This is a genomic window from Mycobacterium sp. Soil_C_30 (assembly GCF_057656995.1).
On record NZ_JBDGJH010000033.1, the window covers coordinates 1 to 49735 of the forward strand.

Genomic DNA, 49735 nt, shown 5'->3' on the forward strand with positions numbered 1-49735 from the left:
TTCGGCCGGCGGGCCCGCCGGTGCATGGTCGGTCCCGGCCGGGGCGCCGGGGACCGGGATCCGGACGGGTACCTCGGGGCCGGCGGGAAGTGTCGCAGCCGGCGCGCCGGGCGTGCCGGCCGCGCTGGGCGTACCCGGTGTGCCCGAGATACGCACGGGGCGTTCCGGATTGCCGGGATCCTGCGCGGCGGTGACCGCCTGGGGCCGGGGCGCGGGGGTGTTCTCGGGCAGCGGGGTGTTCAGGGGCGGCGGAGGTGCGCCCTCGGCCGGCTTGGGGGTGCCCACCACCATCCAGTTGCCTGCGGGGTCCTGCACCAGGTGCGCGGTGTCACGGGACGGGATCATCCCAAGCCCGCGCGCCGCTTCGGCCAGCGCGGGCGCCGCCTGGGCCTCCAACACGTCGCGTTCGAGGGCCTCTTTCTGTTGCAGCAGCGCTTCATTGGTCTGCTTGGCGCTGCCCAGCTGGTAGGACCGTTCGGCGGCGTCGGTGGACAACCACAGTGTCACCCCCAGACCGACGCCCAGGGCCCCGATCACCAGGACCACGAACGGGACGCGGGCGGCCAGTGCCTGCGGACGCAGGTCGATGGTCTCCAGCCGGGTGATGATCCGCTGACGCAGCGGAACACGAACCACCTTCGGCGCCTTGGCCTTCCGGGCCTTGGCGCGCGCCTTGGCCTGGCTGGCGTTCTTGGCCGGCGCGGGACGGCGGACCGGTGTGGTGGCCGGCGCATGCCCGGGCGGGGTGCCCAGACCGCGCGGTTCGCGGCCGGGCGCACGGCCGCGGGTGGCCTTGGCACCCTTGGTCTTACGCGTGCGGGCCGGTTCAGCCGGGGTGCGCGGCTTCTTGCCCTTGCCCTTGGGCTCGGACTTGGTGTCCGGGCGGCCACGACGCCGGTCGGCACTGCGGATGACGATCTCGTCGTCAGGGTGCTGCGCCTTCGGACTGCTGCTGCGCTTGGTTTTCATCACCGCACCCTCCCTGTCAGTCGCTCTACCGCGCGCAGCCGGACCGCGGCGCTACGTGGATTACGGTCGATCTCGTCGGCGTCGGCGCGTTCGGCACCTCGCGTCAACGACCCGAATTCCGGTTCGTGCCCTGGAAGTTCGACAGGCAGGCCCGGCGGGGTGCGGCTGGCCGTGGCCTCGGCGAAAACGCTCTTGACGATGCGGTCCTCCAGAGACTGGTAGGCCATCACCACCACACGACCGCCCGGCCGCAGCGCCGCGAGCGCGGCGGGTAACGCCGCGCGCAGCGAATCGAGTTCGGCGTTGACGGCCACCCGCAGCGCCTGGAAAGTGCGCTTGGCCGGATGCCCGCCGGTGCGCCGCGCCGGCGCCGGGATGGCGTCGTAGAGCAGTTCGACCAGGTCGCCCGTGCTCACGAACGGCTGGCGCTGCCGGCGGCGGATCACCTCTTTGGCGATCTTGCTGGCGAACTTCTCTTCGCCGAACTCCCGCAGGATCGCCGTCAGCGGTCCATGGTCGTAGGTGTTGAGGATGTCGGCGGCCGTCAGCGGCAGATCAGGATCCATCCGCATGTCCAACGGGGCGTCGGCGGAGTAGGAGAATCCCCGCTCGGTGCGGTCCAGCTGCATCGACGACACACCGAGGTCGAAGAGCACCCCGTCCACCGAATCAAATGCGGCATAACCGGATTCGGTCAGCGCGTCGGCGATGCCGTCGTAGCGGGTGCGGACCAGTGTCACCCGCTCACCGAAGCGGGCCAACCGGCCACCGGCGATCTCGAGTGCGGAGGGATCACGGTCCAGCCCGACGGCGCGCAGCCCGGGCAGATCGGTCAACAGTCGTTCGGTGTGACCGCCCGCTCCCAGAGTGGCGTCCACGTAGACCGCGCCCGACCCGTCGGCGGCGCGTGCGGTCAACGCCGGGGCGAGCAGCTCGACACACCGGTCGAGGAGAACCGGGATGTGCCCGTACTCGGCTCCCCCGGGACCTCCGCCCCGATTTTCGTCCGCCACCGCGACACCGCTTCCTGTTGTTCTGCACACCGACATCCGGCGGAGCGGGCGGACGGCCCTTGCCTCCAGGTCCCTGTCCGAGAGCGAGAACCTGGCGTTGGGGAAGTACGCCAGGGTCGGCTCGGGCAGAGGCCACGAGGCACGGGCACGTGCCGGCTCACATTCCGGATGGGCCTCCCAATCAGATGATGTCGCTGAGTGCTTCATCGCTGGCCGCGGAGAAGTTCTCTTCGTGTAGCTGCTGGTAGTCCTGCCAGGCCTGGGCGTCCCAGATCTCCAGGTAGTCGACGGAGCCGATGACCACACACTCCTTCGACAGACCGGCGTAGCGCCGGTGGTCGGCGGACAGGGTGATCCGGCCTTGTGCGTCCGGGTGCTGCTCGTCGGTGCCCGCCGCCAGGTGGCGCAGGAAGGCCCGGGCGTCGGGGTTGCTGCGCGATGCCTGCGCAGCCCGGCGAGCCACCTGCTCGAACTCCGCACGCGGGTAGACGGCAAGGCTGTGATCTTGGCTCTTGGTGACCATCAACCCTCCTGCCAGTGCGTCGCGGAACTTGGCGGGCAGTGTCAGCCGCCCCTTGTCGTCGAGCTTGGGCGTGTAGGTGCCGAGAAACACTCGTCACCTCCAGGCCCCGCGGTTCGGATCCCGTCCTCTCCAACGTCAGCCACGATACCCCACAATCCCCCACTTTTCTCCATCTGTTGCCACTTTGAGAGTGTCGCGCCCCACCCCGCTCCCCAAACGGCCCCCCGCCAGCGCCGGGCGGGGTCGACGAAGAGACCTGCGCGTCTCATCTCGAGGAGAGAAAGAGCAGGTCAGCCGTGTGTAGGCAACAAAAAAGGCCCCTAGTGGGGCCTTGTGGGGGAAGCGGGGGGGCGGGACCAGGGCCGGCGCGCGGGTTCAGGCGCGCCGGTTCAGCTCACTGGTCGAAGCGGCGACGGAAACGGTCCTCCATCCGGCTGGTGAACGAACCACCGCCGCCCTTGGACTTCTTCTGACGATTCGCGCCACCGGGGGCCGGGGCCGACTTGTCCTTGCCGACGCCACGCGGACCGGTGATGGCGTACACGACGCCGCCGAACATCACGATGAATCCGATGACGGACAGGATCGGGAAACCACCGATCATGGTCGCCTTGAACGCGACGCCGCACACCAGCATCGCCAGACCGATCACGAAGAGCGCGGCACCCTGCAGTCGGCGGCGAGCGGACGGGGCGCGAAGATTGCCGCCGCGGACACTGGAAGCGAACTTCGGGTCCTCGGCGTAGAGAGCGCTCTCGATCTGGTCGAGCATGCGCTGCTCATGATCGGAGAGTGGCATTCGTCCCTCCTTGCCGGCGCGGCGGGTCGTGACCGAGGGGCCGGTGGGCCTCTCTTGTGGTCGGAGTGGTGCGGGTGTGTACAACTAGTTGCCCGCTTTTGCGAGCTGCTAACAACGATGATACGAGGTGAATCTGAGCCGTACCACCTAGTTCGCCTTCCGATTGTATGACTTACGACATCTGTGAGATGCACTCCCCTCACCGAAGATAATGAGTTCGTCAGGGAAACTCGGTTCGTCGAGTGAAACCACCAACGAAGAACGACGCCGCGACGGCTACCGGAGGACATCGAGCATTGGCGACATATCTCATCGACCTGTCGCCCGACGCCATGCGCCACCGCCTCGGGGACGCGCTCAGCGTGTACGTCGATGCCATGCGCTACCCCCGCGGGACGGAGGACCAGCGCGCGTCGATGTGGCTGGAACACACCCGCAGAAAGGGCTGGAAAGCCGTGGCCGCCGTCGAGGTCGACGCCGAGCCCTCCGCGGAGCCGGCCGACCCGGATTTCACCTCGGCGCCCCTGCTGGGGGTGGCCTACGGGTATTGCGGCGCACCGGACCAGTGGTGGCAGCAGCAGGTGGTGCAGGGACTGCGCCGCGCCGGACGCAGCGCCACCGAGATCAATGACCTGATGAGCAGCTATTTCGAACTCACCGAACTGCACATCAACCCACCGGCGCAGGGCCGCGGCCTGGGTGAGGCGCTGGCCCGCCGACTGCTCGCCGGCCGGGCCGAAGCCCACGTGCTGCTGTCGACACCGGAGATCAACGGCGAAGCCAACCGGGCGTGGCGGCTGTACCGCAGGCTCGGCTTCACCGACGTGATCCGCGGCTATCACTTCGCCGGCGACCCGCGCGCGTTCGCGATCCTCGGCCGCGATCTTCCCCTCTAGCGGGGAGTCCACCGCCCCGGTCTGGCACGATGACCCGGTGCGCAGGCCACAACACCCCCGCCGGATCCGGATGCTCGCCCTGGCCGTCCTGCTCCTGGTGGTCGCTCCCCTGGCGGTCGGATGCGTCAAGGTGCGCACCACGCTCACCGTCTCCCCCGACGACCTGGTGTCGGGGCAGATCATCGCCGCGGCGAAACCGGCCGACGATCAGGACAAGGGCCCGCAGTTCTCGTCCAACGTGCCGTTCTCGCAGAAGGTCGCGATCAGCGACTACACCGACAACGACGGGTATGTGGGCTCGGAGGCGGTGTTCTCCAACCTCAGCTTCGCCGAGGTGCCGCAGCTGGCCAACATCAACCCCGACGCCGCGGGCGTCGACCTGTCCTTCCGCCGCGCCGGCAACCTGGTGATCCTCGAAGGCCGCGTGGACCTGACCTCGCTCACCGACCAGGAAGCCGAGGTGGAACTGACCGTGTCGTTCCCCGGCGAGATCACCTCCACCAACGGCAACCGCATCGACACCGACATCGTGGAGTGGAAACTCAAGCCGGGAATCGTCAACACCATGAGCGCGCAGGCTCGCTACACCGACCCGAGCACCCGCTCGTTCACCGGAGGTGCGCTGGTGCTGGGCATCTCGTCGCTGGTGGTCGCGGGCCTGGTGGGGCTGCTGGCCTGGATGGCCAGGGACCGCTCACCGCGGTTCAACAACCGCTAGTCAGACCTTCGCCATCAGGCCCAGGTTGGCCAGCACCTCACCGGTGGCCCGGGCGAAGTTCAGCGTGCAGAAGTGCAGACACGGCGCGCCTTCGGCGATCAGCCGGGCGCTCATCTCGGTGGCCAGTTCGATGCCGACCTTGCGGACCTCATCGCGGTCCTCCTCGGGACCGGAGCCCGCGGCGGCGGTCAGCCGGTCCAGTAGCGCCGGCGGGATCTGCGAGCCGGCCAGCTCACACTGCCGGCGCAGCACCCGCAGCGACGTGATGGGCATGAGCCCGGGGATCAGCGGTTTGGCGCCCTGCTCGGGGTCGGCGGCCACCACCCGGTCACGCAGACGCAGGTAGTCGTCGACGTCGAAGAACATCTGGGTGATGGAGTACTCGGCGCCGGCCCGCAGCTTGCCCACCAGGTTGGCGGTGTCCTGCTCGAGGTCGACCGCACGAGGATGACCCTCGGGGAACGAGGCCACCCCGACGTGGAAGTCACCGAGCCCGCGCACCATCTCGACCATCTCGACGGCGTACTCGAGGCCCTCGGGGTGCTTGACCCACTCTTCGTGCACCCCGCCCTGCGGATCACCGCGCAACACCAGCACGTTCTGGATACCGCGGTCGGCGTAGGCGCCGATCATCGCGCGCAGCTCGCCCACCGAGTGCCCGACGGCGGTCAGGTGCGCAACCGGCAGCAGCGTGGTGGACTCCGCCAGCTGGCCGACGACACGGACGGTGCGGTCACGGGTGGAGCCGCCCGCGCCGTAGGTGACCGACACGAACGCCGGTCCCATCGGTTCGAAGATCCTGGCCGCGCGCCACAGACGCGCCTCGGCGGCGGCGTCCCGCGGCGGGTAGAACTCCACGGAGAACGGCACCCGGTCGCTGCCGACCTGGGCGATCCGGTCCACGACCGATGTCGTGCTGCTACCGGCACTCCTGGTTTTCACCCACCCAGCATAAGTGCGGCCGGGAGCCGTCGGCGCGCCCGCGCGACACCACACCGGTGGTCTGAGTCACGCGAACGGACGCCGACGCTCTACCCTTGTATGCGCTCGGGGGACTGCACACCGGATGCGAGCCTGCAAGCAGGAGAAAGGGGCGCCGCGCTGAGCGTCGAAGTCGCGGCACCGACAGCTATGGAGCTGGCCGGCGCCGTCACCGAGCAATTGCGGCTTTACCTGCGGGAACGCCGGGAAGCCGCCGCGTACATCGGCACCGATTACGACGGGCTGATCGCTGCGCTGGAGGAATTCGTGCTGCGCGGCGGCAAGCGGCTGCGCCCACTGTTCGCCTACTGGGGCTGGCGGGCGGTGGCACCCGACCAAAGCGGTGACGCCGCCAAGACCCTGGACCCCGACGTTCTGCGCCTCTTCGGCGCGCTGGAACTGCTGCAGGCGTGCGCCCTGGTCCACGACGACGTGATCGATGCGTCGGCCACGCGCCGCGGCTGGCCCACCGTGCACGTCCACTTCACCGACCTGCACCGCCAACAGAGCTGGCGTGGATCCGCCGGCCAGTTCGGGCTGTCGGCGGCGATCCTGCTCGGGGACCTGTCGTTGTGCTGGGCGGACGACATCATCGCCACCGCTCCCCTGTCCGTGGACGCACACCGCCGGGTGCGGCGCGTCTGGTCGGACATCCGCACCGAGGTGCTCGGCGGCCAGTACCTGGACATCGTGAACGAGTCCAGCGGCGACGAGTCCATCGAATCGGCCATGAAGGTCAACACCTTCAAAACCGCCTCCTACACCATCGCCCGCCCGCTGCAGCTGGGTGCGGCCGCGGCCGCTGACCGGCCCGACGTGCAGGCCATCTTCCACGAGGTCGGCAACGATCTGGGCGTGGCGTTCCAGCTGCGCGACGACGTGCTCGGTGTGTTCGGCGACCCGGCGGTCACCGGTAAGCCGTCCGGTGATGACCTGCGCTCCGGGAAGCGCACCGTGCTGCTGGCCGAAGCGGTGGAACGCTCCGGGAAATCGGATCCCCTCGCCGCCGAACTGCTGCGCACCTCGGTGGGCACCGAACTGACCGAACCCCAGGTTCGGGAGCTGTGTCAGGTGATCGAGTCGGTGGGTGCGCTGGCCGCGGTGGAAGCCCGCATCGAGACGTTGACGCGCCGGGCCACCGACATGCTGGCGACGGCGCCGATCAGCGAGCAGGCGAAGATCGGTCTGGCCGAACTCGCCAGATTGGTCTCCAACCGGTCGGCCTGAGCAGCTGATGACGTCATCCACCGCGGAACGCCCGAGTCATCTGGCGCGCCTGCGCGCGTTCAGCCAGACCGAGGAGGCCCGGCCGGCGCTGCTCGGGTTCCTCGGTGCGCTCATGATCACCGCGGGTGGGTTGGGGGCGGGCAGCACCCGCTCCCAGGATCCCGTCCTGGAGTCGATGCACCTGTCGTGGCTGCGGTTCGGGCACGGCCTGGTGCTGTCCTCGGTGTTCCTGTGGGGCGGCGTCGCGGTGATGCTGGTGGCCTGGCTGTGGTTGGGCCGACGGATGCTCGACCGCAGCACACACCATGTGGACGAGTACACGATGGTGGCCACCACCGGCTTCTGGCTGGCTCCCCTGCTGCTGTCGGTGCCGCTGTTCAGCCGCGACACCTATTCCTACCTGGCGCAGGGCGCGCTGCTGCGGGACGGCTTCGACCCCTATGCGGTGGGACCGATCGAGAATCCGAACCCGTTGCTGGACAACGTGAGTCCGATCTGGACCACCACCACCGCCCCGTACGGTCCGGCGTTCATCCTGGTGGCCAAGTTCGTCACCATGCTCGTCGGCGACAACGTCGTCGCCGGCACCATGGTGTTGCGGCTGTGCATGCTGCCCGGGCTGGCCCTGCTGATCTGGGCCGCACCGCGCATCGCCCGGCACCTGGGCACCAACGGCGCTGTGGCGCTGTGGATCTGTGCACTCAATCCGCTGGTGATCATCCACCTGATGGGCGGGGTGCACAACGAGATGCTGATGGTCGGGCTGATGATGGCCGGCATCGCTTTCGTGTTCGCGCACCGGTTCGTCACCGGGGTGGCACTGGCCGCGGTGGCCGTGGCGGTCAAAGCCACCGCCGGGCTGGCCCTGCCCTTCATGGTCTGGGTGTGGATGCGGGCGCTGCGGGACCGGCGCGGTTATCGCACACTGCCGGCCTTCGCGATCGCCGCCACGGGTTCGGTGGCGATCTTCGTGGGGGTGTTCGCCATCTTGTCCCTGGCGGCCGGGGTGGGTCTGGGTTGGCTCACCGCACTGGCCGGGTCGGTCAAGATCATCAACTGGCTCACCATTCCCACCGCCATCGCCAATGTCACCAACGCCGTGGGCGGGCTGTTGGTGCCGGTCAACTTCTACGCCGTGCTGGACGTGACCCGCATTGCCGGCATCCTTGTCATCGCGGTCAGCCTGCCGCTGCTGTGGTGGCGTTACCGCCACGATGACCGTGAGGTGGTGCTGGGCATCGGCTGGGCGATGCTGGTGGTGGTGTTGTTCGTTCCGGCCGCGCTGCCCTGGTACTACACCTGGCCGCTGGCGGTGATCTCGGCGATCGCCCAGTCCCGGCGGGCCGTCGCGGCCATCGCCGGGTTCTCCACCTGGATCATGGTGATCTTCAAACCCGATGGCTCCCATGGCATGTACGTGTGGATCCACGTGATACTGGCCACCGCGTGCGCGGTCGGGGCGTGGTACTGGCTGCGCCGCGAGGACACCGCCACCCGCGAGACGGTCCAGTAGGCCGCTGTCTAGTACGCCATGGCCTGGGCGCGGCGGACCACCTCGCGCGCCTGATGGGCGTGCAGCGCGTCGACCGGCCGGGCATTGAGCACCGACTCGCGGTTGCCGTCGAAGGTCGCCGTCAGCGAGGAGTCCGCGGTGAACAGCCAGCGCAGGATCTCGGTGTCGCGGTAGCCGCCGTCACGCAGCACTGCCAGCAACCCGGCCAGCGGCTTGACCACCTGCCCGGACGGGGTGAAGAAGATCTGCGGTACCACCACCACGCCGTCCCGCCGCAGCGCCACCAGGTGGCCGTCGCGCAGGTACTGGTGCACCTTCGTGACGGGGATACCGAGCATGTGGGCGACGGTAGGCAGGTCGTGGACCGGTTCGGCCGGATCGAGCACGTCGTCGCCCGCGGGGATGCTGCTCACCGGAGAAGTGTAGGACGCCGGGCGGCGGCCTTGCCATCGCATTGGCCGCAACCGGTCACGCTTACCATGGCCCGGTGACCGCACCGCCGCCGCATGACCCGCTCGAGGGCACCCTGCTGGACGGTCGCTACCGGGTGGAGACCCAGATCGCGACCGGCGGGATGTCAACGGTGTATCGCGGCACCGACATCCGCCTCGACCGGCCCGTCGCGATCAAGGTGATGGACTCCCGGTATGCCGGTGACCACCAATTCCTGACGCGCTTTCAACTGGAAGCACGCGCCGTGGCCCGGCTGTCGCACCCGGGCCTGGTGGCCGTCTTCGACCAGGGCGGCGGAGAACCCAGCGGGTGGCCGCCCTTTTTGGTCATGGAGCTCGTGGAGGGCGGCACACTGCGCGAACTGCTGCGTGAGCGCGGGCCGATGCCGCCACACGCCGTCACCGCCGTGCTGCGGCCCCTGTTGGGGGGACTGGCCGTGGCGCACCGCGGCGGCCTGGTGCACCGCGACGTCAAACCGGAGAACGTCTTGATCTCCGACGACGGCGACGTCAAGCTGGCCGATTTCGGTCTGGTGCGGGCCGTCGCGCAGGCCGGGATCACCTCCACCAGCGTCATTCTGGGCACCGCGGCCTATCTGTCTCCCGAGCAGGTCAGCAGCGGCAACGCCGGCCCCCGCAGCGACGTCTATTCGCTGGGCATCCTGACCTACGAATTGCTCACCGGCACAACACCGTTCACCGGCGATACCTCCCTGGCCGTCGCATACCAGCGGCTCGAACACGATGTGCCGCCCCCCAGCGCCGGAATCACCGGTGTGCCGGCGCAGTTCGACGAGCTGGTGCTGCGCGCGACGGCCCGCGATCCCGGCGATCGTTATGCCGACGCCATGGACATGAGTGCCGACCTCGAAGACATCGCCGTCGACCTCGGGCTGCCGCCGTTCCGGGTTCCCGCACCACGGAACTCGGCCCAACACACCTCGGCGGCCCGGCATCACAGCCGGATCAACGAGGCGCAGACCACGCAGCAGCGGCCGCACAATCCCACCCGGGTGTTCACCCGGGGACCCGACGACTGGCAGGAACCGCAGCCCCCTGCCGAGCAACCAGTCCCCGATGTCGAATACGACTCGCGGGCAGCTCAGTTCGCCGGCATCGAGATCTCGGAGTTCGAGTGGGCGCGCCAGCGCGCCCGCCGGATGACGCTGGTGTGGGTGCTGGTGGTGCTGATCCTCACCGGCGGGGTGGCCGCCGCGGCGTGGACGCTGGGCAGCAACTTGACGAGTCTGATCTAGAGCGCTGGTCCCGGCCCGGATCTCCTTCGACTGCTCGTCCCTCGCAGCCTCGGCCTCCGGGCGCTGGTCCCGGCCCGGATCTCCTTCGACTGCTCGTCCCTCGCAGCCTCGGCCTCCGGGCGCTGGTCCCGGCCCTAGTCGCGCAGCATCTCCGCGACCAGGAACGCCAACTCCAGCGACTGCTGGGTGTTCAACCGCGGATCGCAGGTGGTCTCGTACCGGCCGCCCAGGTCGTCGTCCGAGATGTCCTGTGCCCCACCGAGACACTCGGTGACGTTCTCGCCCGTGATCTCGACGTGGATACCGCCGGGATGGGTGCCGAGCCCATGATGCACCTCGAAGAAGCCCTGCACCTCGTCGACGATGCGGTCGAAGTGACGGGTCTTGTATCCGGTCGAGGACTCGTGGGTGTTGCCGTGCATGGGATCGCACTGCCAGATCACCTGATGACCGGTGGCCTGCACCTTCTCGATGATCGGCGGCAACAGATCACGGACCTTGCTGTTACCCATCCGGGTCACCAGCGTCAAGCGGCCCGGCTCGTTGTTGGGGTCCAGGCGCTCGACGTACTCGACCGCCATCTCCGGGGTGGTGGTGGGCCCGAGCTTGACGCCGATCGGGTTGGCCACCACCTCGGCGAAGGCGATGTGCGCGCCGTCGAGTTGACGGGTGCGCTCGCCGATCCAGATGTAGTGCGCGCTGAGGTCGTAGAGCTTGGGCTCCGCTTCCGTTTCCCCGTAGGTGTCGGTGGACAGCCGCAGCATCGCACGCTCGTAGTCGAGCACGAGCGCCTCGTGGCTGGCGAAGATCTCGGCGGTCTGCAGGTTGCGATCGGCCACGCCGCAGGCGCTCATGAACCGCAGCGCGCGGTCGATCTCCCCCGCCAGCGCCTCGTAGCGGGCACCGGCCGGTGAGGTGCGGACGAACTCGCGGTTCCAGTCGTGCACCAGGTGCAGCGAGGCCAGGCCCGACGACGTCAGCGCCCGCACCAGGTTCATCGCGGCGCTGGCGTTGGCGTAGGCACGCACTAGCCGCGAGGCGTCGTGTTCGCGCACCGCGGCGTCCGGGGCGAAACCGTTGACCATGTCACCGCGGTAGGACCGCAGCCCGAGGGCGTCGATGTCGGAGGACCGCGGCTTGGCGTACTGCCCGGCGATCCGGGCCAGCTTCACCACCGGCATGCTCGAGCCGTAGGTCAGCACCACGGCCATCTGCAGCAGAGCGCGGATATTGGCCTTGATGTGCGGCTCGGTGTTGTCGGCGAAGGTCTCGGCGCAGTCACCGCCTTGCAGCAGGAACGCCTCACCGCGCGCCACCTGGGCCAGCAGCCCCTTCAGCTTCTCGACCTCGGACGGCACGGTGACCGGGGGGACACTCTCGAGCACGGTGCGCATGGCCTGCGCTTGGCCGGCATCCCAGCCGGGCTGCTGCGCGGCGGGCCGTGCCAGGGCGGAATCGAGCCGTTTCCGCAGGTCATCCGGCAGCGGAGGAAGCGAAGGCAGCTGCTCGATGGGAACATCGACGGTCCAGTTCACCCATCCATGGTAACCGCGGGTGACACCGGCCCTGACCAGCCCGGAGTGGCTTTCATCCGCGGCCTGCGGCCCACCGCGCGTAGTCGTCGTCGAGTTCGGTCATGATCTGGAAGCGCCGCAGGTTGTGCTGGGCGTCGACGAGCGCGTCGTGGGTGTCGCGGGGCCGCGGGGGCATCCGGGGGCACCCCTTGTCCTCCCAGAACTGCCGCAGCTCGCGGGTGAAGCGCGGGATCTGTGGCGGCAGGTTGGTCATCGGGCCCCAGAGCTGGCACAGCGCGACGTGGTCGTAGGCCGCCACCCAGGCCCACAACTCGATCGGCTCGTCGCCGTCGATGCCGAAGAACTCCTCGAGATCCTCCCGGATCTGGCGTCGCGACCGCCACAGCTGCGACGACGGTGACGGCAACTTGGGCAGCACGTGCTTGCGCACCCAGCTGCCGGCCTGCTCGGGCGGGAATTCCGTTGACACTGCGTAGTATTCGCGGCCGTCCTCGGCGGCCACCCCGATCGAGATCAGCTCGATGGTGCGCCCGTTGTCGATGAACTCGGTGTCGTAGAAATACCGCACCCGTAGACCCTAACCAGCCCGCTGAACAGCAGGTTGGGCCTGCGCCTCGACCCTGGCCGACGGTGGCGGTGCCGCCGCGTGGATCTCGCGGTCCAGCTGCGCGTCCACCGCGGCGTCGTCGGGGAAGTGCGGCATCCCGGCGATGGCGTCCTGCACCCAGAGTTTGGCCTGCACCACCGGCCGGCGCATGTAGCGCTCCCGTTCCAACGCGCGGTGCATCTTCTTGGGGCGGGTGGTGTAGCGCCAGCGCGCCCACGGCGCGTGCGGCCGGGACAGCCGGATCGCGCCGACGATCAGCAGCGGGTTGAAGAACATGCCTATCAGCCCGGTCCACACCTTGCCCTTGAGCAGCACGATCACCGCCATCGCCAAGGTGTAGATCGCGCCCCCGATCACCAGGGCACGCGAGATCAGGGAGTCGTCCTCGCGCCAGATGGTGATGTCGAAGAACGACAGCGGATTGAAACCGAGGACCAGCAGGCCCGCAACGGCCACCGCGGCGAACACCGCGTCCACCGACGTGCGGCCGTCCTCGGCCCAGTACACGTCCTGCAGGTGCAGGATCAGGGCGAACTCGTCGAGCACCAGGGCCGCGCCCACACCGAAAAGGATTGCCGCGGCGGTGAACTCCCTGACACCGCCATTGACGGCCAGGGTCACCATCGACACCCCGGACACCATCACCAGCACGACGCCGATCACCACGTGGTGGATGTGCACGCCGCCGCTGCCGATGTTGCGCGGCTGCCACCACTTCTTCGGGGCGTCGCTGTCGGCGTGCGCCCGGATGTACCGCACGATCGTGCGGGTGATCAGGAAGGTCACCAGGAACGCGATCAGGCACCACATCAGGGGGACCCGGCTGGCCGGGATCTCCGGCACCAGGTCGAAATCGAATCTCCACTCGTCGGGCACGGCCGAGAACTTACGCTCACCTGGGGCGAAAGTGGTGCCGAAACGGCTGCGCAGGTGGGGTCGGGTACGCCAAAGGCCCGGCAAGCCCGGATAGGCTGTCGCTGTCATGACTATTCGGCGGTGGCCCGGCGGGGGCAGTATGGGCGGTCCGGACCGACTCTCGGCGGGGACCCAGCGCGTGCTGTGGCGTGCCTTCCAAGCGCTGACGCTGGCCGGGTTCGGCTACGTCGGTTGGCTGCTCCTCGGGCACACGCCCTACCGCATCGACATCGACGTCTACCGCATGGGCGGGCGGGCCTGGCTGGACGGCGACCCGCTGTACGCCGACGCCATGTTCCACACCCTGGGCGGGATCGATCTGCCGTTCACCTATCCCCCGCTGTCGGCGGTGGTGTTCGCGCCCTTCGCCTGGCTGCCGTTGCCCGCGGCGAGCGCGATCATGACGTTGATCACACTGGTGCTGTTGGTGGTCGCATGTGTCATCGTCTTGACCCGGCTGGATTTTTGGGCCGACGCCGGAGCGGTCACCGACCCGGCGTGGCTGCGCCGCACGTTCGTGGCGTTGGCCATCGTCGCGCTGGCGGTGAGCCATCTGGAACCGCTGCGCGCCAATTTCGAATTCGGCCAGATCAACGTGGTGCTGATGACGCTGGTGATCGCCGACTGCGTGCCGCGCCGGACACCGTGGCCGCGCGGGGTCCTGCTGGGCGTGGCGATCGCGCTCAAGCTGACGCCCGCGGTGTTCCTGGTGTACTTCGCGCTGCGCCGCGACGTCCGCGCCGCGGTGACCTCGATGATCGCCTTCGCCGCCGCCACCGTCCTCGGATGTGTTCTGGCGTGGCGTGATTCGTGGGAGTACTGGACGACGACGCTGCGCGACACCGACCGCATCGGCAACTCCACCCTGAACACCAACCAGAACATCGCCGCCCTGTTGGCCCGCGAGGAGTACAGCGAGACCACCCATTTCGTGCTGTGGACGGCCGCCTGTTTTGCGGCGCTGGCCCTGGCGGTGTGGGCGGGGCGGCGGGTCCTGCGGGCCGACGAACCGGTGTTGGCGCTGATCTGCATCGCCCTGTTCGGTCTCATCGTCTCCCCGGTGTCGTGGTCACACCACTGGGTGTGGACGCTGCCGGCGCTGGTGGTGCTCGCGGTGCTGGCCTGGCGGCGGCGCAGTGCCGCACTCGCGGCGCTGACCGCGGCCGGGATCGCCCTGCTGGTGTGGACCCCCATCGAACTGCTGCCCGAGCACCGCGAGGCCGCGGCGTCGTGGTGGCGTCAACTGCTCGGCGGGTCCTACGTGTGGTGGGCGCTGGCCGTCCTGGTGGTCGCCGGACTGGCCGTCACCGAGAAGGTCAGCCCGCCGCGCTCTCGGGAAGCCGCGAACCCGGCCCAGAATCCGGCCCCGGCACACCCTCTTTGAGGGTGGCCGCGTAGATGTCGACGTACTCCTGACCCGAGAGCTGCATCAGCTCGTACATCACCTCGTCGATGACGGCGCGCTCGATGAACCGGTTACCGGCCAGGCCCTCGAAACGGGAGAAGTCCATGGGCTTGCCGAAGCGCACCTGGACGCGGCCGAAGCGCCACATCTTGCTGCCCGGTGGGTTCACGACGTCGGTTCCGATCATCGCGACCGGAATCACCGGGACACCGGTTTCGAGCGCCAGCCGCGCCAGGCCGGTCTTGCCCTTGTAGAGCCGGCCGTCGGGTGACCGGGTGCCCTCCGGGTACATGCCGAGGAGCTTCTCCTGCGCGAGGATGCGGGCCGCGGTGTTCAGCGCACTCTGCGCGGAGTCGGCATCGGTGCGGTCGATCGGCACCTGCCCGGCGACGGTGTAGAACCAGCGGGTGAACCAGCCCTTGAGACCGGTGCCGGTGAAGTACTCCTGTTTGGCCAGGAACGTGATCCGCCGGCGCACCACCAGCGGCAGGTAGAAACTGTCGGCGACCGCCAGGTGGTTACTGGCCAGGATCGCCGGCCCGCTACTCGGAACGTGCTCCAGCCCTTCGACTTTCGGCCTGCCGAGCAAGGACAGCAGGGGCCCCATGAATACGTACTTGAACAGCCAATACCACATGGACCCTCCCGCTGCGGCGCACCGGACGGCGGTGCTCCGGGCCAACTCTACTCATCGCCGGTGCAACCGACCACAGGGTCTATTCCTCGACGATGATCGGGATCGGCTGGTAGCGGCCGGTCTCCCCGGCCGGACCGGAATCCGGCGGCCCACCCGGCGGGGGCTCGGGAGTCGGTGGCTCGGCGCCGTCATCGAGGACGGCCCGCACCACGGCCAGCAGCGCGACGCCGTGTTCGGAGACCACCGTCAACAGCGGGTGTTCCTCGCCGGTGACCAGGGCGGCCGCCGCACACACCGGGCACCACACCTGCTGACACCGGCCGGGACCGTCCTGGGCGCGTGCTGCCGCCAGAGTGGCCGCGGCGCGCAGCGCAGGGTCGAGTCGGTCCAGGATGGCCTGCGCGAGCTGGCGCAGTTCAGGGCCCAGGTCGGCGTGCCCCTTCGGGTTCATGCCGGCCACACCTCCGGGTTCGGTCGAAATCTCACAGTGAGGTCAGTACCCCGTAATTGGGCATTCATGACGATGCAGCGGCGCAGAACCGAGGCCAGCCGGACCCGACGCCGCATCCCGCCCACACCGATGACCAGATCGTCGTCGACCCGGCCCAAGGTGAGCGAGCCCGTGTCGACCTGCGGCAACTCCAACCGCATCCGGTACACCGATTCCAGACCCGAGCCCGATTCGAGCTCCACGACGGGGCGCAGCGGCCCCGGTGGCGGCGCTCCCCCGCGCCGCCGGGCACCGTCGAGCAGCGCACCGAGCGCCTTGGGTCCGATCGGCTCCCCGGCCAGGTGCGGGGTGAGCACCAGCGCCACCTCGCCGGTACGGGTGCTCAGTTCGTCGAGCACCGCCTGCTGCTCGACGATTCGTTCGGAATACCAATCGAAGGCCGGATGCTCGGGCAGGTTCCGGTATTCGAATGAATCATCCTGCACCAGAACTTGATTCACGATGAGTTCGGCCACCCGCACACCCATCAACAGAAGCGTTCCGAGTGTGCGCACCGCCTCGGCGGCCACCACCCGCTCCGGGGTCAGCACCAGGTGCGCACTCACCACCTCGGGATCGGTGAACAGCGCGCTCAACCGCTCCACCCCGACGTTGACCTGCTCGAGCAGGTCCACGATCAGCGCCGAGGCTCCGCCGTCGGCCGTGCTGAGCCTGCGGTGCCTGGGCCAGGCCCGCTCGAGGTACAGCCCGAACGTCGACGGCAGTGTCAGCATGCGCAAGGCGTCCGCCGTGGACGCGCAGTCCACCACCACCAGGTCCCAGTCCCCGGAATCGGCCAGGGCACCGACCTCGTACAGGCCCAGCACCTCCTGGATCCCCGGCAACGCCGAGAGTTCCTCGGGGGCAACAGAACCCAGATCCGATCCAGGGAAGCGCTGCGCCAGCGGAGCCGCCAGCTCGCGCCAGCGTGTGGCCAGCAGGGCCAGCGTGTCCAGCGCCAGCGCATCCAGCGAGCCGCCGCCCTCGTCGGAGTACACCCGGACCGGGTTCCGGTCGCCGGTGGGCGGCACGTCGACGGACAGCACGTCGCCGAGCGAGTGGGCCTGATCGGTGGAGACCACCAGAACCCGCCGCCCGGCCCGGGCGTCGCGAACGGCGGTGGCGGCGGCCAGCGTCGACTTGCCCACGCCGCCTTTGCCGACGAACAGGCTGATGCGGGCGCTGGACTCTTTCAGCCCTCGACTCGATTCTTCAGGTCCTTCAACGCGGTGTCGGTGAGCCGTTTCTCCGCTTTGCGCTTGAGCAGGCCGATCATCGGAATCATCAGGTCCACCGCGAGCTCATAGGTGACGTCGGTGCCAGATCCGTTGGGCTGCAACCGGTATGCCCCGTCGAGCGCCTTGAGCAACGTGCTCGACACCAGCCACCACCGCACCGAGCGACGGTCAGCGGGCCACTCGTACTCCAGCACCATGGTGTCTTTGAGCACGGCGGCGTCGAGCACCAGGCGCGCCTTCCTGGGGTAGCCGTCGTCGTCGGATTCGAGTACTTCGGTGTCCTTGTACTCCTTGACCCAATCCGGATAGGACCCGATATCGGCGATCACGTCCATCACCGTGCCGGGGTCGGCATCGATGTAGATGGTCTGCGCCGTTTTGTCCGCCACTGATCGCCGTCCTACCTGTCGAACCCTGCTTACGGTGACAAACGCTACCCTTCCGGCAGAATCGGCCGCCCGCTATCCGGGTTGCGGCGCCACTCCCACCGGGCGATCACGCTCCACCTCGGCCTTCACCTCGAACGCCATCCGCTTACCGGCCACCCTGCGCCGGTGGGTCAGCTTGGCCAGGTTCAGCTTGGCCAGCTGCCAGGCCGCCACACCCGCGGGCTCGGCGTGCAGGAAGTAGTGCAGCTTGACTCCGTCGAGCACCGGTTGCAGCCAGATCTCCATGGTGCCGGTGACCGGGCCGGCGACCGTCCAGCGCACGCCTTTGTCGCCCCGGTCCTCGACCACCTGCAGCACGAGGTCGGGCCACCAGCGCCGCCAGCGCGCCGGATCGGCGACTGCCGCACTGACCGTCTGGCCGTCGGCAGCCACGAAGGTCTCGTCGGCCACCTGAATGCTGTTCACCGCCCTAGCTTCACACACCGGCGACGGTCCCCGGCGAGGACCTCACGAGTGAATGACGTCACACGCCCGGCTGGACAGCGACTAGGCTCGTGTCCACTATCCGGAGTTCGGCGACGAGAGGTCCGACATTGCGCGAGTTGAGTGTTCCCGCTTCGTTTTCGGTCGGCGAGCAGGACAACGTCGCCTCCGCTGTCTTCGAGCACGAGCGCGACGACCCTGACCACGTCATCTACCAACGCCTCGTCGACGGCGCGTGGATCGATGTCACCTGCGCCGAGGCCGCCGCCCAGATCAGGGCCACTGCGCGGGGATTGATCGCCCGCGGGGTCAATCCCGGTGACCGGGTCGCGATCCTGAGCGCCACCCGCTACGAGTGGGCGATCCTCGATCTGGCGATCCTCAGTGTCGGCGCACTGACCGTGCCGATCTACGAGACGTCCTCGGCCGAGCAGGTGCGCTGGGTACTCACCGACTCCGCGGCGGTGCTGTTGTTCGCCGAGACCGACGCGCACGCCGCGCTGGCCGCCGAGCTCACCGGCGAACTGCCCGACCTGCGCGAGGTCCTGACCATCGACGGGACCGGGCCCAAGGCGCTCGCGGCGCTCGCCGAGGGCGGCGCCTCCGTCGATCCGGCCGAAGTGGACCGGCGGGTGGCCGCGGTCGGCTCCGACTCCCCGGCCACCCTGATCTACACCTCGGGCACCACGGGCCGCCCCAAAGGGTGCCAGCTGACGCATTCGAACCTGCTGCACGAGACCCGCGGCGCCAAGGCCGCGCTGCCGACGCTGCTGCAGAAGGGTGAACGGCTGCTGGTGTTCCTGCCGCTGGCGCACGTGCTGGCGCGGGCGATCACCATCGCCGGTTTCCACAACAAGGTCACCGTGGGGTTCACCAGCGACATCAAGAACCTGGTGCCGATGTTCTCGGTGTTCAAGCCGACCATCGTGGTGTCGGTCCCGCGGGTGTTCGAGAAGGTGTACAACACCGCCGAGCAGAACGCCGCCAATGACGGCAAGGGCAAGATCTTCGCCATCGCGGCGCAGACCGCCATCGCATGGAGTGAAGCGCAGGACGGTTCGGGACCCGGGCTGCTCCTGCGCCTCAAGCACGCGGTGTTCGACAAGCTGGTGTACGGGAAGCTGCGCGCCGCACTGGGCGGTGACTGCCGCGCCTCGATCTCCGGCGGCGCGCCGCTGGGCGCCCGGCTGTGCCACTTCTACCGCGGTGTCGGGCTGACCATCTACGAGGGCTACGGGCTGACCGAGACCAGCGCCGCGATCACCGTCAACCAGGTGGGCGCGCTCAAGGTGGGCACCGTCGGCAAGCTGGTGCCGGGCAACAGCATGCGGATCGCCGACGACGGTGAACTGATGGTCCGCGGCGGCGTGGTGTTCCACGGGTACTGGCGCAACGAGGAGGCCACCGCGGATGCCTTCACCGACGGCTGGTTCCACACCGGCGATCTCGGTGACGTGGACGCCGACGGCTTCCTCAAGATCGTGGGCCGCAAGAAAGAGATCATCGTGACCGCGGGCGGCAAGAACGTCGCCCCGGCGGTGCTCGAAGACCAGCTGCGGGCCCATCCGCTGATCAGCCAGGCGATGGCCGTCGGGGACGCGCAACCGTTCATCGGCGCACTGATCACCATCGATCCCGAGGCGTTCGAGGGCTGGAAGCAACGCAACGGCAAGGACTCTCACGCCAGTGTCGGCGACCTGGCGGCAGACCCGGATCTGGTGGCCGAGGTGGATGTCGCGGTCAAGCAGGCCAACACCGCGGTGTCGCATGCCGAGCAGATCCGCAAGTTCCGCATCCTGCCGGTCGATTTCACCGAGGACACCGGCGAACTGACCCCCACGATGAAGGTCAAGCGCAAGGTGGTCGCCGAGAAGTTCGCCGGCGAGATCGACGCGCTGTACGCCAAGGGCTGAGCCGGTCAGCCTTCCAGCAGCCGGCCCGCCCGTGCGGCGATGGTGTCCCAGCGCCAGTGCTCGGTGACCCAGTCGCGGCCGCGTCGTCCCATGGTGGCCGCGCGTTCGGGGTGGGCCAGCAGGGCGCTGATGGCGGCGACGATCTGGTCGCCGTCGCGGCCGTCGACCACATGGCCGGTCTGCCCTTCGAGGACGGTTTCCGGGGCGCCGCCGGAATCACCGGCCACCACCGGGATACCCGTGGCCGAGGCCTCCAGGAACACGATGCCCAGCCCTTCGACGTCCAGGCCGGCGCCACGGGTCCGGCAGGGCATGGCGAAGACGTCGCCCAGCGCGTAGTGCGCGGGCAGCTCTTCGCCCGGCACGCCCTTGGTGAACACCACGTGCTCGCTGACACCGGACTCGGCGGCGATCCCCTGTAACCGCTCCAGGTCCGGTCCCCCGCCGACGATCACCAGCGCCGACCCGGGCACCCGGTCCCTGATCCGGGGCAACGCCCGGATGAGCATGTCCTGGCCCTTGCGGGGCACCAGCCGCGACACGCACACCACGGTCGGCCTGCCGCCGAGGCCGTACCGGGCCCGCAGTTCGGCGCGGGCGGCGGCGTCGGGGCGGAAACGCTCGGTGTCGACGCCTGAGGGCAGGTGTTCGAGGCCGGCGTGGGGACCGAACGCCGACGCGAACCGTCCCCGGGTGTAGCGGCTGACGAACGTCACCACATCCGTCCCGTCGCCTATGCGGCGCAGGGCCGAGCGTGCCACCGGCAGCATGGACCACCCGACCTCGTGACCGTGAGTGCTCGCCATGACGCGCGCGGCCCCGGCTTTACGTGCGCGCGGCGCCAGCAGTGCCAGCGGTGCTGCCGCGCCGAACCAGACGGTCTCGATATCGCGGGTCCGGATCAGCCCGCGCATCCTGGTGTCCACCCCAGGCTCGGGAATCATCAACGTGCCGGGGTGGCGGACCACCTCGAAATCCAGCACGGCGTCATACTCCCGGGCCCCTTTCCACCGCGGCGCGTACACCGTCAGCTCATGTGAGGTGCCCAGCCGCAACACCAACTGCTCGAGATAGGACTGGATGCCTCCGCGGCGGGGTGGAAAGTCGTTGGTTACCAGCAGGACCCGTGTCATCGGGTGTCACGCTAGCCCGTTGCGGACGAACCACTCCTGCCACCCCGTGAGGACGTCTGCCGGATCGGTACGCAACACTTCGCGCAACGCGGTGTCCAGGTCGGTGCGGTCCGGTCCGGCGACCAACACGTAGAACGACCGCAGCGCCGGTGCACCGTATCGGTCGGCGAGATAGCGGGCGAACAACCAGGCCCGGTCGTAGGCCAGGCTCAGCGCCGGCTCCGTGGCCCAGAAGTCCTCGTCCGACGGCAACGCCTGCGGCACTCCTGGTTGTCTGGGCTGGCCCGGGATGAACGGGCGCGCAACATAATCGGCGACGCCCTCGGTGATCCAGCGGGGCGCATCCGAGGCGGTCGACGCGCGGGCGGCATAGTGGAACAGTTCGTGGGTCAGGACCAGTCGCAACGCGTCCGGACTCATCGCGACGGCACCGGGGGCGAAGACGATCCGTTGGCCGGTGGCCGAGTTCTCTTGCGGGTTCACCGAATCGGCGACCGTGACCGCAGCGATGTGCGACGGGTCGGGCACGCCGGGGGCCTGTTCGCGGAACTCGGCCTCGGTGCCCGCCGCGACGACCACCACCTCATGCGGCCATTCGTTACCCCAGAACGACTCCACCCGGTCGACGGCGCCGTCGAGTTCGACGGCGATGCGCCGGAGCAGCGGATCCGTGGCCGCACCCCCGAGGCTGACGAGGGTGACATCGCGCTGACCGCCGGGATGCGACTGCGCCGCCGCCGGAGCGGCCGGGGCCGGTGGCAGTGCCTGCGGGGTCTGCACCACCGCCACGGCGACGAGCAACTGGGCGATCAGTGCGGCCGCCAGCGCGGCGACCGGCCAACGGGGCCGGGCGCGGTGGCCGGGGGCGGCGTCAGTAGCGGCGTGCGTTGTAGAACGGTCCGGCGCCGTCAAGCGGCACCACCTTGACCGGAACGCCGTAGGTGGATGCGTGCACCACCATGCCGTCGCCGACGTAGATACCGGTGTGAGACGCATCGGAGTAGAAGTTCACGACGTCACCGGGCTGCAGCTGATCCCGCGACACCGGCTGACCGCCGGAGGCCAGCGCCTGGCTGGAGTGCGGCAGCGACATACCGGCTTGCTGGAAGGACCACATCACCAGGCCGGAGCAGTCGAACTGGCCCGGGCCTGATCCGCCCCACGAGTAGGGCGAGCCGACCTTGGTGAGCGCGGCCTGCACCACCGTCGAACCCACCGGGCTTCCCGCACCGGGCAGCGGCGCAGGGGGCTCCGGCGGTGCCAGGTCGCCCGGCGGTACACCGACCGGCGGCAGGCCCGGCGCCGGCGGCGCGGCGAGGATCTCGGGGGGCGGCGCAGGTGCAGCACCGGGTGGCGGAGCCGGGAGGGCGGCGGGCGCCGGGGGTACCGGACCGGGCGCGGCCAGCGCCATCCGCTGCGCTTCGGTCAGTGAGTCGTACTGCGACTTCACCACGGCGATCTTGAGTTGCAGGTCGCTCTGCTTGGCCTGGAGTTCGGCGCGGACGGCCGCGGCCTGCTCGGCGGCGGTCTTGGCGTCGGCCGCCGACTGGGCGGAAGCGGTCTCGGCCGCGGCGGCCTGGTCGCTGACCTTGCGGTACTCGGCCATCTGGTCGGACAGCTCGCCGGCGATGACACGCTGCACCGCCAACCGCTCGATCAGACCCTGCGGCGACTCGGCGGTGAGGATGGCGGTCATGCCGTCGGTGCGCCCACCCATGTACATGGCGGCGGCAAACTCGTCGACGCCGCTCTGGAAGGTCGCCAGCTTGGCCTTGGCCGCCTCGGCTGCGGCCAGATCGTCGGAGTGCTTCCTGTCGGCCGCCGCTTGGATTTCCAGCTTCTTGGTGAGGTCGAGCTGTGCGCTGTGCATGGCCTCGGTGGTCTGCTCAGCCTGACGCGACAGATCGTTGAGCTTTGCTAGCGCATCCTCGGCCGGGTCGGCTTGCACACTCGAGGCGAGGACACCCGCCATCACGGTGAAACCGGCCACCGCACAGACGGCACCCTTGCGAGAGCGCTTCGATACGCGCGTGAGCCACTCCGAGCCGACAAAACTCAAGATTACGGGTCCTTAAACTGCTTTCGACGTGCCGCTGCTGCGTCACCCTCGAACCGCCTTAGGTCTCAGATAGGTTACGAAACGGCATCGGCGTTGTCCAACAGGAGACGTAAATTTAACAGCCGTCACGGCGGTTGTCGTGTTCTCCACTACCGCGCGTCACGCTACCCCCGGTTTGGGTGTGCGGTGGATCGGCACGAGCCGCAGACGTGGTGCCATCCCGGCCTCGGCGAGCACCTCCAGTGCCGCCCGTTCGTCGGCCAGCAAAGTGTCCGGAACACCCAGAAGCACGCTGACCACACAATCTCGACAACCCGGGCCACGTACCGCGCAGTCATCACAGTCGATGATCACCGGTTCGCCATTGTCCGGCGGACGTCCGGCATATCCCATGTTTCGGCCCTTTCGATTCTGATCCTGCCTTGGTGATCGACACGCTAAACCGACCCCCCGACAAGTCCTGACCGAGTCCGGGCCGCGCGGTGACGCGCCAGGGTCCGGCGTTACCGCGTGATGTCGGTGCGACCTCCTAGCGTCAACATCCGTGAAGGCGGCCGGCAGCGAGCAGATGAGCTTCGCGGATCTCGATCCGGCGGCCGACCTGTCACTGCGTGACACCACATTCGTGGTGGTCGATCTGGAAACCACCGGCGGCCGGGCCACCGCGCGACAGCCGGGCCAGCAGAACGACGCGATCACCGAGATCGGCGCGGTCAAAGTGCGCGGCGGAGTGGTGCTCGGAGAGTTTGCCACGCTTGTCGATCCGCAACGCGCCATCCCGCCGCAGATCATGCAGTTGACCGGTATCACCACCGCCATGGTGTGCGACGCACCGCCGATCTCCGCGGTGTTGCCGATGTTCCTCGAATTCTGCCGCGGGGCCGTGCTGGTGGCGCACAATGCCGGCTTCGACATCGGTTTCCTGAAGGCCGCCGCGGCGCAGTGCGACCTGGCATGGCCGCGGCCGCCGGTGCTGTGCACGGTGCGCCTGGCCCGCCGGGTGCTCACCCGGGACGAGGCGCCCAGCGTGCGGCTCTCGGCCCTGGCGGCACTGTTCCGCTCCGGCACCGAACCCACCCACCGCGCCCTCGACGACGCGCGGGCCACCGTCGACGTCCTGCATGGACTGATCGAGCGCGTCGGCAACCAGGGCATCCACACGTACGCCCAACTGCGTTCCTATCTGCCCAACGCCACGCCGACCCAGCGTCGCAAACGGGTACTGGCCACCGGGGTGCCGCAGAGCCCCGGCGTCTACCTGTTCCGCGGCCCCGCCGCCGAAGTGCTCTACGTCGGCACCGCGGTGAACCTGCACCGCCGGGTCAACCAGTACTTCAACGGCGCGGACCCGCGCACCCGCATCAAAGAGATGGTGGCGCTGGCGCAGTCGATCGATCACGTCGAGTGTGCGCACGCCCTGGAGGCCGGGGTGCGCGAGTTACGGCTCCTGGCCGCGCATGCCCCGCCCTACAACCGGCGTTCGAAGTTTCCGCACCGCTGGTGGTGGTTGACGCTCACCGAGGAGCCGTTCCCGCGGTGGACGGTGGTGCGTTCACCGGGCCTGCGCAGCGCCATCGGCCCTTTCCGCGCCCGGTCCGACGCCACCGACACCGCGGCGCTGCTGGCCCGCTTCCTCGGCGTCCGGACGTGCACCAACCGGCTGGGCCGCACGGCCCAACACGGTCCGGCCTGTCCGGAACGGGAGGTCGCCCCCTGCCCCGCCCTGCGCGATATCGACGCCGCCGCGTACGCGCCCGCGGTGCACAGCGCCGCAGCGCTCATCACCGGCGGACACAGCGATGCCTTCGGCGCGGCCGTCGCGCAGATCGCCGCCCTGGCCGAGCGGGGACACTACGAAAGTGCCGCGCGGTTACGCGATCACACCGCCGCGGCCGTCGAGGTGCTGTGGCGCGGGCAGCGGCTACGCGCGCTGGCCGCAGTCGGCGAGCTCGTGGCCGCCCAGCCCGATGGCGCCGGCGGCTGGCATTTCGCCGTGATCCGGCACGGTCAGCTGGCCGCAGCGGGCACGGCGCGGCGCGGCGTTCCACCGATGCCCGTGGTGGACGCGGTGTGCGCGGGAGCGCAGACCGTGCTGCCCGAGGACGCGCCGCTGGGCGGGGCGCTGGTCGAGGAGACCGCACTACTGGCCCGCTGGCTCGCCGCACCCGGCACCCGGATCGTGCGGACCACCGAGGGGTGGTCCACTCCCGTGCAGGCGGCCGGGCGCTGGGCAGGGTGGGCGGCCACCGCCCGTTCGGCCCGGATTGCGGCCGAGCAGGCCGTCGACGAGAACTACACCGACCTGCTGCGCCCGGTCCGCACCAGCCTCAGAGCTTATGGCTGAACTTGATCCACTTGGTCAGTAGCTGCTCGGCGGCACCGGAGTCGATGGCCTTGGCGGCCCGCTCGAGTCCGCTCTCCCAGGCCGGCAGCCACTCCGCGGTGGCCGTCAACCCGGCATGCGCCACCATGGCGCCGGCCGCGTTGAGGATCACCGCGTCGCGCACCGGACCCGGGGCACCGCCGAACACGGCGCGGGCCTCGGCCGCATTGCTCTGGGCGTCGCCGCCGAGCAACTCGGACAGCTGTGCGCGGGGAAAACCGAACCCGGCGGGATCGAACGTCAGGCGGTCGATGGTCCCGGCCTGCACGCGGTAGATGGTCGACGTGGTGGTGGTGGTCAGCTCGTCGAGGCCGTCGTCACCGTGCACCACCAGGACGCTGCACCGGCGGGCGGCAAACACCCCGGCCATCACTTCGGCGAGGTCGCCGAACGCGCACCCGATCAGCCCGGCGCGGGGGCCGGCCGGATTGGTCAGCGGGCCGAGCAGATTGAAGACCGTCGGCACCCCGATCTCGCGGCGCGCGGCACTGGCATGGCGCAGCGAGGGATGGAACTGGGGCGCGAAGCAGAACCCGATACCCACCTCGGCGACACAGCGGGCCACCTCGTCGGGCCCCAGATCGATGCGCACACCGAGTGCTTCGAGGGTGTCCGCACCCCCGGACAACGATGACGCGGCACGGTTGCCGTGTTTGATCACCGGCACGCCGGCCGCCGCCACCACGATGGCGGCCATCGTGGACAGGTTGACGGTGTTGGCACCGTCGCCTCCGGTCCCCACCACATCGACGGTCTCGGTGCCGATGACATCGGTGGGCACCTTGCGCGCGTGATTGAGCATCGTGGTGGCGAGTTCGTTGACCTCGGCGGCGGTAGGCCGCTTGATCTTCATGGCCACCCCGAAGGCGGCGATCTGGGCGGGGGTGGCGACTCCGGTCATGATCTGGTCCATCGCCCATCCCGCGTGCCCGGGGGCCAGGTGCTCGGAATCGGTCAGCCGGGCCAGGATCAGCGGCCACGTCGGGGCGGAATGAGAGGCAGTCACGCGCCGATTTTCCCATGTCGGCAGATGGTCGCCGAACGCGCCCGGCCTCATATCAGCAAGACACTTATTACCAAACCCCTCCCCGGGTGGAGTTCGACAACTACAAAGCGTCATACTTCTTGATGTGACGAGCGCTGTAGGCACTTCGGGAACCGCTATCACGTCGCGGATTCATTCGCTGAACAGACCCAATATGGTCAGTGTCGGCACCATCGTGTGGCTTTCCAGTGAGTTGATGTTCTTTGCTGGCCTGTTCGCGATGTATTTCACCGCGCGAGCCCAGGCGGGAGGTGACTGGCCGCCGGCACCGACCGAGCTGAACCTCGCCCTCGCCGTACCGGTGACCCTGGTGCTGATCGCATCGTCGTTCACCTGCCAGATGGGTGTGTTCGCCGCCGAGCGCGGTGACGTGTTCGGGCTGCGCCGGTGGTACACGCTGACGCTGGCGATGGGCACCTTCTTCGTGCTCGGCCAGGGCTACGAGTACATCCACCTCGTCGAGCACGGCACCACGATCCCCGGCAGCGCCTACGGCACGGTGTTCTACCTGGCGACGGGCTTCCACGGTCTGCACGTCATCGGCGGCCTCGTGGCCTTCGTCTTCCTCTTGGCCCGCACCAAGATGTCCAAGTTCACCCCGGCGCAGGCCACCGCGGCCATCGTCGTCTCGTATTACTGGCATTTCGTCGACATCGTGTGGATCGCGCTGTTCGCCGTGATCTATTTCGTTCGATGACACCACATCCGGAGAGCGGCCCATCTCCGCAGAGCAGCAACCCGACGAACAGGAGTGCTCGGTTGAAGATCTCGCGGTTCACCAGGACCGGCTCGCCGAAGTCCAAGCGGCGCACCCGCCGCCGGGTCTCGGCCGGTCTGCTGCTGCTGATCGCGTTGACGATGGCCGGCGGCCTGGCCGCCATCCTCACCCCCAAGCCGCAGGTGGCGGTCGCCGATGAATCTGCGTCGGCCCTCCTCCGCACCGGTAAGCAGCTGTACGACACCTCCTGCATCTCCTGCCACGGCGCGAACCTGCAAGGCGTCGGCGACCGCGGTCCCAGCCTGGTGGGCGTCGGCGAGGCCGCCGTCTACTTCCAGGTGTCCACCGGCCGCATGCCGGCGATGAGCCTCAACGCCCAGGCGCCGGAAAAGCCGCCGAACTTCGACGAGGCGCAGATCGACGCCCTGGGTGCCTTCATCCAGGCCAACGGCGGCGGACCCATGGTGGTACGCGACGAGAACGGTCAGATCGCCCAGGAGTCGCTGACCCACGGAAACGTGGCTCGCGGTGGCGACCTGTTCCGGCTCAACTGCGCGTCCTGCCACAACTTCACCGGCAAGGGTGGCGCGCTGTCGTCGGGCAAGTACGCACCCGATCTGGGTGACGCGAACCCGCAGCAGATCTACACCGCCATGCTGACCGGCCCGCAGAACATGCCGAAGTTCTCCGATCGGCAGCTCACCCCGGAGGAGAAGGCGGACATCGTTTCCTACGTCCGCGGCGCGGCGGAGACCCGCACTCCGGGCGGTTACGGCCTGGGCGGCTTCGGCCCCACCTCTGAGGGCATGGCTGTGTGGATTATCGGCATGGTCGCCATCATCGGTGTGGCGATGTGGATCGGGGCAAGGGCATGAGCGACGAACACGCACGCGGTAACGACCCGGACAACGTGAACCGGGGCACCGACAGCCCGGGTCAGACAGTCGACTCGGGCGACCCCACCGACGAGCAGCTGGCGCGGATGTCGCGCGAGGAGCTGCTCGCCCTCGGCGGGAAGCTCGACGGTGTCGACATCGTCTATAAGGAACCGCGCTGGCCCGTCGAGGGCACCAAGGCCGAGAAGAGGGCCGAGCGAGGTGTCAGCCTGTGGCTGCTGATCGGCGGCGCCAGCGGTCTGGCGCTGCTGCTGGTGTTCCTGTTTTGGCCGTGGGAGTACAACCCGGACAGCATCTGGTACAACCTGGCCACCCCGCTGTACGGCCTCACCTTCGGTTTGTCGATCCTGGCGATCGGTATCGGCGCGGTGCTCTTCCAGAAGCGGTTCATCCCCGAAGAGATCACCATCCAGGACCGTCACGACGGCGCCTCTCCGGAGCTGCAGCGCAAGACCGTCGTCGCCAACCTGACCGACGCGCTCGAGGGTTCGACGGTCAAGCGCCGCAAGATGATCGGTATCTCGATGGGCCTCGGTCTCGGTGCCTTCGGCGCCGGCACGGTGGTGGCGCTTCTCGGTGGTCTGATCAAGAACCCGTGGAAGCCGGTGGTCCCGACGGCCGAGGGCAAGAAGGCCGTGCTGTGGACCTCGGGCTGGACCCCGCGGTTCGAGGGCGAGACCATCTGGCTGGCCCGCGCCACCGGCGATGCCCACTCCCCCTTCATCAAGATGCGTCCCGAGGACCTCGACGCGGGCGGTATGGAGACGGTGTTCCCGTGGCGGGAGTCCGACGGCGACGGCACCACCGTCGAGTCGCACCACACCCTGGCCGCCATCCAGATGGGTGTGCGCAACCCGGTGATGCTGATCCGCATCAAGTCGCAGGACATGTCGAAGGTGGTCAAGCGTCAGGGCCAGGAGAGCTTCAACTTCGGCGACTTCTTCGCGTACACGAAGGTGTGCTCGCACCTGGGCTGCCCGTCGTCGCTGTACGAACAGCAGACGTACCGCATCCTGTGCCCGTGCCACCAGTCGCAGTTCGACGCGTTGCACTTCGCGAAACCGATCTTCGGTCCCGCTGCCCGCGCGTTGGCCCAGCTTCCCATCACCATCGACCAGGATGGATATCTGGTCGCCAATGGTGACTTCATCGAACCCGTCGGACCTGCCTTCTGGGAGCGGAGATCATGAGTCCCAAACTCGCTGATGTGATGGCCAAGCAGGGTGATGCGATCGATTCGCGGTATCACCCCTCGGCGGCGGTCCGGCGCGGAATCCTGAACAAGGTCTTCCCCACCCACTGGTCGTTCCTGCTCGGTGAGATCGCGCTGTACAGCTTCATCGTGCTGCTGCTCACCGGTGTCTGGCTGACCCTGTTCTTCGATCCGTCGATGGCCGAGGTCACCTACAACGGCGTCTACGAGCCGCTGCGCGGTATCCAGATGTCGAAGGCCTACGAGTCGGCGCTCAACATCAGCTTCGAGGTGCGCGGCGGTCTGTTCGTCCGTCAGGTCCACCACTGGGCGGCATTGCTGTTCGCCGCCTCGATCATGGTTCACCTGGCCCGCATCTTCTTCACCGGTGCGTTCCGCCGGCCTCGCGAGGCCAACTGGGTCATCGGCTCGCTGCTGCTGATCCTGGCGATGTTCGAGGGCTTCTTCGGTTACTCGCTGCCCGACGACCTGCTCTCCGGAACCGGCCTGCGCGCCGCGTTCTCGGGTATCACGATGAGCGTCCCCGTCATCGGAACCTGGTTGCACTGGGCACTTTTCGGGGGTGACTTCCCGGGCACGATCATCATCCCGCGGCTGTACGCCCTGCACATCCTGCTGATCCCCGGCATCATGCTGGCCCTGATCGGCGCCCACCTGGCGCTGGTGTGGTTCCAGAAGCACACCCAGTTCCCCGGCCCCGGCCGTACCGAGAAGAACGTCGTCGGTGTGCGCGTCATGCCGGTGTTCGCCGTGAAGTCGGGCGCGTTCTTCGCCATGACGGTCGGCATCATGGGCCTCATGGGTGGTCTGCTGCAGATCAACCCGATCTGGGATCTGGGTCCGTACAAGCCGTCCATGGTGTCGGCCGGTTCGCAGCCGGACTTCTACATGATGTGGACCGACGGCCTGATCCGTATCTGGCCGGCGTGGGAGTTCTACATCGGCAACTACACGATCCCCCAGCCGTTCTGGATCGCGATCCTGATGGGCCTGGTCTTCACGCTGCTGATCGCGTGGCCGTTCATGGAGAAGAAGTTCACCGGCGACGACGCGCACCACAACCTGCTGCAGCGTCCGCGTGACGCTCCGGTGCGTACCGCGATCGGCTCGATGGCCATCGCGTTCTACATCCTGATGACCTTCGCCTGCATGAACGACATCATCGCGCTGAAGTTCCACATCTCGCTGAACGCGACCACGTGGATCGCCCGTATCGCGATGGTGATCCTGCCGCCGATCGTCTACTTCGTCGCCTACCGGTGGGCCGTTGCGCTGCAGCGTGCCGACCGGGCGGTGCTCGAGCACGGTATCGAGACGGGCATCATCAAGCGGCTGCCGCACGGTGCCTACGTCGAGTTGCACCAGCCGATCGGCCCGGTCGACGATCATGGCCACCCGATCGCGCTCGAGTACCAGGGTGCGTCGGTGCCGAAGAAGATGAACAAGCTGGGCTCCGGTGGCGCACCGGGCCGCGGCAGCTTCCTCTTGGCCGATCCGGTGACCGAGGACCAGGCGCTCACCGAGGCCGAGCATGCATCGCATCATCGGGCCCTCACGGCGCTGAAGGAGTACCAGGACAACGAGTACGGGTCCAACGGGCACTCCGACGGTCATCACCCGAACGGGTCGAACGGCCACCACTGAGAGACGGTTTCCGGCAGCGGCTGCGAGCACTTCCCGTGCTCGCAGCCGCTGTCGGCGTTTTCGACCCGGCCCAGGCGCCCGACGACCCGGTGTCGCTGTTTCACGAATGGTTCGGTCACGCAGTCGACTCCGGTGCGCCGGAACCGCATGCGATGACGCTGTCGACGGCGGACTCGGCCGGGCGGCCGTCGGCGCGGGTGCTGATCCTCAAGGATCTCAGCGATGACGGATGCTGGCATTTCGCGTCCAGTGCGGCCGGCCGCAAGGGCCGGGACCTGGCCGCGAATCCCGTTGCCGCGCTGACCTTCTACTGGCCCTCGGTGGGCCGGCAGATCCGTATCGAAGGTACTGTCACCGCCGATCCCGACGAGGTCGCGGCGTCCGATTTCCTGGCCCGCTCCCCCACCGCCAGGGCGGTGGCCGCCAGCGGAACGCAGAGCGCCCCGTACCGCGATTCCCGCGAGCTCACCGCGGCTGTCGCGGCGGCCGATACCGAGGCGGTGCCGCCGGACTGGCGCTCCTATGCCGTGCGCGCCGACACCGTGGAGTTCTGGCAGGCCGATCCGGGCCGGCTGCACACCCGGCTGAGGTACCTCAGATCCGACGGGTGGGCGCGGGAACTGTTGTGGCCCTAGCTCAGTCGGTGTCGACGGCCAGCGCGCCCCGCAGCTGGCGCAGATAGGCGACCGGCAGGGCGATCATCGCCAGGGTGATGACGCCGGCCACTCCGTAGGCCACCCACGAGGCGGTCGACTTGTCCACGGCCATCAGATAGGTCGCCACCCCCACGGCCACGTACGCCAGACCGATGGCGGTCAACACGCCCAGCCCGCAGCGTAGCCACATCCGGTCCAGGAACGCCGCCGAGATGGCCGTGCTCGAGTGCCGCGCGGGCGTGGGGCCCGGGTAACCGGGAGGATCCTGGTCGGCCAGCATGGCCCGCGCCTGAACGGTTTTCGGCCCGGGCCGAGGTGGTGGCGGCGGCTCCTCGACGCTGCGACGGGCGCGCAGCAGCAGCGGCACCGCCAGGACGATCACCAGCGCGGAAATCCCGATCACGGTGTACAGCAGCCACGGGGTGTCCGGATCTTCGACCGGTGCGGTGGAATGCGCCTCGCCGAGGTTCACCAGGGCCACGCCGGCTGCCACCGCGACGCCGAGTGCCGCCAGCCATGCCACCGCACAGGCGGCCATCAGCCCGCGATCGATGACCTCTGGTGAGTCCGAGAACCGGTTCTCCGGGCGCCAGGCCACTAGTTGCTCCCCCGTTTCGTGCGGTTCGCCGCGCTGCGGAATCCGGCGGTCAGCAATTCGTCTGCGCTGCGTTGCCGTTGTTCGACGACAGCACCGTGCCGTCGCTGGTGGTGATCGCGCAGTTGAGCCGGCTGACCAGGAACAGGCTCGACGCCTGCACCGAACCCACCTCGGACTGCGAGATGGGTGTCACCGTCAGCGACCACGGGATGTAGACGTTCCGCTGGGTGCGGCTGCGTCCGGACGCGTCGGTGTAGGTCACCGAGATGATGTCTCCGGGCGCTTTGGTGCCGGTGATCGAGTACGTGACCTGTCGGGGACCCGCCGGCGTCGTGGTGGTCGGCGGCGGAGGTGGCGGCGCCTCGGTGGTGGTCGGCGGCGGCGGAGGTGGTTCCTCGGTCGGTGGTGGCGGAGGCGGCGGAGGCGGCTCCGGGGTCACCGTCACCGTCTCCGTCGGCGGTGGTGGCGGCGGCGGGGGCGGTTCGGTGGTGGTCGGCGGCGGTGGTGGCGGCTGCGGGGTCGTGGTGGTGATCTCGTCCTGCACCGGCGGCCGGGTGGTGGTGGAGGTGCCGGGGTTTGCCACGTCGTCGGTGTTGGTGCTCGTCACCAGCAGCGACACCGACACCACCAGGGAGATGGCGGCGATGATGGCGGTGACACCGACCACCCACGGCCACCGCGGCGGCCGCGCGTCCTCGGCGGCTTCCCCGCCGTCGTAACTGTCGTAGTCGTAGAGATGGGGGTCGGCCGGTACGTAGGGGCCGGTGCTGAACTGCTCGGCCTCGGGGGCGGAGTAGGCGCGGGACGGGAACTCCGAAGGCACCAGGTCGGTGCCGTACTCGGTGCTCAGGTCCTCGTCGAAGCCACTGCCGGGGACGTCGCCGTCAGGGGTCGACGTGGGATCCCGGTCGTCACCGGAGTCCGGTCCCGGGGGATTCGGCCCGCTCATGTCCGCCTGTCCTTCTCCGCTACAACACCCGCGACAGGCCCCGAAGAGGATTGCTCACAGAGCTGTCGTGCCTCGGCAACACTACCCAACCATTGCGGCGGAACGAGGGATGACAGACCGTGGCTGGGTCAGCCGATCGGTGCAGACCTCAGTGCTTCTCGGGGCCCCAGTAGTACTCGAAGACCAGACCACCGGCCGAGGTCAGCACGAACACCACACCGGCGACGATCAGCCAGGGCAGCCACAACGCGGCGCCCACAGCGGCCGTCGAGAAGGACAGCGCGATCAGGATCGGCCACCAGCTGTGCGGGCTGAAGAAGCCGAGTTCGCCTGCGCCGTCACTGATCTCGGCGTCCTCGTAGTCCTCGGGACGGGTGTCGAGGCGGCGGGCCACGAAACGGAAGAAGGTACCGATGATGAGCGACAGTCCGGCGGTCAGGACAAGTGCCGTGGTGCCCGCCCACTCGATGCCACCGTTGGCGTAGAGCGCTGTCAGGACGCCGTAGACGATCGCGGCGAGCACGACGAACGCGGTCAGGATCTCGAACAGCCTGGCTTCGATATGCATGCTGGTTTCTCTCTACGTCTCAGTTACGCACCGGCGGTGCCTGCTCACCGCGGCGGGTGTCGAACGGCCGGGTGGTGATCGCCACCGGATCCTGGCCGATGGCCTGCAGTGCTTCGGCGTTGGTGGCCTCGGGCCGGCCCTCGCGGTACTCCAGATACGCCTTGAAGTCGTTGGGCTCGACGACCCGGACCTCGAAGTTCATCATCGCGTGGTAGGTGCCGCACATCTCGGTGCAGCGCCCGACGAACGCTCCGGTCTCCAGGATCTCGCTGATCTGGAAGATGTTGTCGGAGTTGTTCTCCTTCGGGTTGGGCAGCACGTCCCGCTTGAACAGGAACTCCGGCACCCAGAAACCGTGGATGACGTCGGCGGAGGCGATCTGGAACTCGATCCGCTTGCCCTTCGGCAGCACCAGCACCGGGATCTCGTTGCTGGAGCCCAGTGTCTCGATCTTGTCGAAGTTCAGGTAGCTGCGGTCCTCCGGGTTCAGGCCGTTCAGCGGGCCCACCTCTTCGTGGCCCTCTTGACCCTCACCCTCGCCGGCGCGGTGCTCACCCTGATCGGGCCGCGAGGTCATGGCCTCTTTGCGCTCGTTGTCCACCCCGTCGTAGTCGAGGGTGCCGTCGGCGAAGGCCACCTTCTGATAGCCGAACTTCCAGTTCCACTGGAAGGCGGTGACGTCGATGACGACCTCGGGGTTGGGTTCCTTGGCCAGCATGGTCTCCTGCACCACCACGGTGAAGTAGAACAGCACCGAGATGATGAGGAACGGCACGACGGTCAGCACCAGTTCCAGCGGCATGTTGTAGCCGAACTGCCGGGGCAGCTCGGTGTCGGTGGCCTTCTTGCGGTGGAACACCGAGGTCCAGAACAGCAGGACGTAGACGATTCCGCCGACGACGAACGAGGCCGCCACCGAGCCGATCCACAGTTCACGGTTCAGGTGAGCCTCGGGGGTGATGCCTTTCGGCCAGCCCAGGGCCAGCGCCTCGGTGAGACTGCAGCCGCTGAGGACGACAGCCAGCACACCGAACGTGACCGCCAAAGCCAAAGCCCTGAGCCGACGAGAACGGCGGGTCTTCACGCTGGCGCCTCCTGTGTTCAGTCGTGTCGCAGTCGCCCTAGAAGCAGCAATGACACGGCGGATTTCCGTCGAATACTACGCAGCGTAGACCACGCCCTCCAGCCGAGGCGTAAGCACCTCACCGCTTGTCGTCCACCGCCGCTTGGCATACTTGGCGGCGATGTGCGGACTGGTAGCTCTGCTGTGTGAAACGGCTCGGCCCGTCACACCCGAAATCGTCGACGCGGTGGCGGGCGCGTCGCATCTGATGCGACACCGCGGCCCCGATGAACCGGGCACCTGGTCCGACGATCGGGTGGTGTTGGGCTTCAACCGGCTGTCGATCATCGACATCGCCCACTCGCACCAGCCACTGCGGTGGGGACCGCCGGAGTCCCCGGACCGCTACGTGCTGGTGTTCAACGGCGAGATCTACAACTACGTGGAGTTGCGCCAGGCACTGCGGACCGAGTTCGGCGCACAGTTCCACACCGAAGGCGACGGCGAGGCCATCATCGCGGCCTACCACCACTGGGGGGTCGACGCGCTCCCCCGGCTCCGGGGCATGTTCGCGTTCGCCCTGTGGGACACCGCCACCGGCGAGCTGTTCTGCGCCCGCGACCCGTTTGGCATCAAACCGCTGTTCATGGCGACCGGCCCGGGTGGGACGGCCGTCGGCAGCGAGAAGAAGTGCCTCACCGACCTCGCGGGTGTCCTGGGGATCGACGTCGGCGCCACCGGGATCGACGACCGCGCGGTGCAGCACTACACCGTGTTGCAGTACGTGCCCGAACCGGAAACGCTGCACCGCGACGTGCGCCGGCTGGAATCGGGCTGTTATGCCCGGATCCGCCAGGGCGCGGCCCCCGAGGTGTCGCGGTACTTCACGCCGAAGTTCCCGGTGAGCCCGTTCGTGGCCGGTGGTGAGCAGGCCCGCTACGACGAGATCACCAGGGTCCTCGAGGACTCGGTGGCCAAACACATGCGCGCCGACGTCACTGTGGGCGCGTTCCTGTCCGGCGGCATCGACTCCACCGCCATCGCCGCATTGGCGATCCGGCACAACCCGAAGCTGATCACCTTCACCACCGGGTTCGAACGCGAAGGCTTCTCCGAAGTCGACGTGGCGGTGGCCTCGGCCGAGGCGATCGGCGCCCGGCACGTCGCCAAGGTGGTCAGCCCGGCCGAGTTCGTGGCCGCCCTGCCCGAGATCGTCTGGTACCTCGACGAGCCGGTGGCCGACCCGGCGCTGGTGCCGCTGTACTTCATCGCCAAGGAAGCCCGCAAGCACGTCAAGGTGGTGCTTTCGGGCGAAGGCGCCGACGAACTGTTCGGCGGTTACACCATCTATCGGGAGCCGTTGTCGCTCAAGCCTTTCGACTATCTCCCCCGCCCGGTCCGGCGCTCGCTGGGCCGCGCGTCGAAACCCCTGCCCGAAGGGGTGCGCGGCAAGAGCCTGCTGCACCGCGGCTCACTGACCCTCGAGGAGCGCTACTACGGCAACGCCCGCAGCTTCTCCGATGACCAGCTGCGCACCGTACTGCCGGGCTTCCGCACCGACTGGACCCACACCGACGTCACCGCCGAGGTCTACCGGCACTCGGCCGGCTGGGATCCGGTGGCGCGCATGCAGCACCTGGACCTGTTCACCTGGCTGCGCGGCGACATCCTGGTCAAGGCCGACAAGATGACGATGGCGAACTCGCTGGAACTGCGGGTGCCGTTCCTGGATCCCGAGGTGTTCGCGGTCGCGTCCCGGTTGCCGCTGGATCAGAAGATCACCCGGACGACGACGAAGTACGCGCTGCGCCGGGCGCTGGAACCGATCGTGCCCGCACATGTCCTGCATCGCGCCAAATTGGGCTTCCCGGTACCGATCCGGCACTGGCTGCGGGCCGGTGAGCTGCTCGAATGGGCCTACGAAATCACAGCCATGACCGAGACCTCCCAGGCGGGCCGGCTGGTGGACATCGCCGGAGTGCGCCGGATGCTCGACGAACACCGCACCGGCGCCAGCGATCACAGCCGCCGGCTGTGGACGGTGCTGATCTTCATGCTGTGGCACGCGATCTTCATCGACGGCTCGGTGACCCCGCACATCGAGGAACCCACCTACCCCGTCGAGCTGTAGACACCAAAGCCGCCCAAACCGACGTTTGGGCGGCTTTGTGCGAGTAGATCCCGGCATTTCGCCGGGTTCGGCGGGTGTTTTACAACAGCGCGGCGGCGATCTCGGATTCGGCCTCGGTGCCGTAGGCGTCGGCCAGGCGTGGCAGCGCGGCGGCCTTGTCCCAGGTCCACTCCTGCGGGCCCGGGGCCTCGAGCACCAGGGTGGCCACCAGCGAGGCCAGCTGCGCCGACCGCTCCAGGCTCAGCCCGGCGCTGCGGCCGGTGAGGAAGCCGGCGCGGAATGCGTCACCGATGCCCGTCGGGTCATCCTTGTGATGCTCCGGCACCACGCCGACGTGCACGAACGTACCGTCGGAGCCGACCAGATCGACGCCCTTGGGCCCCAGGGTGGTGACCCGCAGCCCGATCTGGCTCATCACCTCGGCTTCCGACCAGCCGGACTTCTGCAGCAGCAGATCCCACTCGTAGTCGTTGGTGAACAAGTAGGTGGCGCCGTCGATGAGGCGGCGGATCTCGTCGCGGTCCAGCCGCGCCAGCTGCTGCGACGGGTCGGCCGCGAAAGCCAGTCCGAGAGCGCGGCATTCCTCGGTGTGCAGGAACATCGCCTCGGGGTCGTTGGCGCCGATGATCACCAGCTCGGGGGTACCGACGCCTGCGACGACGTCGGCGAGCGCGATGTTGCGGGCCTCGGACATCGCGCCGGGATAGAACGACGCCAGCTGCGCCATGTCCTGATCGGTGGTGCACACGAACCGGGCGGTGTAGGCGCTCTCGGAAACCAGCACCTGCGAGCAGTCCACCCCGTTGGACTCCAGCCACTGGCGGTACTCGTCGAAATCGGAGCCCACGGCACCCACCAGAGTGGGGCTTCCGCCCAGGATGCCGATGGCATATGCCATGTTGCCGGCGACGCCGCCGCGGTGCATCACCAGGTCGTCGACGAGGAAGCTCAGGGACACCTTCTGCAGGTGCTCGGCCAGCAGCTGCTCGGCGAAGCGGCCCGGAAAACGCATCAGGTGATCCGTTGCGATCGATCCGGTCACGGCAATGGTCACGTGCAGCTCCATCCAGTTTTCTCGGGTGCCTCGGGGAAGGGCGCACTCGACCCTACCGGTGCCCGCGTATCCGATCATCTCCTCCCGGGTGCGATAACCTCACCAGCAGAACCGCCACGGGCGTGCCGAAGCGACCGCCGTCCACGCCACCGCCGGCCGCCGGCGACAGGCGCAACCCTCGGGGAGAAATCATGTCCGGCCCATATCCGCCGTACCAGGGTGTCGGCGCGCCGGGGTCCGACCGCCAGCCCGAACCGCCCGCTTACAACGCGAACATCGGTCAGGCCTGGGGCCCGTACCGCCCGCCGGAACCACCGCTGCCGCCGAGCGCACCGTTCCCCCCGGGACCGGCACCCGGGCCGTACCCCGGTCCGGGGCCTGCGCCGGTGCCGTATCCGAAGCGCAGCCGGTGGAAGCCGCTGCTCGCCGCCGCGCTCGCGGCCGCGGTGATCATCGCTGTGGTGGTCGCGGTGGTGCTGCTGGGCCGCGGCGACGACAGCCGGGGCGGCGCGGTGCTGACGACGGCGACCGCCCAGGAGGCCATCCAGGGATATCTGGATGCGTTGTCCGACGGCGATCTGCAGACCATTTCCCGCAACGCCCTGTGCGGCCTCTACGACGGGGTGCGGGACCGGCGCTCCGATGATGCGCTGGCGCGGCTGAGCAGCGATGCCTTCCAGAAGCAGTTCTCCAGCGCGCAGGTCACCGGTATCGACACGATGGTGTTCGCCTCGCCGAGCAGCGCACAGGTGTTGTTCAGCATGCAGGTGGTGCCCACCGCGGGGAACCGGGGCGGCGATGACGTCCGTCAGGGCGTCGCCCAGCTCCTCGCTTTCGGCGACGACGTGCTGGTCTGCTCGTACGTACTACGCACAGCGGGCACGTTCTGAGCTGGTGCTCGGAACGTGCCCGCCGGTGAGATCAGGTGATCAGTTGAACGAGTCGCCGCAGGCGCAGGAGCCCGTGGCGTTGGGGTTGTCGATGGTGAAACCCTGCTTCTCGATGGTGTCCACGAAGTCGATGGTGGCGCCCTGGATGTAGGGGGCACTCATCCGGTCGACGGTCAGGTTCACTCCACCGAATTCGACCACCAGGTCACCGTCGAGTGTGCGGTCGTCGAAGAACAGGTTGTACCGCAGGCCGGCGCAACCGCCCGGCTGTACCGCGATCCGCAGTGCCAGGTCATCACGACCCTCCTGGTCGAGCAGCGACTTGGCCTTGGCCGCCGCGGCATCGGTCAGGATTGCGCCGTGGGTATCGGTGGTCGCCGACTCGTGTTGAACAGTCATTGCGTCTCCCTCGTGACAAGCATGTAGTGGGCCTGAACCCAGTATCTGCAACTGTACAGATTCTTCCCGCATTCCCGAGGCCTGGCGGCGATGTCCGCCGCCTACCGGTCGAGCGGTGTCCACCGCCTATCTGGCGAGTTCTGCCGCCGTCTTTCGCGCCAGCCCGGCCAGCTGATTGGCCGCGTCGTCGATGGCGACCTGCACAGATCCGGCGAACTCGGCAACGGCGAACGCCGCGGCGATACCGGCGTCGCGCAGGGTATCGGTGTCCAAGGTCACTTGCCCGGCCAGCACCAGGACCGGGATCCGGTGTGCACCTGCCCCGCCGGCCAGCGCGCTGACCACCTTGCCGTGCAGCGATTGGTCGTCGAAGCGGCCTTCCCCGGTGATGACCAACTCGGCGACGGCCACATCGTCGGCCAGCCGGGTGTGCTCGGCGATGATCGCGGCCCCGGATTCGCGCCGCCCGCCCAGGGCCAGCAGTGCCGCGCCCAGCCCTCCCGCGGCCCCGGCCCCGGCATCGCCGCTGATCGGCCGGCCCGCCACCGCGTCCAGCTCGGCGCCCCATTCGGTGAGCCGCTTCTCGAGCAACTCGACAGTGGCCGGGTCGGCGCCCTTCTGCGGCCCGAAGACGTGCGCGGCCCCCATCGGGCCCAGCAGCGGATGCTCCACGTCGGAGGCCACGATCAGCTCGATGCCGGCCAGCCGGTCACGCGCGGCCTGCAATCCCCCGAGCGCCTCGATCATGCCGCGGCCGCCGTCGGTGGTGCTGCTGCCGCCGAGGCCGACGGCGATGCGGGCGGCGCCTGCTGTGAGCGCCGCGTCGACCAGCTGTCCCACGCCGTAGGTGTGGGCGGCCAGCGCCGTCTGGACCGTCGGCGGCCCGCCCAGCAGCGTCAGACCGCACGCCTGCGCGCACTCGATGTAGGCGGTGGGACGTGCGGGATCGGTGACCGGATCGAACACCCACTCGGCGTCCACCGAGCCGTCGCCGGGCGGGTCCAGTGGGCCGCAGACCCGGCTGTGCCGCAGTTCGCCGAGCCTGCTGGCCAGCACGCCGACGAAGCCGGGGCCGCCGTCGGACTGCGGAGCCAGGGTCAACTCGTCGCCGGGCCGCGACTGCTGCCAGCCGACGGCGATGGCCTGGGCGGCCTCGACCGCGGTCAGCGTGTCACCGAAACAATCGGGCGCTATCAGCACTCTCAACCCCGACTCCTGCGCGCCCGTCATCAGTGCAGATTAAGGTGCGCCCATTGCAGGTGCATTTCCGGGGACGGCTGTATCCCAAGTAACCTGGCGGTGTGAAATTGTTGGGCCGCAAGAACGACGACGGAGAGTCGAAAGACGTCGAATCCACCCCGGTGGTCGAGACCACCGACGAGGTGGCGGCGGGTACCGCACCCAAAGGGCGGCCCACTCCCAAACGCGACAGCGCCAAGCGCCGCGGCCCCGTCGCCCCGGCTCCGATGACCACCAAAGAGGCCCGCGCCCGCCGCAAGGCGATGGCCGGGCCGAAGCTGTCGAAGGAAGAGCGCAAGGCCGAGCGCGCCGAGCGGCGGTCGGTGACAAACGAGCGCCGCGAACGGATGATGGCCGGCGAAGAGGCCTACCTGCTGCCGCGTGACCAGGGCCCGGTGCGGGGTTATGCCCGCGACATCGTGGATTCCCGTCGCAACCTGCTCGGGCTGTTCATGCCCGCGGCCCTGTTCCTGATCTTCGTCATGCTGGCCGTGCCGCAGGTGCAGTACTACATCTCCCCCGCGATGCTGGTCCTGATCGCGATCATGGCGATCGACGGCATCTTCCTGGCCCGCAAGGTCAACAACGCCGTGGACGTGAAGTTCCCCGACAACACCGAAGGCCGCGTCAAGCTCGGCTTCTACGCCGCCAGTCGCGCCTCACAGTTGCGCCGCATGCGTGCGCCGCGCCCCCGCGTCAACCGCGGCGACAAAGTCGCCTGACCGACCACGAGATGGTGCTGCCGTCGTTTCCGTCTGTCGTCGCACCTGATGCCGAGGCAGCCGCGGCCGCCGCTGCGCGCCAGGCCACACTGACCAAGCCGCCGGGCTCTCTCGGCCGGCTCGAGGCGTTGTCGATCTGGGTGTCCGCCTGCCAAAGCGCCTGTCCGCCTAGGCAATTCGAACGCGCCCGGGTGGTGGTGTTCGCCGGTGACCACGGTGTCGCACAGGCCGGGGTGTCGGCGTTCCCCCCTGAGGTGACCGCGCAGATGGTGGCCAATATCGCCGAGGGCGGGGCGGCGATCAACGTACTCGCCGACGTGTCCGGCGCCTCGGTACGCGTCGTCGACATCGCCGTGGACGCCGAGCCCGCCACGGACCGGATCGGCGCGCACAAGGTACGCCGCTCCAGCGGCAACATCGCCGTCGAGGATGCGATGACCGAGGACGAGACGGTCGCTGCCGTCACCGCCGGCGCCCGCATCGCCGACGAGGAGGTCGATGCCGGGGCCGACCTGCTGATCGCAGGCGACATGGGCATCGGAAACACCACCGCGGCAACGGTTCTGATCGCCACGCTGACCAACACCGAACCCGTGCTCGCGGTCGGCCGCGGTACCGGTATCGATGACGCGGGCTGGAAACGCAAGACCGCGGCGGTGCGCGACGCGCTCTACCGCTCCTACCGGGACCGCTTCGACACGCTCGCCCTGCTGCGCATCGGCGCGGGCGCGGACCTGGCCGCGATGGCCGGTTTCCTGGCCCAGGCGGCCGTCCGGCGCACCCCGGTACTGCTCGACGGCGTGGTGGTCACCGCCGCGGCGCTGGTGGCCGAGCGGTTGGCGCCGGGCGCGCGGGCCTGGTGGCAGGCGGGGCACCGGTCCACCGAACCCGCGCACACCCACGCGTTGGCGCAGCTGGAACTGGAACCGATCCTCGACCTGCAGATGCGTCTCGGCGAAGGTACCGGCGCGGCCGTGGCACTGCCGGTGCTGCGGGCGGCCGTGGCCACGTGCGCGCAGATGGCGACGTTCGACTCGGCCCGGATCGCCGGCGGTTCCACTGCCCCGTGATGACCTCGGTGTTGGGCGCGTTCTCGTTCGCGACGGTGCTGCCGATCCGCACGCAGGCCCCCATCGGCCGGGGCGCCCTGACGGCTCTGCCCGTTGTCGGTGTGGTGCTGGGGGTGTTGGCGGCCGGGGTGGCCTACGGGACCTCGACGCTGTTCGGCGGTGTGTTGCCGGGCCTGCTCGCGGTGGCGGCGCTGCTGCTGGCCACCCGTGGTCTGCATATCGACGGCCTGTCGGACACGGTCGACGGCCTCGGGTGTTACGGCCCGCCGGAGCGGGCCCTGACGGTGATGCGCGGCGGTACCGCGGGCCCGTTCGGGGTGGCGGCGGTGGTGCTGAGCATCACCGTCCAGGGTGCGGCATTCTCCGCCCTCGACCCGGTGGCCATCGTGGTGGCGGTGGCCGCGGGACGGGTGGCGGCGGTGCTGACGTGCCGCCGGTCGGTGCCCGCCGCGGCCGGTAGCGCGCTGGGCGCGCTGGTGGCCGGCACCCAACCGGCCTGGGTGGTGGCGGTGTGGGTGGCGTTGCTCGCGTGGGCCGCCGGCTGGGCGACGCCGCGACCGTGGCAGGGCCCGCTGGTGGTGCTCGTGGCACTGGCGTTGACGGCGGCCCTGGTGGCGCATTGTGTGCGCCGGTTCGGCGGGATCACCGGGGACGTGCTGGGCGCCGCCATCGAGCTGACGACGACGGTCACGGCGTTGGGACTGCTGGCCGGCGCTTAGTTGAGGCGGGCCATCCAGCCGTGGGTGTCGGCGAAGGTGCCGCGCTGGATCCCGGTCAGGGTGTCGCGCAGTGCCATGGTGACCTCGCCGGGCTCGCCGTCGGCGATGGTGAACTCACCGTCTCCGTACTTGACGTGTGACACCGGGGTGATGACGGCGGCGGTACCGCAGGCGAACACCTCGGTGATCTCGCCGGCGGCCACACCCTTGCGCCACTCCTCGACATCGATCTTGCGTTCCTCGATGGCGAAGCCGGCGTCGGTGGCCAACTGCAGCAACGAATCCCGGGTGATACCCGGCAGCAGGGACCCCGACAGCTCCGGGGTGACCAGGCGGGCCGACCCGCCGCTGCCGAACACGAAGAACAGGTTCATCCCGCCCATCTCTTCGATGTAGCGGCGTTCGATCGCGTCGAGCCACACCACCTGATCGCAGCCGTGGGCGGACGCCTCGGCCTGCGCCAGCAGCGAGGCGGCGTAGTTGCCGCCGAACTTGGCCGCGCCGGTGCCGCCGGGGCTGGCCCGGACGTACTCGGTGGACAGCCACACGCTGACCGGCTTGATACCGCCCTTGAAGTAGGCGCCGGCCGGGCCGCCGATCACCAGGTAGCGGTATTCGTTGGCCGGGCGCACACCGAGGCCGGGTTCGGTGGCGATGATGAACGGCCGCAGGTACAGCGACGCTTCCCCGCCTGCGGCCGGCACCCAGGCCTCGTCGACGGCGATCAGCTGCCGCAGCGACTCGATGAACACGTCTTCGGGCAGTTCCGGAATGGCGATGCGGCGGGCCGACCTGCGCAGCCGCGCGGCGTTGGCTTCCGGTCGGAACGAGACGATGGCGCCGTTGCTCCAGCGGTAGGCCTTGAGCCCTTCGAAAACCTCCTGCGCGTAGTGCAGGACGACGGCTGACGGATCGAGCTGGATGGGGCCGTAGGGCAGCACCTCGGCGTCGTGCCAGCCGCGGCCTTCGGTGTAGCTGATCGAGACCATGTGGTCGGTGTGATAGCGCCCGAATCCCGGATCTTGCAGGATTGCGGCCCGTACCTCGTCACTTGCCGGTGCAGTGTTGCGGGCAAGGCTGAATTCGAGGTGGCCGTTGGTCATGCAGCGATTGTATAACCGCGCGCTAGCGGGTTTTCACCGCGACGAACGGCGGTTTGACCACTTCGCATTCCACGGCGCGGCCGCGGACGTCGACGGTGACGTGGGCCCCGTCCTCGATGCCGGCTGCCGTGTCGATCAGCGCCAGCGCGATCCCGGCTTTCAACGTCGGCGAGAACGTTCCCGAGGTGGTGACGCCCACGCTCTGATCACCGGCGAGCACGGTGAGGTCCTGCCGCAGCACCCCGCGGCCCAGCACCTTCAGCCCGCGCAGCAATCGCGTCGGGCCGGCTTCCTTCTCCGCGAGCAGCGCCTCGCGGCCCCAGAACGCGTCCTTCTTCCAGCCGACAGCCCATCCGGTGCGCGCCTGCAGCGGCGAGATGTCGAGCGACAGTTCGTGGCCGTGCAGCGGGTAGCCCATCTCGGTGCGCAGGGTGTCGCGCGCGCCCAGGCCGGCCAGCTCGCCGCCGGCCGCCTGCACCTGTTCGACCAGGGCGTCGAACACCACACCGGCCTGCTCCCACGGCGGCAGGAGTTCGAAGCCGTGCTCTCCGGTGTAGCCGGTGCGGCACACCCGCACGGGGACACCGGCGTAGTCGGCGTCGGCGTATCCCATGTAGTCCATCTCGGTGGGCAGCCCGAGGGTGGTCAGCACGTCGGCGGCCTTGGGCCCCTGCACGGCCAGCACGGCGAACGAGCGGTGCTCATCGGTGATCGTGAGACCAAGCGGCGCAACCTCTTTCAACGCTGCCACCACAGCGGCGGAGTTGGCGGCATTCGGCACCAGGAAGATCTCGTCGTCGGACACGTAGTAGGCGATCAGGTCGTCGATCACGCCGCCGGTCTCGGTGCAGCACAAGGTGTACTGCGCCTTGCCGGGCCCGATGCGGCGCAGGTCGTTGGTGAACGCCGAGTTGACGAACTCCGCCGCGCCGGGGCCGCGGACCAGCGCCTTGCCGAGGTGACTGACGTCGAACAGGCCGACGGCGTTGCGGGTGGCGTTGTGCTCGGTGACGGTGCCGGCGTACGAGACCGGCATCAGCCAGCCGCCGAACTCGGCGAAGCTCGCGCCGAGAGCGCGATGACGGTCTTCGAGTGGGCCCTGCTTCACATCGGTCACGATCACCAACATTAGTGGCTGGTGGTTAGGCTCAACGCCGTGAGCACCGCACCCGGTTACCAGTCCCCCGCCGTCACCGTCGCCACGTCGCTGCCCAAACGGGGCATCGGATCGGCTGTGCTGATCGTGGGCGTGACGAGCGCCGACGACTCCAGCCCGAAGGTCGTGACGAACCCGTTCCTGGACGCCGAGGCCGTCGGTGAGATCGAAGTGGCCCTGTCCGCACTGAGCGCCAAGGGCGGTGCCGAGTCGCTCACCCGCCTGGTGGTGCCGTCGCTGCCGGTCGCCAGTGTGCTGACGGTGGGACTGGGCAAACCGCGCGACCAGTACCCGCCGGATCTGATCCGCAAGGCCTCCGGCGTGGCCGCCCGCTCGCTCAACGGCACCGAGTCGGTGATCACCGCGCTGTCCGACCTGGACCTCGAAGCCGCCATCGAAGGCCTGACCCTGGGTGCCTACCGGTTCAGCGACTTCCGCAGCGGCAAGACCGCGCCGAAAGACGCCGGACTGCAGAAGATCACGGCGCTGGCCACCGACGGCTCCAAGGCGGTCAAGTCGGCCGCCGCGCACGCCACCGCTGTCGCCACCGCGGTGGCCACCGCCCGCGATTTCGTCAACACCCCGCCGAGCCATCTTTATCCCGATGAATTCGCCAAGCGGGCAAGGGCTTTGGGTGAATCCGCGGGGTTGTCGGTCGAGATCCTCGACGAGAAGGCACTGGCCAAGGGCGGCTACGGCGGCATCATCGGCGTCGGCCAGGGCTCGTCGCGGCCCCCGCGGCTGGTGCGCCTGACGTACAAGTCGGGCAAGCGCAAGGCTCCCAAGGTGGCGCTGATCGGCAAGGGCATCACCTTCGACACCGGCGGCATCTCGATCAAGCCGGCCGCCTCCATGCACCACATGACCTCCGATATGGGCGGGGCCGCCGCCGTGATCGCGACCACGGTGCTGGCCGCGCAGCTCGAGCTGCCGGTCGACGTCATCGCGACCGTGCCGATGGCCGAGAACATGCCGTCGGCCACCGCGCAGCGCCCCGGTGACGTGCTGACCCAGTACGGCGGCACGACGGTCGAGGTGCTCAACACCGACGCCGAGGGCCGGCTGATCCTGGCCGACGCGATCGTGCGGGCCTGTGAGGACGGTCCCGACTATTTGATCGAGACCTCGACGCTCACCGGCGCGCAGACGGTCGCTCTCGGGGCCCGGTATCCGGGCGTGATGGGCAGCGACGAGTTCCGCGACCGGGTGGCCACCATCTCCCAGGAAGTCGGCGAGAACGGCTGGCCGATGCCGTTGCCCGACGAGCTCAAGGACGACCTCAAGTCGCAGGTCGCCGACCTGGCCAACATCAGCGGGCAACGCTTCGCCGGCATGCTGGTGGCCGGGGTGTTCCTGCGCGAGTTCGTGGCCGACGGTGTGCAGTGGGCGCACCTCGACGTCGCGGGTCCGGCGTACAACACCAGTGGGCCGTGGGGTTACACCGGCAAGGGTGGTACCGGGGTGCCGACGCGGACCATGTTCGCGGTGCTGGAAGACATCGCACTGAAGGGCTAGCAGTAAACGGCTGACTGAAGTTCACCTTCCGGTCACCTCCAGGCCGGGCGACCGCACGACACTCGGTCCGGTGACCAACCGCCTGCCTCGCCGAACCCTGCTGCGTACTGCCCTGCTCGTTCCGGCCGGAGCCGCTCTGGCCGGCGCACTGCCGACGCCCTGGGCGGTCGCGTCGCCCGGCCTGGTGCGAGCGCGTCCCCAGCTGACCCACGGAATCGCCACGGGTGATCCGCGTGTCGACGGCGCGCTGGTGTGGGCGCGTTCCGACGTCCCGGCGGCCATGATCGTGGAGACGTCGGCGACCGAGGACTTCACGAACGCGGCGCAGGTGCGTGGTCCCCTGCTCACACCGGCCTCCGACGGGACCGGACGGCTTCGTCTGCAAGGTCTGGAACCCGGCCAGCGCGTGCACTACCGGGTGACCTTGGAGGGCGAGGACGGTGCCCGCAGTGAACCTGCCACCGGCGTGTTCACCACCGCGCCCGTCGAGCCGTCCGATATCACCTTCGTCTGGTCGGGCGATGTCGCCGGACAGGGCTGGGGCATCAACGCCGATACCGGCGGGATGACGGTGTGGACGGTGATGGCACAACGCAATCCCGACTTTTTCATCCACTCCGGTGATGCGATCTACGCCGACAATCCCATCGAGGAAACCCAAGAGCAGAACGACGGCCGGATCTACCGCAACGTCACGTCACCGGCCAAGGCCCAGGTGGCCCAGAGTCTCGACCAGTTCCGCGGCAACTATCAGTACAACTTGATGGACACCAACTATCGGTACTTCAATTCCACTGTGCCGCAGTTGATCCAGTGGGACGACCATGAGGTGGTCAACAACTGGTTCCCGGGCGAGAACCTGGCCGGTCAGAATCGCAAGGGGTATCAGCAGACCAGCGTGGATCAGCTCGCGGCCATGGCCACGCAGGCGTGGCGCGAATGGCAACCGATCGACGCACGGGAAGCCGTCGACGGACGGTTGTACCGCAAGATCGCTTACGGGCCGTTGCTCGACGTCTTCGTGCTCGACATGCGCAGCTACAAGAATCCGAACCCCGAGAGTTGGTCGACCGACGACAGAACCGGACTCCTGGGCCCCGAACAGGCGCAATGGCTCATCGATTCGCTGCAGGCGTCGACCGCCACATGGAAGGTCGTCGCCAACGACCTGCCCCTGAGCATCGTGGTCGCCGATTCCGCCACCAGCCCGCCGAACGGTCCGAAGGCCATGGAGGCCATAGCTCAGGGCGATGCCGGCGCTCCGCTGGGCCGCGAGTTCGAGACCGCCCGAATCCTGAGCTCCACCAAGAACGTTCGCAACATCGTCTACCTCACTGCCGATGTGCACTACACCGCGGCGATCTCTTATCACCCCGATCGTGCGGCGTTCCAGGATTTCAGCCCGTTCTACGAATTCGTCTCGGGTCCGCTCAATGCCGGCGCTTTCCCCGTCAGTCCGGTCGACTCCACGTTCGGCGCGGTGTACGAGTTCGTCCACGCGCCGGAGGAGGAGAACGTCTCCCCTGCCGAGGGTTTCCAGCACTTCGGCCACGTGCGGATCGACAAGGACACCCGGGCGCTCACGGTCGACCTCTGCGATAGCACGGGCGCCACGTTGTGGTCCACGACTATTCCCGCGGCTTGAGCTAGTCAGGCTCGGCCTCGACTGCCGCAACTTCGCTAAAATGGCCCTCTCCGTGCGGGTTTCCCGAGGGCGCGTTGCAGGGCGTTGTGTTCGCGTTCGGCGTTGATGTGTTGTTGGCGGTCTTGGTCGCGGGTGCGTTTGCGGGTGGGCATGGTGATACCCGGGTGCGCTGTGCGGCGTCTTGTGGGTGTCGGGGGTGGCAGGGTGGCGGTGGTGGAGTTCCAGTCGGGGAACAGCAGTCTGCTCGTCGGTTGCGTGATGTAGGTGTGGCCGGTGGGTGCGGTCCAGCGGACGTCGCCGTTGGGCAGTTGCTCGTCGCGCCAGCCTTGACCGAAGGTCTTGGCGAGGTGGTGTTCTCGGCACAACGCCTTGCCGTTGGAGGGGTGGGTGGGTCCGCCGTCGCCGTGCGGGACGGTGTGGTCGATGTCGGCGTATTCGGCTTTACGGGTGCAGCCGGGGAACCGACATCGCATGTCCCGGCATTGGATGAACTCGCGGGCTTTGCCGGTGAACTTGTAGCCGCGGGCAGGTGCTGCGGGCGGGATCGGGAGTGCGGTGACGGTGGCGCCGTCGCGGAGCATGGCGGCGAGTTGGTCGAGTGGGATGAGGGTGCCACCGAGGGTGACTGCGGGGCGCGGCCGTCGTGGTGGGGTGTGCGCGGCCGGTGTCTGCGGCAGATCCTGGGTCCAGACCTGCTCGGAGGCAGTGTCGTTCACCCGGTCGTCTGCAGCGTCGGGGGTGGCTGCGGTGGTTCCGCCGCCGGTGTCGGGGGTGTTGGGTCCGGGTGGGGGTGGCGGTGCACTGCCGGTGCCCCACGGCGGCTCGCCCTCGTCCCCGGGGTCGTCGGTACCGGTGTCGCCGGCGCGGTCATCTCCGTTGTCGCTCTCGTCGACGGCGACGCCGGCCTCGGTTTCGTCGGCGGCGCCGTCGGCCTCGTCCGTCTCGTTGATGCGGTCAGCGCCCTCGTCGATGTCGTCGTCTGTTTCGTCGCCGGCGCTGTCCGTCTTGCCAGGTGCTTCCAGCGGGGGTGGGGTGGTAGGCGCCCAGGGTGGCTCGTCCTCGTCGTCGTCACGGTGTGAGGTGGTCCACCAGTGCGACCAGTCGGGTTCACCGCCGACCGTCGGTTCGGCCTCGGCCTCGGCCTCGGCCTCGGCCTCAGTCTCCGACTCGGGTTCGGGTTCGGTTGTGGGGGTGTTGTTTTCCCACGG

Annotated in this window: 48 protein-coding genes and 1 pseudogene; 20 read left to right on the forward strand and 29 right to left on the reverse strand. The window is 68.7% G+C overall.

What is annotated here, in order from left to right:
* The 4 genes from ftsL to AC3A6P_RS34210 form a co-directional block, all read right to left on the reverse strand.
* The coding region (gene ftsL / locus AC3A6P_RS34195; RefSeq protein WP_487696841.1) for a cell division protein FtsL at positions 1-969 on the reverse strand (969 nt) is incomplete at its 3' end.
* A complete protein-coding gene (rsmH, locus tag AC3A6P_RS34200) occupies positions 969-2189 on the reverse strand; it encodes a 16S rRNA (cytosine(1402)-N(4))-methyltransferase RsmH (RefSeq protein ID WP_487696842.1) in 1221 nt (406 codons plus the stop codon). The genes rsmH and ftsL, both read right to left, overlap by 1 nt.
* Entirely contained in the window at positions 2164-2595 is a 432-nt protein-coding gene (gene mraZ / locus AC3A6P_RS34205; protein ID WP_487696843.1) for a division/cell wall cluster transcriptional repressor MraZ, read from the reverse strand. The genes rsmH and mraZ overlap by 26 nt, the downstream gene beginning before the upstream one ends.
* A 304-nt stretch (positions 2596-2899) precedes the next feature.
* Complete coding sequence (locus tag AC3A6P_RS34210; RefSeq protein WP_487696844.1) at positions 2900-3304, reverse strand: DUF3040 domain-containing protein; 405 nt, start codon at positions 3302-3304, stop codon at positions 2900-2902.
* 296 nt (positions 3305-3600) lie between these two features.
* Between AC3A6P_RS34210 and AC3A6P_RS34215 the strand changes: the two genes are divergently transcribed.
* A complete protein-coding gene (locus AC3A6P_RS34215) occupies positions 3601-4200 on the forward strand; it encodes a GNAT family N-acetyltransferase (RefSeq protein ID WP_487696845.1) in 600 nt (199 codons plus the stop codon).
* Between the two features lie 70 nt (positions 4201-4270).
* Complete coding sequence (locus tag AC3A6P_RS34220) at positions 4271-4918, forward strand: DUF3153 domain-containing protein (protein ID WP_487696886.1); 648 nt, start codon at positions 4271-4273, stop codon at positions 4916-4918.
* On the opposite strand, the gene AC3A6P_RS34225 is transcribed toward AC3A6P_RS34220, so the two are convergent.
* Entirely contained in the window at positions 4919-5821 is a 903-nt protein-coding gene (locus AC3A6P_RS34225; RefSeq protein ID WP_487696887.1) for a methylenetetrahydrofolate reductase, read from the reverse strand.
* Between the two features lie 228 nt (positions 5822-6049).
* On the opposite strand from AC3A6P_RS34225, the gene idsA2 reads away from it, so the two are divergent.
* Both idsA2 and AC3A6P_RS34235 read left to right on the forward strand, forming a co-directional pair.
* Complete coding sequence (idsA2, locus tag AC3A6P_RS34230; RefSeq protein ID WP_487696889.1) at positions 6050-7126, forward strand: bifunctional (2E,6E)-farnesyl/geranyl diphosphate synthase; 1077 nt, start codon at positions 6050-6052, stop codon at positions 7124-7126.
* 7 nt (positions 7127-7133) lie between these two features.
* A pseudogene (locus AC3A6P_RS34235) lies at positions 7134-8727 on the forward strand (alpha-(1->6)-mannopyranosyltransferase A).
* Here AC3A6P_RS34235 and AC3A6P_RS34240 read toward each other — a convergent pair.
* Positions 8648-9052 carry an Rv2175c family DNA-binding protein gene (locus AC3A6P_RS34240; protein ID WP_487696846.1) on the reverse strand — a complete coding sequence of 135 codons (405 nt, stop codon included), beginning with the start codon at positions 9050-9052 and terminating at the stop codon, positions 8648-8650. The pseudogene AC3A6P_RS34235 and the gene AC3A6P_RS34240 sit on opposite strands and share 80 nt — an antisense overlap.
* Positions 9053-9126: 74 nt before the next feature.
* On the opposite strand from AC3A6P_RS34240, the gene AC3A6P_RS34245 reads away from it, so the two are divergent.
* Positions 9127-10347, forward strand: coding sequence for a protein kinase domain-containing protein (locus tag AC3A6P_RS34245; protein WP_487696847.1), 1221 nt, complete (start codon positions 9127-9129; stop codon positions 10345-10347).
* Positions 10348-10481: 134 nt separating this feature from the next.
* Here the strand turns inward: AC3A6P_RS34245 and AC3A6P_RS34250 are convergent, their stop codons facing one another.
* The 3 genes from AC3A6P_RS34250 to AC3A6P_RS34260 are packed head-to-tail and all read right to left on the reverse strand — an operon-like array spanning position 10482 to position 13299.
* Positions 10482-11882: a class II 3-deoxy-7-phosphoheptulonate synthase gene (locus AC3A6P_RS34250; RefSeq protein ID WP_487696848.1), complete on the reverse strand. Its 1401-nt coding sequence runs from the start codon at positions 11880-11882 to the stop codon at positions 10482-10484.
* Positions 11883-11934: 52 nt separating this feature from the next.
* On the reverse strand, positions 11935-12450 hold the full coding sequence (locus tag AC3A6P_RS34255; protein WP_487696849.1) for a polyadenylate-specific 3'-exoribonuclease AS: 516 nt from the start codon (positions 12448-12450) through the stop codon (positions 11935-11937).
* Positions 12451-12459: 9 nt separating this feature from the next.
* Positions 12460-13299 carry a hypothetical protein gene (locus AC3A6P_RS34260; protein ID WP_487696891.1) on the reverse strand — a complete coding sequence of 280 codons (840 nt, stop codon included), beginning with the start codon at positions 13297-13299 and terminating at the stop codon, positions 12460-12462.
* A gap of 172 nt (positions 13300-13471) precedes the next feature.
* Between AC3A6P_RS34260 and AC3A6P_RS34265 the strand changes: the two genes are divergently transcribed.
* Positions 13472-14788, forward strand: a complete 1317-nt coding sequence (locus tag AC3A6P_RS34265) for a glycosyltransferase 87 family protein (RefSeq protein WP_487696850.1) — start codon at positions 13472-13474, stop codon at positions 14786-14788.
* Here the strand turns inward: AC3A6P_RS34265 and AC3A6P_RS34270 are convergent.
* From AC3A6P_RS34270 to AC3A6P_RS34290, 5 genes are all read right to left on the reverse strand, one after another.
* Positions 14721-15446, reverse strand: coding sequence for a lysophospholipid acyltransferase family protein (locus tag AC3A6P_RS34270; RefSeq protein ID WP_487696851.1), 726 nt, complete (start codon positions 15444-15446; stop codon positions 14721-14723). The genes AC3A6P_RS34265 and AC3A6P_RS34270 overlap by 68 nt on opposite strands.
* Positions 15447-15525: 79 nt before the next feature.
* The gene (locus AC3A6P_RS34275) at positions 15526-15897 is read right to left on the reverse strand and encodes a hypothetical protein (RefSeq protein WP_487696852.1); all 372 of its coding nucleotides are present in this window, start codon (positions 15895-15897) and stop codon (positions 15526-15528) included.
* On the reverse strand, positions 15894-17132 hold the full coding sequence (locus tag AC3A6P_RS34280) for an ArsA family ATPase (RefSeq protein ID WP_487696893.1): 1239 nt from the start codon (positions 17130-17132) through the stop codon (positions 15894-15896). Before AC3A6P_RS34280 ends, AC3A6P_RS34275 begins: the two co-directional genes overlap by 4 nt.
* Positions 17129-17563 carry an SRPBCC family protein gene (locus AC3A6P_RS34285; RefSeq protein WP_487696853.1) on the reverse strand — a complete coding sequence of 145 codons (435 nt, stop codon included), beginning with the start codon at positions 17561-17563 and terminating at the stop codon, positions 17129-17131. Before AC3A6P_RS34285 ends, AC3A6P_RS34280 begins: the two co-directional genes overlap by 4 nt.
* Before the next feature lie 72 nt (positions 17564-17635).
* Positions 17636-18028, reverse strand: a complete 393-nt coding sequence (locus AC3A6P_RS34290) for a polyketide cyclase / dehydrase and lipid transport (protein WP_487696854.1) — start codon at positions 18026-18028, stop codon at positions 17636-17638.
* A 128-nt stretch (positions 18029-18156) separates the two neighbouring features.
* On the opposite strand from AC3A6P_RS34290, the gene AC3A6P_RS34295 reads away from it, so the two are divergent.
* Positions 18157-19959, forward strand: a complete 1803-nt coding sequence (locus tag AC3A6P_RS34295; RefSeq protein ID WP_487696855.1) for an AMP-dependent synthetase/ligase — start codon at positions 18157-18159, stop codon at positions 19957-19959.
* A gap of 5 nt (positions 19960-19964) precedes the next feature.
* Here the strand turns inward: AC3A6P_RS34295 and AC3A6P_RS34300 are convergent, their stop codons facing one another.
* The 4 genes from AC3A6P_RS34300 to AC3A6P_RS34315 all read right to left on the reverse strand — a co-directional run bounded on the left by AC3A6P_RS34300 (position 19965) and on the right by AC3A6P_RS34315 (position 23544).
* Positions 19965-21092, reverse strand: coding sequence for a glycosyltransferase family 4 protein (locus AC3A6P_RS34300; protein ID WP_487696856.1), 1128 nt, complete (start codon positions 21090-21092; stop codon positions 19965-19967).
* A gap of 6 nt (positions 21093-21098) precedes the next feature.
* Entirely contained in the window at positions 21099-21893 is a 795-nt protein-coding gene (locus AC3A6P_RS34305) for a hypothetical protein (RefSeq protein ID WP_487696895.1), read from the reverse strand.
* 70 nt (positions 21894-21963) lie between these two features.
* Entirely contained in the window at positions 21964-23064 is a 1101-nt protein-coding gene (ripC, locus tag AC3A6P_RS34310) for a peptidoglycan hydrolase RipC (protein WP_487696897.1), read from the reverse strand.
* Positions 23065-23310: 246 nt separating this feature from the next.
* Positions 23311-23544: a hypothetical protein gene (locus AC3A6P_RS34315; protein ID WP_487696857.1), complete on the reverse strand. Its 234-nt coding sequence runs from the start codon at positions 23542-23544 to the stop codon at positions 23311-23313.
* A gap of 151 nt (positions 23545-23695) precedes the next feature.
* On the opposite strand from AC3A6P_RS34315, the gene AC3A6P_RS34320 reads away from it, so the two are divergent.
* Complete coding sequence (locus tag AC3A6P_RS34320) at positions 23696-25495, forward strand: DEDD exonuclease domain-containing protein (protein ID WP_487696858.1); 1800 nt, start codon at positions 23696-23698, stop codon at positions 25493-25495.
* Here the strand turns inward: AC3A6P_RS34320 and trpD are convergent.
* Positions 25479-26591, reverse strand: coding sequence for an anthranilate phosphoribosyltransferase (trpD, locus tag AC3A6P_RS34325; protein WP_487696859.1), 1113 nt, complete (start codon positions 26589-26591; stop codon positions 25479-25481). The genes AC3A6P_RS34320 and trpD overlap by 17 nt on opposite strands.
* Positions 26592-26664: 73 nt before the next feature.
* Between trpD and ctaE the strand changes: the two genes are divergently transcribed.
* Genes ctaE through AC3A6P_RS34350 form a run of 5 tightly spaced genes read left to right on the forward strand, consistent with a single transcriptional unit; the run spans position 26665 to position 31685 of the window.
* Positions 26665-27276, forward strand: a complete 612-nt coding sequence (gene ctaE / locus AC3A6P_RS34330) for an aa3-type cytochrome oxidase subunit III (protein WP_487696860.1) — start codon at positions 26665-26667, stop codon at positions 27274-27276.
* Positions 27273-28172 (forward strand): cytochrome bc1 complex diheme cytochrome c subunit, encoded by a 900-nt coding sequence (gene qcrC, locus AC3A6P_RS34335; RefSeq protein WP_487696861.1) that lies wholly within the window; start codon positions 27273-27275, stop codon positions 28170-28172. Before ctaE ends, qcrC begins: the two co-directional genes overlap by 4 nt.
* Complete coding sequence (gene qcrA, locus AC3A6P_RS34340) at positions 28169-29383, forward strand: cytochrome bc1 complex Rieske iron-sulfur subunit (RefSeq protein ID WP_487696862.1); 1215 nt, start codon at positions 28169-28171, stop codon at positions 29381-29383. The genes qcrC and qcrA overlap by 4 nt, the downstream gene beginning before the upstream one ends.
* Positions 29365-31050, forward strand: a complete 1686-nt coding sequence (gene qcrB, locus AC3A6P_RS34345; protein ID WP_487696898.1) for a cytochrome bc1 complex cytochrome b subunit — start codon at positions 29365-29367, stop codon at positions 31048-31050. Before qcrA ends, qcrB begins: the two co-directional genes overlap by 19 nt.
* A 35-nt stretch (positions 31051-31085) precedes the next feature.
* On the forward strand, positions 31086-31685 hold the full coding sequence (locus AC3A6P_RS34350; RefSeq protein ID WP_487696863.1) for a pyridoxine/pyridoxamine 5'-phosphate oxidase: 600 nt from the start codon (positions 31086-31088) through the stop codon (positions 31683-31685).
* Between the two features lies 1 nt (position 31686).
* Here the strand turns inward: AC3A6P_RS34350 and AC3A6P_RS34355 are convergent, their stop codons facing one another.
* The 4 genes from AC3A6P_RS34355 to ctaC form a co-directional block, all read right to left on the reverse strand.
* Positions 31687-32304: a DUF2561 family protein gene (locus tag AC3A6P_RS34355; RefSeq protein WP_487696864.1), complete on the reverse strand. Its 618-nt coding sequence runs from the start codon at positions 32302-32304 to the stop codon at positions 31687-31689.
* Positions 32305-32353: 49 nt separating this feature from the next.
* The gene (locus AC3A6P_RS34360) at positions 32354-33253 is read right to left on the reverse strand and encodes an MmpS family transport accessory protein (RefSeq protein ID WP_487696865.1); all 900 of its coding nucleotides are present in this window, start codon (positions 33251-33253) and stop codon (positions 32354-32356) included.
* A 148-nt stretch (positions 33254-33401) separates the two neighbouring features.
* Entirely contained in the window at positions 33402-33821 is a 420-nt protein-coding gene (locus AC3A6P_RS34365; protein WP_487696866.1) for a cytochrome c oxidase subunit 4, read from the reverse strand.
* A gap of 19 nt (positions 33822-33840) precedes the next feature.
* Positions 33841-34905: an aa3-type cytochrome oxidase subunit II gene (gene ctaC / locus AC3A6P_RS34370; protein WP_487696867.1), complete on the reverse strand. Its 1065-nt coding sequence runs from the start codon at positions 34903-34905 to the stop codon at positions 33841-33843.
* 160 nt (positions 34906-35065) lie between these two features.
* On the opposite strand from ctaC, the gene asnB reads away from it, so the two are divergent.
* On the forward strand, positions 35066-37015 hold the full coding sequence (asnB, locus tag AC3A6P_RS34375; protein ID WP_487696868.1) for an asparagine synthase (glutamine-hydrolyzing): 1950 nt from the start codon (positions 35066-35068) through the stop codon (positions 37013-37015).
* Between the two features lie 79 nt (positions 37016-37094).
* Here the strand turns inward: asnB and AC3A6P_RS34380 are convergent, their stop codons facing one another.
* Positions 37095-38069, reverse strand: coding sequence for a carbohydrate kinase family protein (locus AC3A6P_RS34380; protein ID WP_487696869.1), 975 nt, complete (start codon positions 38067-38069; stop codon positions 37095-37097).
* A 191-nt stretch (positions 38070-38260) separates the two neighbouring features.
* Between AC3A6P_RS34380 and AC3A6P_RS34385 the strand changes: the two genes are divergently transcribed.
* A complete protein-coding gene (locus tag AC3A6P_RS34385) occupies positions 38261-38959 on the forward strand; it encodes an Rv0361 family membrane protein (protein ID WP_487696871.1) in 699 nt (232 codons plus the stop codon).
* Positions 38960-38998: 39 nt separating this feature from the next.
* Here the strand turns inward: AC3A6P_RS34385 and AC3A6P_RS34390 are convergent, their stop codons facing one another.
* Both AC3A6P_RS34390 and AC3A6P_RS34395 read right to left on the reverse strand, forming a co-directional pair.
* On the reverse strand, positions 38999-39358 hold the full coding sequence (locus tag AC3A6P_RS34390) for a HesB/IscA family protein (RefSeq protein ID WP_487696873.1): 360 nt from the start codon (positions 39356-39358) through the stop codon (positions 38999-39001).
* Positions 39359-39484: 126 nt separating this feature from the next.
* Positions 39485-40564, reverse strand: a complete 1080-nt coding sequence (locus tag AC3A6P_RS34395) for a glycerate kinase family protein (RefSeq protein ID WP_487696900.1) — start codon at positions 40562-40564, stop codon at positions 39485-39487.
* 155 nt (positions 40565-40719) lie between these two features.
* Between AC3A6P_RS34395 and AC3A6P_RS34400 the strand changes: the two genes are divergently transcribed.
* The 3 genes from AC3A6P_RS34400 to AC3A6P_RS34410 are packed head-to-tail and all read left to right on the forward strand — an operon-like array spanning position 40720 to position 43108.
* On the forward strand, positions 40720-41319 hold the full coding sequence (locus tag AC3A6P_RS34400; protein WP_487696902.1) for a DUF3043 domain-containing protein: 600 nt from the start codon (positions 40720-40722) through the stop codon (positions 41317-41319).
* Between the two features lie 11 nt (positions 41320-41330).
* Positions 41331-42389 (forward strand): nicotinate-nucleotide--dimethylbenzimidazole phosphoribosyltransferase, encoded by a 1059-nt coding sequence (gene cobT / locus AC3A6P_RS34405; RefSeq protein ID WP_487696875.1) that lies wholly within the window; start codon positions 41331-41333, stop codon positions 42387-42389.
* Positions 42386-43108, forward strand: coding sequence for an adenosylcobinamide-GDP ribazoletransferase (locus AC3A6P_RS34410; RefSeq protein ID WP_487696876.1), 723 nt, complete (start codon positions 42386-42388; stop codon positions 43106-43108). Before cobT ends, AC3A6P_RS34410 begins: the two co-directional genes overlap by 4 nt.
* On the opposite strand, the gene AC3A6P_RS34415 is transcribed toward AC3A6P_RS34410, so the two are convergent.
* Complete coding sequence (locus tag AC3A6P_RS34415) at positions 43105-44211, reverse strand: branched-chain amino acid aminotransferase (RefSeq protein WP_487696878.1); 1107 nt, start codon at positions 44209-44211, stop codon at positions 43105-43107. The genes AC3A6P_RS34410 and AC3A6P_RS34415 overlap by 4 nt on opposite strands.
* A 22-nt stretch (positions 44212-44233) precedes the next feature.
* Positions 44234-45340 (reverse strand): glycine cleavage system aminomethyltransferase GcvT, encoded by a 1107-nt coding sequence (gcvT, locus tag AC3A6P_RS34420; protein WP_487696879.1) that lies wholly within the window; start codon positions 45338-45340, stop codon positions 44234-44236.
* Positions 45341-45367: 27 nt separating this feature from the next.
* On the opposite strand from gcvT, the gene AC3A6P_RS34425 reads away from it, so the two are divergent.
* Together AC3A6P_RS34425 and AC3A6P_RS34430 are read left to right on the forward strand one after the other, a co-directional pair.
* Positions 45368-46882 (forward strand): leucyl aminopeptidase, encoded by a 1515-nt coding sequence (locus AC3A6P_RS34425; RefSeq protein WP_487696881.1) that lies wholly within the window; start codon positions 45368-45370, stop codon positions 46880-46882.
* Positions 46883-46952: 70 nt separating this feature from the next.
* Positions 46953-48527 (forward strand): alkaline phosphatase D family protein, encoded by a 1575-nt coding sequence (locus AC3A6P_RS34430; protein WP_487696883.1) that lies wholly within the window; start codon positions 46953-46955, stop codon positions 48525-48527.
* Positions 48528-48562: 35 nt separating this feature from the next.
* Here AC3A6P_RS34430 and AC3A6P_RS34435 read toward each other — a convergent pair.
* A partial coding sequence (locus tag AC3A6P_RS34435) for an HNH endonuclease signature motif containing protein (RefSeq protein ID WP_487696885.1) occupies positions 48563-49735 on the reverse strand: 1173 nt, incomplete at its 5' end.

Excerpts from the sequence above, each read along its gene's own strand:
- AC3A6P_RS34270 (WP_487696851.1), bottom strand. The coding sequence starts at position 15,446 with ATGTGGTATTGGCTGTTCAAGTACGTATTCATGGGGCCCCTGCTGTCC.
- idsA2 (WP_487696889.1), top strand. The coding sequence starts at position 6,050 with ATGGAGCTGGCCGGCGCCGTCACCGAGCAATTGCGGCTTTACCTGCGG.
- AC3A6P_RS34265 (WP_487696850.1), top strand. The coding sequence starts at position 13,472 with ATGACTATTCGGCGGTGGCCCGGCGGGGGCAGTATGGGCGGTCCGGAC.
- asnB (WP_487696868.1), top strand. The coding sequence starts at position 35,066 with ATGTGCGGACTGGTAGCTCTGCTGTGTGAAACGGCTCGGCCCGTCACA.
- ripC (WP_487696897.1), bottom strand. The coding sequence starts at position 23,064 with ATGGCGGGTGTCCTCGCCTCGAGTGTGCAAGCCGACCCGGCCGAGGAT.
- AC3A6P_RS34360 (WP_487696865.1), bottom strand. The coding sequence starts at position 33,253 with ATGAGCGGGCCGAATCCCCCGGGACCGGACTCCGGTGACGACCGGGAT.
- qcrA (WP_487696862.1), top strand. The coding sequence starts at position 28,169 with ATGAGCGACGAACACGCACGCGGTAACGACCCGGACAACGTGAACCGG.
- cobT (WP_487696875.1), top strand. The coding sequence starts at position 41,331 with ATGGTGCTGCCGTCGTTTCCGTCTGTCGTCGCACCTGATGCCGAGGCA.
- qcrC (WP_487696861.1), top strand. The coding sequence starts at position 27,273 with ATGACACCACATCCGGAGAGCGGCCCATCTCCGCAGAGCAGCAACCCG.
- AC3A6P_RS34300 (WP_487696856.1), bottom strand. The coding sequence starts at position 21,092 with ATGACACGGGTCCTGCTGGTAACCAACGACTTTCCACCCCGCCGCGGA.
- AC3A6P_RS34415 (WP_487696878.1), bottom strand. The coding sequence starts at position 44,211 with ATGACCAACGGCCACCTCGAATTCAGCCTTGCCCGCAACACTGCACCG.
- AC3A6P_RS34390 (WP_487696873.1), bottom strand. The coding sequence starts at position 39,358 with ATGACTGTTCAACACGAGTCGGCGACCACCGATACCCACGGCGCAATC.
- rsmH (WP_487696842.1), bottom strand. The coding sequence starts at position 2,189 with ATGAAGCACTCAGCGACATCATCTGATTGGGAGGCCCATCCGGAATGT.
- AC3A6P_RS34275 (WP_487696852.1), bottom strand. The coding sequence starts at position 15,897 with ATGAACCCGAAGGGGCACGCCGACCTGGGCCCTGAACTGCGCCAGCTC.
- AC3A6P_RS34210 (WP_487696844.1), bottom strand. The coding sequence starts at position 3,304 with ATGCCACTCTCCGATCATGAGCAGCGCATGCTCGACCAGATCGAGAGC.
- AC3A6P_RS34220 (WP_487696886.1), top strand. The coding sequence starts at position 4,271 with ATGCTCGCCCTGGCCGTCCTGCTCCTGGTGGTCGCTCCCCTGGCGGTC.
- AC3A6P_RS34315 (WP_487696857.1), bottom strand. The coding sequence starts at position 23,544 with ATGGGATATGCCGGACGTCCGCCGGACAATGGCGAACCGGTGATCATC.
- AC3A6P_RS34365 (WP_487696866.1), bottom strand. The coding sequence starts at position 33,821 with ATGCATATCGAAGCCAGGCTGTTCGAGATCCTGACCGCGTTCGTCGTG.
- AC3A6P_RS34385 (WP_487696871.1), top strand. The coding sequence starts at position 38,261 with ATGTCCGGCCCATATCCGCCGTACCAGGGTGTCGGCGCGCCGGGGTCC.
- AC3A6P_RS34260 (WP_487696891.1), bottom strand. The coding sequence starts at position 13,299 with ATGTGGTGCCTGATCGCGTTCCTGGTGACCTTCCTGATCACCCGCACG.
- trpD (WP_487696859.1), bottom strand. The coding sequence starts at position 26,591 with ATGAGGCCGGGCGCGTTCGGCGACCATCTGCCGACATGGGAAAATCGG.
- gcvT (WP_487696879.1), bottom strand. The coding sequence starts at position 45,340 with ATGTTGGTGATCGTGACCGATGTGAAGCAGGGCCCACTCGAAGACCGT.